Source organism: Kitasatospora sp. NPDC034035 (assembly GCF_055575755.1).
This window is the reverse complement of record NZ_JBVISA010000040.1, coordinates 1-55391: the sequence shown is the minus strand read 5'-3', so window position 1 is coordinate 55391 and position 55391 is coordinate 1. Positions and strand designations below refer to the sequence as shown.

The following is a 55391-nucleotide window of genomic DNA, read 5'->3' as shown; positions in this document are numbered from 1 at the left end:
ATTGCGTCAGGTCGGGTGCACAGCAGGTATGGACGGCGCCTGGCCGACGTGCCGTGCGGCGGGCGGGGCGTGGTGATCGAACTGTCGGTGCGTCGGCTGTTCTGCGACAACGGGGACTGCCCGCGGGTCACCTTCGCCGAGCAGATTGAGGGGCTGGCCTACCGCTACGGCCGACGGACGCCGGCCCTTCAGCGGATGCTCGGTGCCCTCGGCGTCGTCCTGGCTGCTCGGGCCGTGGCCCGCCTCGCGCTGCTGCTCGGCATCGTGATCAGCCGGATGACCGTCCTGCGCCTGGTCATGGCGCTGCCGGACCCTGCCTGGGCGACCCCGCGCGTGCTCGGCATCGACGAGTTCGCCACCAGGAAGGGCCACCGCTACGGCACCCTTCTGGTCGACTGCGAGACCCACCAGCCCCTTGACCTGCTGCCCGACCGCGACGCGGACAGTGTCGCGGCATGGCTGCGCGAGCACCCCGGCGTCGAGATCGTCTGCCGCGACCGCGCACAGGTCTTCGCGGACGGCGCCCGCGCCGGCGCCCCGAACGCCCAGCACTGCGCGGACAAATGGCACGTCTGGCACAACCTCGGCGAGGCTGTTGAACGCCTCGTCTCCCGCCATCGCGCCCTGCTCCGCGACCTTGTCGAACCCGCGCCTGAGCCCGAGCCGCCGGGACCAAAGCCCGCATCGGCCGAGGCATTCGAGGCTGCCACAGAGCCGTCCGAGCCCTACCCACAGGGGAAGTTCCTCGACCGGCTCCGCGACACCCACGCGGCCGTCCGCGCCCAGATCGAGCAGGGCTTGAGTCTGCGCGAGATCGCCCGACGCCTCGGCCTCGGACGCAACACCGTTCGCAAGTACGCCCGCGCGGCCAGCCCGGAGGCGATGCTGCACGGCCAGTGGCAGAACCGGACCAGCAAGCTCGACCGGTTCAAGCCCTACCTCGACCAGCGCATCGCCGAAGGCTGCACGAACGTGTCCCGGCTCCACCGCGAGCTGCAGGAACGCGGGGCTCGCTGCAGCTACAGCACGCTGCGCGACTACGTCCGGCCGCTACGGCCCGACCGACAGTCCCCGGGGAGCCCGCCGCCCATCGCCCGGCCGCCCTCTCCCCGCGAGGCCACCGGCTGGATCATGCGCCACCCCGACCACCTACGTGAGGACGACCAGCAACAGCTCAAGACCCTGCTGGCCCGCTCACCCGAACTCACGGCCGCCGCAACCCACGTCCGCACCTTCGCCAGCATCATGTCCAACCGCGAAGGAGACCAGCTGGGGCACTGGATCGCCGACGTCTGCGCGGACGAACTATGCGGCCTGGCCGGCTTCGCCACCGGACTGCTCTCCGATCTCGACGCCGTCGTCTACGGCATGAGCACCGACTGGTCCTCCGGTCCAGTCGAGGGCCGCGTCAACGACCTCAAGGCACTCAAGCGCAGCATGTTCGGCCGAGCGAAGCCCTCGTTGCTGCGCAAGCGGCTTCTCCTTATCGCCGCCAGCCGCCGACCCTAACCTCTGCCGCCTCTGGCCTGACGGTCCAGGAAATCGATCAGTCGCGTTTCCGAACGCAGGAGCCGCTCCCGTCGCTCACACGGGAGAGAAGCGAGGGCGTCGACCAGAACTCGCTTCCGGGGGACGTACACCATGTTGCCGGAGTAGATCCTGCAGCCCGAACACCAAGCGAACCCGATGCAGCGCTCGAACATGGAGGACTCGGGTGGATGGAAGCGGTACTGATACGAGCGGACAGGCGTTCTGCAGGCGGCACAGATTCGTCGATCGCCGTCGGCAACCGTGTCCCAGGTCCCGACCTTCCGCCAGTGCTGTCGCCCGGCCGGTGCTCTTCAAGTCGTCATGCCGGGCATTCTCCCGCACAGCGAGTCGCTCGGCATAACCGTTCGAGCAGGGCTCCGATCGACTACAGATCGTAACCGCCTCGGCGTGCTCTTCACGAAATCCGTGCCTGAACCCATATGACCCGACAAAATCAGACGGGGAATTCCACCAGTGGCAGGCCGGCCGCCTCGGCGAGGGTGACCGGTCGCTCGGGTTGGCCGGCGCGGCCCGGCGCCGTGATCAGGACCATCTCCTCCTCCTGCAGCACGCGTGCGGCCAGTCCTCGCTGCTGGGGACGGGCCAGCGCCACGACGGCCACGTCCATGGTGGCGTCGCGCAGTGCCTGAAGGAGGTCGTCCGCCGACGCCTGGCGAAGCCTGACCGTCACCTGCGGATGCTGGTGACGGAAGGCGGCCAGCGCCTGGGCGAGGCCCGTGTGGAGACCCTGCATGACCCCGATGGTGATCTCTCCCCGGAGCTGTTCTTTGGTCAAGTCAACGGCGGCTCGGGCCTGTTCGGCGGCCTGTAGCGCGGCGCGGGCGGCCGGGAGGAACGCCTGGCCCGCCGGGGTGAGGGACACCCGGTGGGTGGTCCGGTGGAACAGCGAGGCGCCCAACTCGCGCTCAAGAGCGCGCACCGTGGTGGACACCGCGGACTGCACCACGTGTAGGCGTCGCGCCGCCGCGCTGAAGCCGCCCTCCTCGGCGACCGCGACGACGACCTCCATCTGCCGAAGATCCATCCCACCCTCCGTACGGCCGAACTCCAGGCTATCTCTGAAAGAGATTACCGTCATCTCGAACCATCTCCCTGGCATGGGAAGCGACCACCGCGGCAGGGGGTTGAAGAGGTCATCAGCAGCGAACGACACTGCTGGTCAAACCAGAACATTCGGCCCGGTGCCGGACGCCCGCCCTTACCCCAGGGAGAAGTCATGTCGAGCAACAACGGCCTCATCGACCCCGCAGACGCCGCGGTACTGCTGGTGGACCACCAGAGCGGTCTGCTGCAGATCGTCAACCACACCAACGTCCGCGAGCTGCGCAACAACGTGGCCGCTCTGGCCAAGGCCGCCACCCTGGCCGGCGCCCCGGTGATCGCCACCGCGTCGGTCCCCGAGGGCCCCAACGGCCCGCTGATCCCGGAGGTGTTCGACAACGCGCCCAAGGCGACGTACGTCCAGCGTCACGGCGAGATCAACGCGTGGGACGTGGAGGGCTTCCGCCGCGCCGTCGAGCAGACCGGCCGCCGCACCCTCCTCGTCGCCGGCATCATGACCAGCATCTGCGTCGTGGAGCCCGCACTGTCGGCCCTCGCCGAGGGATACGACGTGTACGCCGTCATCGACGCCTCGGGCACCTACTCCGACGAGGCTCAGCGGATCTCGATCGAGCGCCTGAGCCGGGCAGGCGTCAAGGTCGTGGACGTCCTCGGTGTGGCGGCCGAGCTGCAGAAGACCTGGGCCCGCGAAGACTGGGCGGACTGGGGCGGCGTCTACGCGAGTGTCAGCCCGGGCTACGCCGCCGTGATGGAGTCGGTGGGCCGCGCCCAGGCGGAGGCCACTGGCGGTGAGGCCGCCGGGGCCGAGGTCAAGTGGGCCCAGGCCCGCGGCCGGTTGGCCTGAATCCCGTCGTTGCTGCCCCGGGCCGGTGGGCCCGGGGCGGCGACCGGCCCCCACGGCCGGCGTCGATCCCGGGACGCCGGCCGACAACCTTCACGAAATCGGAGCAGTCACATGTCGTTGTCCAGGCCCCGGCCCGCTCGCCGGGCACCCGCCGAGGGTGGTGGCGCGCAGCACTCGGCCCGCAGGTACGGTGCCGGGTTCCGGATGATCGCGTCGGTGTTCGTCACGGCCATGGCGTTCTCCACCGTCCCGACGCCGCTGTACCCCCTGTACCAGGCACGCGAGGGCTTCTCCACCTTCACGGTCACGATCGTCTTCGCCGTCTACGCCGTCGGTGTACTGACCAGTCTGCTGCTGGCCGGGCACGTCTCGGACTGGATCGGCCGGCGGAAGGTCCTGATCACGGCGCTGACGCTGGAACTGGCCGCCGCCGCGCTGTTCGTCACCGAACCTTCCCTGCCGGTCCTCCTCCTCGCCAGGCTGGTCACCGGCCTCGGTGTCGGCATGCTCACCGCGACCGCCACCGCGCACCTGCACGAACTGCACAGAGCACACCGCCCCGGCGCCTCCCCGCAACGCTTCGAGATCGTCTCCACCGCGGCCAACATCGGCGGCCTCGGCTTCGGCCCACTCGTCGCCGGCCTCCTCGCCCAGTACCTCCACGCGCCGCTGCGACTGCCTTACCTCGTCTTCGGCGCCCTGCTGCTGATCAGCGTCGCCGCGGTCGCGCTCACCCCCGAGACAGTCAAGGAGCAGCCCGTCAGGCCGAGGTACCGCCCGCAGCGCGTCAGCACCGACCACGGCGACCCGGCCGGGTACGTGGCCGCCGCAGCCGCGGGCTTCGCGTCCTTCGCGGTCTTCGGTCTGTTCACCTCGCTGGCCCCCGGATTCGTCGGCCACACCCTGCACCACCCCTCCCGCGCGCTGGCGGGGCTGATCGTGTTCGCCGTGTTCGGTGCCGCCGCGGCGGCCCAGTCGCTCACCGGCCGCCTCGATGCCAAAGTACGCAGAAATATCGGCCTGTTCGCCCAGGCCGCAGGGGTGGCAGCACTGGCCATCGGCATGCGCGCCGCCAGCTTCCCCGTCTTCCTGGCAGCCGGCATCGCGGCCGGCATCGGCGCCGGAGTGCTGTTCAAGTCCGCGGTCGCCACCGTCGTCGCCATGGCCGCGCCGGGCAAACGCGGCGACGCTCTCGCCGGGCTCTTCCTCATCTCCTACCTGGGCCTGGCCCTGCCCGCGATCGGCCTCGGCATCGCCACCCTCTGCACCACCGTGACCGCCGCGATGACGTGGTTCACCGGTGTCCTGCTCGTCCTGCTCACCACGGCGGGTGTCCTCGCCCGCCGCCGCGGCGGCGTCGGCTGAGCGCACCGTCCGCCGCCGGGTCCAAGACGACGCCGGTCTCCCCGCTGGCCCCCGGCCGAAGCCGGGGGCGACCGCTCTCGACGGCACGCTCCCGCGCAGCAACGGGATCCGGTCCGAGCGCAGCCGGGCCGCCCTGGAGGTGGCGAACGAGGCCGGCGTCCGCATCGCCCTCGTCACCGGCCGCCCGCCGCGGTGCGTTCTGGCCCTGATGGAGGGCATCGGACGGCCAGGCCCGCACGCTCGACCTCAACGCGGCCCGGCTCTCCGCGCTGACCGCGGGCGTCGCGTTCGTCCTGCGAACGCCCACCTGGTGACCGGGTACTTCGCGGATCCGGCCCCCTCACGCCGTGTCGCTCGCCCAGTGCTGCGCGAGGCGATGGCCGCGCTCTCGGTCCGGGTGCTGCCCGCGGTGGCTGATGTTCTCCACCCGCCGCGAGGGTGACGTGTGGCGGGGGCGCCGCAGAGGGGCTTCTCCGATGGGAAGCCCCCCTGCGGACCCACGTAGGGTTGCCCTCTCTACTCCGTGCGGATCCCCTCCGGGCGCATCATGCGCCACAGCGGCGGGAGGCTGAGGGCGGTCACCAGGAGGACGACCGCGGCGCCGACGCCGGTCATCACCGTCACGGACGTCCAGTCGAAGTGCACCGGCCGGCTCACCATCCGGAGCAGCACGGCGCCCAGGGCCAGGCCGGCGCCGCAGGCCAGGACAAGGCCCAGGACGATCGGGACGGCGGTCTGCCACAGGACCGAGAGGCTCAGGGTGCGGCGGCGGGTGCCGAAGGCGACCAGGGCGGCGAGGAGCTTCTTACGTTCGCGCAGCTGCTCCATCTGGGAGACGAAGAGGCTGGCGCCGATCAGCAGCAGGACCGCGGCGGAGCCGATCAGGAGGCCCTTTTTCACGGTCACGAACCGGCCGTTGACCTGCACCGCCTTGAGGGACATCGGCATCATCAGAGGATGGACCCGCGCCACCGTGTTCCGCACGTGCTCCTCTGCGTCCGCCACTGAGGGGTCGAGGTTGACGAAGGTGCTGTAGCGGAGGATGTCCAGCGCCTCTTTCGGCAGTGCGCCCGGGGTGGCGACGAGGCCCGGATGGGTGAAGCCGGTGGGGTCCGGTCGGGATGCGGCAGTCTTGATGTCCGTGGGCATGGTCCAGGCGATCTCCGCGCCGCGGACTCCGTCGTCGAAGGACGGGTCGATGACGACCTTCCGGCCCGGCTTCGACACCTCTTGCGGGTGCTCGGGGTCGGGCAGCAGGAACGCGTCGCCGTCCGCGCACTTGTCCAGCTTGGCGATCTCACGCAGCGAGGCGCAGTCGCCGATCGTGACGGATCGGTAGTCCTCCGGGTTGCGGGCCTTCTCGCCGAGTCCCGCACTACCGAGGGAGATCGCCTTCCTCACGCCCTCGGTGGAGGCGATTTGCGCGGTGATGCCGGGCATGCGCGAGGGCTCCACCTGCGACGGCGTCAGCACCTGGAGCTGCGCCCGCTCCGTGTCGATGCCCGTGTCCGTGGCGTAGGAGCTCTCGATGCCGGTGAACAGGGCGTGCAGGGCGATCGCCCCGGCCACGGCGACGGCGATGCCGTTGACCGGGCGCACCGCGACACCGCTGGCCAGCTGGAGCCGCCGGACCGCGAGCTGCCAGGAGACCGAGCCGGCGCCGAGCCGGTTCACCACGACCTCGACCAGCCAGGGGAGCAACGCGGTGACCCCTATCAGCAGCAGTACGACACCACCGCTGACCTGCCACTGGTTGAACTGCTCCCTCGTGCTCTGCCCCATCATCGGGTAGAGCAGGGCCAGTCCGGCCAGCGGCATCGCCAGCCGCCACCACAGCCGGCGCCGGGGCGGTTTCGACGTACGGACCACGCCGAGGGGTTCGATCACGACCCCACGCATCGCGAGCAGGGTCACGGCCACTGAGGCGATCGGCACGGCGAAGGCGACGAGCAGGACCAGCGCCGGGCTGACGGCGATGTCGATCGGGTACATCCGGGCTTCGTTGATCGGGAAGTCGGCCACGAACTCCCGGCCCACGGCGAAGAGGGCGGCGCCGACGAGCACGCCGAGCACGGCGCCGCTGAGCGCCTCGCCCGCCGCGATCCTGCGGGTCGTGGCCCCGTCGGCGCCGACCAGGCGCAGCGCGGCCAGCCGCCGGTCGCGGCGCTCGCCGCCGAAGCGGACGGCAGCGGCGATGAAGACAGCCACCGGGAGCAGCAGGACCACGCAGGTGATCAGTATCAGCAGCAGCAGGACCGGGTCCCAGGGTTCCTGCGGTTCGGGGTTTCCGAAGCCGTTGATCCGCATGACGAAGCCGTCGCCGGCCTTCACGACGTCGCTGCCCGCGTAGTACGCCAGCTCAGCTGGGCCGCGCAGGCCCGGCTCGGCGATGGTGCCGGCCTGCTTGTAGGGGAGCCGGGGCTCCAGCAGCCGCTTGCCCTCCGGGCTGTCGAGCAGCGCCGCCAGCGCTGGGGAGACCATCATCTCGCCGGGGCCGGGCAGCCGGGAGAGACCGGGCGGCAGCACGGGCTTGGAGCCCTCGGCGTGCACCATCCGGCCGAAGACGTTCTTGTCCTTGTACGTGCTGTGGGTATCGGCGACGAGGAGGGTGTCCTCGGCGGCCTTGTCGGCGGAGAGGTAGGTGCTGCGGTTGCTCTCGCGGTCGCTCAGGGCCTCTTTCGCGGCCGGGACGGCGGCGGTGAACAGCAGCAGCGCCACTCCGAGTCCCACACCGAGGGCGGTCAGCAGCGTCCGTGTCCACCCCTCCCGGCCGCCTGTCACCGCGAACTTGGCGCCCATCGCGAGGTCCTGCGCCCAGGTGGTGCCTCCGTTGGTGCGGGTGGTCACAGGGCGGGCTCCATGTCACGCGACTTGCCGTCGCGTACGACGATCTCTCGGTCGGAGTAGGCGGCGACCCGTGTCTCGTGCGTGACGAGGACGACCGCGGCGTTGGTGGAGCGGGCCGCGTCGGTGAACAGCTGCATGACGAGCTCGCCGTTGAGGGAGTCCAGTGCACCGGTGGGTTCGTCGGCGAAGAGGACCTTGGGGCCGGTGACCAGGGAGCGGGCGACGGCGACGCGCTGGCCCTGGCCGCCGGAGACCTCGCCGGGCCGCTTGTTGCCGAGGCTGCCGACCTCCAGCCGTTCCATCCAGGCCCGTGCGGTGCGTTCGGCGTTCTTGCGCTTGGCGCCGTTCAGCCGTAGCGGCAGAGCGACGTTCTCGACGCAGGTCAGCTCGGGCACGAGCTGACCGAACTGGAAGACGAAGCCGAAGTCGCTGCGGCGCAGCGCGGAGCGCTCGGCGTCGCTCATCGCGGTCAGGTCACGGCCGGCGTAGGTGATGGTCCCGGAGTCGGGGGTGACGATTCCGGCGAGGCAGTGCAGCAGGGTCGACTTCCCGGAGCCGGAGGGGCCCATGATCGCGACGATCTCACCGGCGTGTATCGAGAACGTGGCGTCGTCGAGTGCGGGAGTCGGTCCGTAGGACTTGCGCAGGGCTTCGGCGGTGAGCAGGGCACCGGCGGGGATCATCGACGTATCTCCTTGGCGAGGCCGTCGAGGCGCGCGGCGGTCAGTTCCAGCCAACGCAGGTCGGCTTCGAGATGGAACAGGGCGTGGTCGCACACGAGTTTGTCGGCGAGGTCGCCACGGAGCTTGCGGTCGGTGAGGACTCGCATGAGGCGCAGGTGCTCCGCCCGCTGGATGTCCAGCAGCTCGGCGGCGCTGCGCCCGGACAGCAGGGCGAGGACAACCTTGGTGTAGAGCGTCGACTGGAGGTACGACTCGGGCTTTTCCGGGGTCGTGAGCCACTGGGTGACGTCGGTGACCCCGGCGTCCGTGATCGCGTACCGCTTGCGTTCCGGACCGTCACCGGCCTCGACGCTGTCGACCTCGACGAGGCCGTTCTTCAGTAGCCGGGACATGGTCGAGTAGACCTGCCCGTAGTGCAGTGGCCGGTCGTGGCCGAACTTCTCGTCGAAGGCCCGTTTGAGGTCGTAACCATGGCGGGGACCGGACTCCAGGAGTCCTAGCAGTGTGTGACCGATGGACATATCCAGACCTATACACCCCACGTATACACATGGCGTATACGCGGGGTGTATAGCGCCTGGGTCACACGCCATCCCTGCTGGTCAGCTGGCTACGTCACAGGTCTGCGCAGGCCTCGCGCGCCGCGCGGCGGGCCAGTCCCGCCCATCACTCTCCGCCATCATCGGCGGGCGCCCCGGCGAGGGAGCGCCGGAACCGGAGGAGCGGAAGGAGCGACGCTCTCCCGGCGGGGCCGGCCGAAGACCTCCACGTCGGGCTGGACCACGACCAGGTGCCTGCCGGCGTAGGCGGTGGGCAGCCCGGCGGCCGTCCCTCGACCGGACCGGCGGGGGCTGACCGGGTGGGTTCGCACGGGGATGCCGCGTCGGGGTGCGGCCACGGGGAACACGCTGGATCATGCGATTCCAGCGCAGGGGCCGCCAGGGCGGGCGGCGGGAGCGCCCCGATCCGGCTCGCGATGCTCAGATCGCGGCGGAGCGCGGACCGGACAAGCCGACGCGGGTGCCGAGGCGGGGTTGGTGGGCGGTGCTCAAGCGCACCGGCCGTGAGTTCCTGGACGACGAGTTGCCGGACAGGGCCGCCGCTCTCACGTACTACGGGGTGCTGGCGGTGGTGGGTCTGGCCGGTTCGCTGTGGTCGGCATCCGGGTACATCGCGGCGTTCATCCGGGCGGGCAACGCGGTGTACGACATCCGGGAGGGCCGGCCGGTATGGAAGATCACGCCGCTGCGGGTGGGCCTGACCCTGCTGCTCATGCTGCTGCTGTCGGCGAGCGCGGTGATCGTGGTGTTCACCGGTCCGCTGGCCCGGCGGGCCGGAGACCTCCTCGGGCTCGGCCACACCGCGGTCACGGTGTGGTCGATCGCCAAGTGGCCGGTGCTGGTGGTGCTCGTCTCGCTGATGATCACTCTCGTTGTACTGGGCAACGCCGAACGTGCGTGGCCGCGGGTTCCGGTGGGTCTCCCCGGGCAGTGTGCTGGCCGTGGGGCTGTGGCTGGCGCTGTCCGGCGGCTTCGCCGCGTACGTGGCGAACTTCGGCTCCTACAACAGGACCTACGGCACGCTGGCCGGGGTGATCGTGTTCCTGGTCTGGCTGTGGCTGTCCAATCTGGCGATCCTGCTCGGGCTGGAGTTCGATGCCGAACTGGCCCGTGAGCGGGCGATCGAGGGCGGCATGCCCGCCTCCCAGGAGCCCTACGTGCCACCCCGGGACACCCGCAAGTGGCCCGAGGAAGGCGACGGCAGCAGCCGAAGCTGACCTGCCCCTCTTCCTCCTCGACGGCCTGGATGAACTCACGCGGGACGGGGTAGGCGCGAAAGCGCCCATGTGAGCCGCCACCAGAGGTGAGGAGGGATGGGTCGTGAGTGACGCGACGGGTCCGGGCCATGAGGAGCCGCGCCCGGCGAGAACTATGCCGCTCGGACCAGGCGGCACGCTCGCGCGGTGATCCGCTCGTTCTACGAGTACCACCGAGAGACCCACGGCCGACCGCTGATCAACCCGTTCCCGCAGGGAGGGGCTGCCGACGAGGGGAGTCCGAATGCGCATCACAACCCGATGCAGCCGTTCCGGCAGCCCTCGCGCCGGGGCACCTATCAGCCCAAGGAGCCCAAGCCGACCCCGCGGATCATTCCTGACCAGGCGTTCAACGACCTGTTCGCCGGGTTGAAGTACAACCGGGACCGGGCTCTGATCGCGTTCTACATCTCCACCGGCGCCCGCGCCTCCGAGCTGCTGGGTGTCCCGCAGGGCCTGGTCTCGCCCGGGGACCGGACGATCGGCGTGGTCCGCAAGGGCAGCCAGGTCCTGCAGCACCTTCCCGCCTCCGCCGACGCATTCGTGTGGCTGCGGCTCTACCAGCAAGAACTGCGCGGCATGGTCCCCAAGCACCCGTCGGAGCCGCTGTGGTGGACGCTGCGACGGCCCTTCCGCCCGCTGGAGTATGACGCGGCCCGGATGGTCTTCACCCGTGCCAACCAGCTGCTCGGCGCGAACTGGACCCTGCACGACCTGAGGCACAGCGCGGCCAAGAGGATGGTCCGCGATCCGAACCTGACCCTCGCCGACGTGCAGTGGGTCATGGGACATGCCCACATCACCACCACGGAAATTTACATCGCTCCCACGCCCGACGAGGTCGTCGCCCACGTCCTGGCCCACCATGAACGACAGCGCGCCGAGCAGGCCAAGCCGCCGGCTCCGCCGGCGCCGGGTTACCGCCCCGAAGTGCTGGCAGCGCTGTTCGGCACCTCGGCTGCGGGCGGCGAAGGCCGGTGAACCCGACCGCGAACGTCGAGGTTGCCAGGGCCGTCGAGTCACCTGAGGTGGACAACGCGCTGGAGTGGGAACCGCGAGTCGGCGAACCGAGCTGGTGGCAGACCCGTCAGAGCCGGGAGAACCTGGTCGAGCGGTTGCTGGGACTGTTCACCGAACCCGGTGCGGGACTGACCCGCGACAAGACCCGGCGGCGGGGCCTGGGCAAGCTGCTGGACTGGCTCGAAGGCCAGCCCGGAGAGACCTGGCAGGATCGCTGGATGGCCAGCGGGGCGGACGACGCCGGCTTCGAGTGGACCGATCTGCCCCTGCAGGGACGCGGCACACCCAAGAGCCACTGGCGCGATGAACTGGCCACGGGACTGGTGCTCCTGGTCGCCGGGCAGGCGATCCGCCCCAGCTACCCGTGGCTGCTGCGGCAACGCGTGACGGTGCTGCTCAACGAATCCCGGGCCGCCAGCGACCCCGCTGCCTTCCAGCGACTCGAACGACTGGCCCAGCACGCGACCCCGACAGCGAGGTCCGACGCCCTGAACAAGCTCACCTGGATCGTGATCCGCAAGGGCGGCCTGGTCAGCGACATCACCGTCGGCGACTGCATCGAACTGACCGCCGCACTGGAGGAACACCACTTCCGTGGCAGCGCGGGCCGGCCGCTGTTCTACGCCCTACTCAAGGAGACCGGCGTACTCCCGGCCAGCGCACCGCTGCGGCTGAGGGCGCTTCGCATCGAGGGCCGCCGCAGCGTCGAGCAGATCGTCGACGCGTACGGTATCGAGTGCCGGGCCGTCCGGGACCTGCTGGTCGAGTACTTCACCGAGCGGGCTCCCGAGCTCGACCATGTCTCGCTACGTTCGATCGCCCGCAATCTGTGCCGGTTGTTCTGGCGCGACCTGGAGATCCACCATCCCGGCATCGACTCGCTGCGACTGGCGCCCGAGGTTGCGCAGGCGTGGAAGGAACGCCTGGCCTTCATCCGTGACGCCCAGGGCCACCCGGTGCGGCCGCGGGTGAACTTCCGCAGCGAGCTGGTGTTCGTCCGGGCGTTCTACCAGGACATCGCCCGCTGGGCCGCCGACGATCCGGCACGGTGCGCGCCCTGGGTCGCGCCGTGCCCGATCAAGGCGAACGAGTGCGCGACGAAGAAGTCCAGGTCCAGGGTGAAGTCCCGGATGGACCAGCGGACCAGGACCCAGCTGCCGCTGCTGCCCGCCCTGCTTCGCGCCGTCGACCGGCAGTGCAAGGACGCCGAGGCCCGCACCACCGCAGCTCGCGCGACGCCGGCCGGTGGACGGTTCCTCGTTGCCGGGGAGGAGTTCGAGCGCTGCGGGTCCGGGCAGGCCCGCCGCGTCTACGTCACCGAGGTGGCCGCCGGCAGGCGGCGGAACCTGACCCACGAGGAGGAAGCAGCGTTCTGGTCCTGGGCGACGGTGGAGGTGCTGCGGCATACCGGCATCCGGATCGAGGAGATGCTGGAGCTCACCCACCACAGCTTCATCGCCTACACCCTGCCTACCACCGGCGAGGTGGTGCCGATGCTGCAGGTCGCCCCGTCCAAGACCGATTCGGAGCGGCTGCTGCTGGTCTCTCCGGAGCTGGCGGAGGTGTTGACCGCGGTCATCTTCCGGGTCCGGGCCGGGAACGCCGCCCTGCCGCTGGTGTCGGCCTACGACGTGTTTGAGCAGACCTGGAGCCCGCCCATGCCGTTCCTGTTCCAACGCCGGTACGGCACCGAGGAGCGGCCGCTGACCCGCAGCTACATTCGCGAGTGCCTGGTCGCGACCTCGCAGTCCGCTCAGATCACCGTGGCCGGCGCCCCGCTCGAATGGCGCCCCCACGACTTCAGAAGGATCTTCGTGACCGACGCCATCCGCTCCGGACTGCCCCCGCACATCGCTGCGAAAATCTGCGGCCACGCCGCTTTGGACACCACCATGGGGTATGCCGCGATTTACCCGGAGGACGTGATCTCCCATCACCGGGCCTTCATCGCCCGCCGCAGAACCGAGCGACCCAGCGAGGAGTACCGCGAGCTCACCGCCACCGAGTGGGACGAGTTCCTGGCCCACTTCGAACTCCGCAAGGTCGCCCTGGGGACCTGCGGCCGCGACTACGCGACCCCGTGCCAGCATGAAAACGCCTGTGTCAGATGTCCCCTACTGCTCGTTGACCCGGCCCAGATGCCACGCCTCCAGGAGATCCACGCCAACCTCGTCGACCGCCTCCAGGAGGCCAGGGACCAGGGGTGGCTCGGCGAGGTCGCCGCGATCGAGACCACCATGGCCGCCGCCGCGCAGAAGCTGGAGGCCATGCGCGACCGCGCAGCGCAACCGTCCACCGTTCACCTCGGGATGCCAGACTTCCGCCGCGACGCCGGACGAAGCAGCGCCGAGTCCGAGGGCTGAGCGCCGAAGGGCACCAGGACAGCGTTCCCGACAACATGTGCTCGAGTATCAATACAGAGACGGAAGAGCTCTCGTTACGGCCTCATGGAACCGGATCTGCAATGGATCAAGGCGTCGACTGAGCTGCTTAGCCGATTCGAGACTTGCTGCCCATACGGTCTCCCCCGCAACAGTCCGCAGCTCCTTGGCTAGTGCACGCAGCTCGCTATCTAGTACCCGTGCTCGCGATGACTCCAGCCTCAATACGGCCTCTGACCAGCCAATAGCTGTCGGGGTCTCCCACTGGCGTGCAGTCCATTGGCCCGTTTGCTGAACCTCAGCGAGAACTCGATCCAGTTCGTCGTAGACGGCTTTAATCATGTCCGAGACCGCTGACTGCAACGCCAAGATACTCTCCTTCTGGAAGGTATCAAGAGAATCCTTACGATCCCGCCTGTACTGCTCGTCGCGAGTAGCAATCTCGCGTCTGGCTGCGGTTCTCTCCTTGTAGATCGTCAAAACAGACGTCGTTAGGGAGCCGAGAACAACTCCCACAAACCCGAAAATTGCCTCCGAAGCCACGTCAGTGCCCCTCCCAGACGGCCCATCAGCGCTGGCGTTTTCCCACCACCGACTTCCTCGACGTCGCGATGCCCGCTCATGCCGTTGATCACGCACCCGGTACGACTGTCGCTCCGGTGCCCATGTGCACGAGGGCTTCGCCACGCCCGACCGTGATCCCCCAACAGCATTTCCAGGGTGACACTGAGTCACGACATGGACTCAAGTAGGGATCGGACCTGGATCAAGATCAGTTCGGTTAAGCATGCATCCGCTGCCCGCTCCTGCGGCCCGATCCGGCCCAGATGCCCCGCCTCGCCGAGATCATCACCAACCTCGATGCCCGCATCGCCGAGGCCCGACGCGAAGGCTGGACCGGCGAAGTCGCCGGCCTCGAAGTCAGCCTGTCCTCCGCCATGGAAAAGCTCGCGGCGATGCAGGCCCTCTCCGAGAACGGGCGGACAACCGATCTCGGTATGCCCACCTTCAAGACCCCGTACGGACGAGTCATCGAGGAGTCAGGGCCGTGAACGGCCCTGTCGAAGACTCCTCGCCGACGTACATGTCAAGTGCTCGGGTCCGTGCGAACCAACATGCTCACGACGGATCGTCGCTCCGGTCTTCCCCGCTCGTGATGTTGAGGGCTCCATCGCGCATTACAAAGTGGCGGGCCGCATTGTCGTCAACGGTGACGCGGGGATGGCAGGCGCCCTGGAATGCCTCGGCCCGCAGCTGGAAACGGGCGGGGTTGGCACCCTGCACAGCGCGCAGACGCCAGGGGCCGTCATCAGCGCTCTCGGGGCGGGGCGACACGGCCAAGTGCAGGAGGGCGGAGGCGTTGTAGTGGGTGCCGTAGCGCGTGTGATCCGAGGTGTATGTGGCCAATCGGAGCTCGGCCGACGGCGGGCCGGGGGCCGTCGAGGTGTCTGGAGTGGGCTGCTGGGGTGCGTCGGCGGCCGAGTGCGATTGGGCCCGGGCACGGAGGCTGAAATCCGGTTGATGGGCCGTCTCTGACAGCACCGTGGCGAACCAGTCGGCGAGAGCAGGGCCACCGCGTCGGGCCCAGGTCTCGATGAGTTGGCGGAAGCCGGCTTCGCGGCGGTGGGACGTGCGGTGCGTGCCTGCGGTAAGGATCGCCTCGCCCGCTCCGGCGAAGGCCCGTTGGAAATCGCGCACCGGGACGCGGTGCGTGTGCTCGGCAGAGCGGACCATGCGGATGTGCAGCATGGCGCGGTGCAGGAGAGTCGCGGCGGCCGTGGCGTTGGTGCCCAAGTGCCCCTCCTGGGGGGAACCGGGCAAGGCAGGCTGGCTGTCACGGTGCGGAGTGGTCGCGTCAGCCCGGCGTCCAGCGGCGGACAGGTGCCAGTAGCGGTCGTCCGGGCGGAGGTCGGCCATCGCCGCACGGAGCGTGCCGCGGGCTCCGACGCCGATCGATACGCCGTCCGCTTCTGTTCGAAGGACGACGCCCCGGGCGTCCTGGGAGTCGAAGCGGACCTCGGTGATGTCGCGTAGCCGTATGTCCAGCGTGGCGGCCTCTGGAGAGGTGACGTCGTCGACGGGATAGGAACGGGCAACAGCCAGTTCGAGATGCCCAATGAGACGGCTGCCGGCCCGTTCGACCTGCAGATGGCGAACCTCGGCCGACGGCAGGTCGTAATCGGTGGCGAGGCTCTCTGCAACCTGCGGCGTCACCACCATCACCGGGGCCATCACCTGCCCCAGATAGTCACGACCGGGTACGTACGGCTTCGCCGGCGCCAACAGCTCATCCAACGAGTGACCGGCGACCGAGGCCTGGTCCCGCATCCAGGCTCGCCTTTCCTTACCGAGGCCAGCCATCCATTCCAAGACTGCCCGCGCACGACGCTCGCGCCCGCTTCGCGTGCTGGCCGTCACCGCCCGAAATAGAGGAAAGGTGTTGTTGTCCCACACGTCCGCCGCCACGCGGATGGTCTCCCGGTCGAAGCCGCGCGCATCCGAGGAAGCCTCAGCGATCTGCACCAACGAGCGGTCCAGCAACGCGCCCAGCACGGCGACCGCGGAACTCCGTTGAACTGGCGCAGCTCTCTGGAGCCAATCAGTACCTATACGGCGCCATGGAGAGGAAGCATCGAGGTTGGCCATGCCGGGATCGTCGCACGAAACACGATCACATCGAACAGGTATCTGAACGTGTTCCTCTGTATCGAGCTGGGAGTGCGCCGACACTCCCCTTCGGTCAATCTGGGGCCTTGCACGTAACACCCGGACCTCACTACTTTCTGTCACGAAATCCCGCCCCTCTGACACGCCGTGCACCAATCACGCGGCTTCCTTCTTGGTTCAGAGAAGCCACCGCCGACGCCGTCCTGCTCCAGCACCACATCCTCCTGACCCGTGCGCGCCGGGGCGCCACGACCTACGTGGACAACACCTCGGTCGAGGCGCACCACCGGCTCCAGCTGGTGGAGCTGGCCCACCAGCACGGCCGCCGAGCCGTCGCGGTCCTGGTCGACGCCCCGCTCGCCTTCTCGGGGGGTCCCAGCCCTGTGGCGTGACGTTGGGAAAGGTGCCCTCGTTGAGAGCCGGGAGCCGGTTCTCGGGGGGTGTTGCTCTGTGGCGGTGCTGTCACGTTAACGGGTGCTTGATCATCTGATGCTGTAGAAGATCAAGAGACAGCTCTACGGGCGAGCCGGTTTCGACTTGCTTCGCAAGATGATCCTGCTTCAGTAGATCCCCGCCGACCGGGCTCAGAGCTCGGCCGTCCAGACTCCGACTGGGTGCTCGCTGGGCGGCAGCCACAACTGCGGCTGCGAGTCTCGATGCCCCTGCTCGATTTGTTCTTCCCAGTGAAAGCGCCCGTTCGCGTCGGGCCATGCCACCTGCAGGACTGGGAAGGGCGGCCGCCGGTAGAACCCGATGGCCTGCCCGAAGAAGGTCCGGTACCAGCGAAGATCGGCCCGCCTGAGCCCTACCGGTAGGCCACGGGCGACGCCTTGATGCTCCTGGCCGTCAGACAGGACCGCGCCTGAGGCCGCCTTCTCGCCGAGTGTGTTGAGCATGCGGTGCATGAGGTGGACATCGAGCCCGAACATCGCGAGCTCGGGTGCACCGTGTGCGTGGGAGAGGCCGATCGTGTAGGCGAACCCCGGGCCGATCTCGTCCTCGGGGACCATCGCGACGTGCCAGCCGTACTCCTGCACATTGCCGATGATCGTCCGCTCAACCTGGTCTGCATCGTCTCGGTCACCGTAGTCGTGGCACAGGACGCATCGGCACTGGAATGGATCACCGGTCATGCGTGCAGAGTACGAGGTCAGCGTTCGAATCCGGCAGGCAGGCCGGGATTTCGAAAACCCGTCACGTTCTGTGACCGCTCCCCAAGATCTGTGCCAGAACCGAGATTCGACAGCGTTTGTTCATGACTTCAGACAGCGGGGCTTGGTCAGGCGATTCGAACAGCGCAGTCCTGCAGCCCGTTTGGCCACCCGACCGAATGAGGCTGGCCAACCAGGCGGAGTATCCAGGCTGACCAGCCTCGTCGCGTCGTCAGTCCGTTGCGTTCAGCCGAGACTCTGCGACCGCGAGGCCGGCGATGGCGGCGAGCATCAGCACCGTGCCGGTGACGACCGCGATCTGGGATTGTCTTCCTGTGAGGTTCCCCCGAGGTGCGGAAGGTTGCCGGACATGGCCTGATTGGCCATGAGAAGGGAGCCTCTGCCATGGCTGCACCGATGAAGTATCCGCCCGAGTTGCGGCAGCGAGCTGTTGCCGCGTACCGGGCTGCCGATCCGAAGCCCGTGATCCGTCAGATGGCCCGGGACCTGGGCGTGCACCACGAGGCCCTGCGGAACTGGATCCGCCAGGACGAGGCCGACCGGGGCGAGCGTGACGACCGGCTGACCACGGCCGAGAAGGAGGAGCTGGCCGCTCTGCGCAAGGAGAACGCCGAGCTCCGCCGGTCCTGCGAGATCCTCAAGGCCGCCTCGGCTTTTTTCGCCCAGGAGCTCGACCCGACCCGGCGACGGTACTGAAGCTCATCGACGAGCACCAGGACCGCTTCGGGGCCGAGCCCGTACTCCGGGAACTGCACATCCCCGCCTCCACCTACTACCGCTGGCGCCGCGAGGTTCACGAGCCGTGCGCGCGAAGACGCCACGACGCGGAGCTGACCGAACACATCCGCCGGATCCACGCAGACTCCGACGAAACCTACGGCTCCCCGCGCGTCCACGCCGTCCTGCGGCGCGAGGGCACCCACGTCGGCCGCAAACGGGTCGAGCGCCTGATGCGCCAGGCCGGCCTGCAGGGCGTCAGCCCGCGCCGGCCCTGCGGCTTCACCCGCCGCGACCCGGCGGCCGACCTCGCCCCGGACCTGGTCCAGCGCGACTTCACCGCCAACGCTCCGAACCGGCTGTGGGTCGCCGACATCTCGCTGATCCCCACTGGCGAGGGCCCGTGGTGGCTGGCCTCGGTGGATTCAACTGGTCGTCGCAACACCTTGATCATAGAGGTATGCGATGGGACGAGATCAGGAGGTGGCGGAGGCGCCTGCGGGAGCACGACGGCAGTGGGCCGCGGATCGGGCGATGCGACCGCCGATGCGTTCACCGGGTCGGCCGGAGCCGTCTCGCGCGGTGCAGCGGGAGTTCTGGCGCCTGATCGCATCGGGGGTGACGACGGTTGAGGCTGCGGGCGAGGTGGGTGTGTCGTGGCCGGTCGGGTCGCGGTGGTTCCGTCACGCTGGCGGGATGCCGCCGCTCAGCCTGGACGAGCCCACGGGCCGCTACTTGTCGTTCGCCGAGCGGGAGGAGATCGCGCTGCTTCGCGCTCAGGAGGCCGGCGTGCGCGAGATCGCGCGCCGGATCGGACGCGACCCAGGGACCGTTTCTCGCGAGTTGCGCCGCAACGCGGCCACGAGGAGCGGGAATCAGGTCTACCGCGCCGTGGTGGCGCAGTGGAAAGCGCAGCAGGCCGCGAAACGTCCGAAGACGGCGAAGCTCGTGGGCAACGACAGGTTGCGTGAGTACGTGCAAGAGCGGCTTGATGGGAGCGTCCGCCGACCCGACGGCACGATCGTCACGGGCCCTGAGACGCCCGCGTGGAAGGGCCTGAACAAGCCGCATCGGCAGGACAGGCGTTGGGCGATGGCGTGGAGTCCGGAGCAGATTTCCCACCGACTGAGAATCGACTTCCCCGATGATGAGGGCATGCGCATCAGCCATGAGGCGATCTACCAGTCGCTGTTCATCCAGGGGCGGGGCGCGCTCAAACGGGAGTTGGTCGCGTGTCTGCGGACTGGTCGTGCGCTGCGGGAACCGCGGGCTCGATCACGCAACAAGCCGCAGGGGCATGTGACCGCCGACGTCGTCCTCAGCGAGCGGCCCGCTGAAGCCGCGGACCGCGCGGTCCCCGGGCACTGGGAGGGGGATCTGATCATTGGGACGGGCCGATCCGCGATCGGCACGCTCGTCGAGCGCAGCAGCCGGTCCACGCTTCTGGTGCATCTGCCTCGACTGGAAGGCTGGGGCGAGAAATCACCCGTGAAGAACGGTCCGTCGCTCGGCGGCTACGGCGCCGTCGCGATGAACGCCGCGCTGGCGGCGTCGATGACGAAGCTGCTCGAGCAGCTACGCAAGTCCCTCACCTGGGACCGCGGGAAGGAACTGTCCAGGCATGCCCAGTTCGCACTTGAGACCGGCACGAGAGTGTTCTTCGCCGACCCGCACTCGCCCTGGCAGCGACCGACGAACGAAAACACCAGCGGCCTGCTACGTCAGTACTTCCCGAAGGGCACGGACCTGTCCCGGTGGTCGGCCGAGGACCTCGAAGCCGTCGCCCTGGCGATTAATAGCCGGCCCCGCAAAATCCTCGGTTGGAAGACCCCCGCCGAGGTCTTCACCGAGCAACTACGCTCACTACAACAACCCGGTGTTGCAACGACCGATTGAACTCGCCCAGTACACGTCCATCAAGCTCACAACCCGCCTGCTGAAGGCGGGAATTGAGCCGAGCATGGGCACCGTCGGCGACTCCTACGACAACGCCCTGGCCGAGAACTTCTGGAGCGTGCTGAAGACCGAGTGCGTACGTCGCACGACCTTTGGGACCCGCACGGACGCCGACCTGGCGCTTTTCGCCTACATCGACGGCTTCTACAACACCCGCCGCATCCAAAAGCGCCTCGGCTGGCTCAGCCCCGACGAGTACGAGGCGAAGTACTACGCCGACCAGGCGACGGCCGAACCAGTGGCCGTCGAACCACCTGAACCCGTCCTGACCAGGTAATCAGCACCTCCCGCACAGCGGGGGAAGCTCACTGATCTCGCAGGTCAACGCGAAATTAGACGTTCTGTCGTAGGAGGCACGCTCAGGTCTTGTCTCGGCTGAGAACGTCGCGCCGTCCCTGGTGCCGCTCGGCTGCTTCCTCGGCTGATCAGGGGACGCACCCGTGGGCGTGGTGAACGACGGGCGGGGTCACTGGGGGAGGGTGACCAGGACGCGGCCGCGGCTGCCGGTGTCGACGCGGTCGTGGGCCTTGGCGATGTCCGCCAGCTCGTAACGGTCGCCGACTTCGACGGTCAGGGCACCCACGGCGGCCGCGGCGGTCAGATCGCGTGCTGCCTGGCGTTTCGCCTCTTCGGGGAAGTCGTCGCTGCCGATCAAGCGCAGGATGACATTGCTGAACAGCAGCGGCCAGAAGGGGATCTCGGTCCGGTCCGCGCTCGTCGCGTAGGCGGTGATGACCGCGCCGTTCGCGACGACGGCGTTGTCGAGGTCTGCGTTGTCGGACAGGGACACCTCGACGATCCGGTGCACGCCCTCGGGCGCGTACGCGCGGATCGCCGCCGCCGGGTCCCCCTGGTCCAGGGCCACGGCGTGGGACACGACAGCCGGATCGACCTGTGCGAGATCCGCGCCGCGCCGGACGGTGGCGACCACCCTGGCCCCGCCCCAGCGGGCGAGCTGCGCGGCCAGGGACCCGACCCCGCCCAGAACGCCGTGCACCAGCACGAGCTTGCCGTCGACCGGTCCGTCGGCGAACACGGCGCGGTGGGCGGTGATGCCGGGGATGCCCAGGGCCGCGCCGACCTCGTCGCTGAGGTGGTCGGGCAGCGGAACAGCCAGATCGGCGGGTACGACGGCGTACTGGGCGGCCGTGCCGAACGGCCGGTAGGACTGGGCGCCGTAGATCCACACCCGCTGCCCGACCCGACGCCCGTCGGCCCCCTCGCCCACGGCGTCGACGACTCCGGCGGCGTCGCTGTGCGGGATCACCCGTGGGTAGGGCATCGAGGAGCCGAGCCAGCCGCGCCGCTTCTTGGTGTCGCCGGGGTTGACACCGGAGACGGTGACGCGGACGCGGACCTCGCCCGGGCCGGGGGTGGGGTCGGGCAGCTCGCCGACGCGCAGCACGTCGGCGGCGGGGCCCTGTCGGTCGTACCAGGACGCAAGCATGGGCGGCTACCTCCGGGGCTGGTCAGCGCACAGGTTGTCCGAGCGTAGAGGGGTCTGTCTCGGCGCGCGCGGTGACTGGCTCGTCACCGTCCAGAACCTGGCGCAACCAGGCCCGTTCGGCGCTACTGATGGCGCGGGCGGTCAGCAGCATGCCGCGCCGGTAGGGGTCGGCCATGTCCTCGGCACGCAGCGGCCGGTCGCCTGCGTAGAAGAAGCTCGCCGGTTCCTCCAGGAACTCCAGCCGCCGCCGCAGCACCGCGTGCTGTTCGGCGACGTCCGGCAGGAGGGACAGGAACGCCAGTACGGTGAAGAACCGCGTGAAGTCGCTGATCTCGTGGTCGGCGGGCGCGCGCAGCCGCTTCAGCAGGTCGGCGCGCCCGGCGTCGGTCACGCTCAGTATGTAACGGGCCGGGCCCGCGGCCGGGTCCGCGCGCCGTTCCAGCAGGCCCGCCGCGGCCAGACGCTTGATCGCCGGGTACAGACTGCCGTCGCTCACCGGCCGGGTGTAGCCCGTCAGCTCCGAGAGTCGGCGGCGCAGTTCGTGTCCGGGCAGAGGCCGCTCGGCCAGGAAGCCCAGTATCGCTAGGTCAAGCATGTCCCTATCGTCCCACACCTACATCGATTCGATGCACACATCGAATCGATGTACTGTGGTTCTTCCGCTCGCTCGTTGCGAGGGGCAGTGCAAGAAGAGAGAGGCGGACGGACATGTCGCCGCAATCCACCGAATCCGTGATGAGTCGCTTCGTCGAGTTCATCAACACAGCCGACGAGGACCTTGCCCGTGAGGTCATCGCCCCGGATGCCGAGTTCCATGCGCCGAGCCACGCGGAACCGCTGCGGGGCCCTGAGGGCTACCTGGAGCTGATCGCGATGATGCGCGCGGGGTTCCCGGATGTCCGGTGGACCCTGGAAGAGACCGTCACCGAGGGCGACACGGTGGCCGCCCGGTTCACCATGCGCGGAACGCATCAGGGCGAGTTCTTCGGAATCCCGGCCAGCGGCAAGACCATCTCGGTCCAGGCCATGAACTTCTACTACCTGGCCGACGGAAAGATCATCAAGGAGCGGGGCCAGCCCGACCTCCTCGGGGTGATGCAGCAGATCGGTGCCGTGCCTGCGCCTTGAGAGCGCAGGTCCGTCGGCGGCAGCGCCGGACGTCTACCGGCTTCCGGCAGTACGAGGGTGGCGTGCCAGACCATGGTCCTGGCGCACCACCCTCGTCTCATGTCACCTCGCCGGCGGTCAGCCCTTCGCGTCCGGTCGCGACTCGGCAGCCGCGAGGCCGACGATGACCACGAGCATCAGCACTGTACCGACGACCGTGGCCGCGGTGAGCCGCTCTCCGAGAAGCGGGCCCTCTCTGCGGAGCTGCGACCCACCGCTGTGCCGCCGCAGTGGCCCCAGGAATCGAACACGGGGCGACCGGGGGTGGTTGTCCGAGGTCATGAACAAACGCTGTCGAATCTCGTGAACAAAGCCAGGCCCGGACGCCTGCCCGACCAGCAAAGGAACTGACATGCGGCACCTCACCCCCGCCTTCGCCCTCGGCGCCCTCCAGCGCGGGAAGCAGATCGAGCAGTTCCTGGGCGCCATCGAAACCGACGGCCGGCCCGGGCTCCGCTGGATCGCCCTCAGTCCCAGCCGCACGGGCGTCACCATTTACCTGAGCGAGGTCGAGGATGTCGGCACCGACACCTTCCTCGACATCACCGAGTTCCCGCCTCTGGACCCCGACGAGGAGACGTGGGGCCGGGAGGTCGCCGTCATGCCCACCCCCGAGGAAGCCTTGCACCTGGCAGAGCATGAACTCGCTGCCGACCCCCAACGCTGGGTCAACGATGGCGTCGTCTGCGACGAGTACCAAGACTTCCGGGCCGTACGCAGGTCGAACCCGTGAGGTTTCGGTGCCACCTGGCACGAGTTCGCCGGAACATGTGCGCTTTGCCGAACGACTCGTTCGAGGCGATGGCCACGCTGTTCTTTTCCTCCCGCTCGCCTGGCGCGGGCCGTTCGCGTCGGTCAGCGGCTGGAGCCTGGGCGGGCCGGACGAGCGCTGAGTCAGAGCCGCCTGCACGCTCGGCACGGGCGAGCGTCGTGCCCGCCCGCCGTCACCTCCCGCCGATGCCGCGTCCACCTCCAGCCCCTGCCCCGTCGCCACACCCGCGGAGCCTCGATGCCCACCGTCCTGCAGCATGCCGTCCTCATCACCGCGGCCGGCGCCGCCTGGGCGGCCCTCGCCGTCTTTGCCGCCGCTATCACCGCCATCACCGCGGTCACCGTCCGCAGCGACGCCCGCCGCCGCGACGCCAGGGAGGTTCTCAAGGTCCTCGTGCGCCGCAGCCGCTGACCGCGCCCCGCGGCTCCCCTGCCCGGGCGGGTCTGGTTCAGCTGGTCTTCCAGGCGAGGGGCTTGTTGTCCTTGTCGAGCCACACGATGTACTGGAGGGGCTTGTCGGCCGGGGCGAGGTAGATGGCGCACTCGTGGTCGCTCTGGCCCTTGACGAAGTCCTTGCCGCCGTGGGGGACGTCGCTCTCGCACTTCGGGAACGCGCTGAGCAGGTCGACCTTGCGGGCCTGGGCGGTGTCGCTGACCATGGCGCGCAGCCGCAGGTTGAAGTAGGGCTCGTAGATTCCGTTGCCGCCGGTGTGGGTGTAGGTGACGTGTACGTAGTACGGCGTCTTGCCGGCCATGTCCTCCGGCTTGAGGAAATTGGCGAGGTCGGCGATGTCGCCCTTGACCACGCTGGTGGGGCCGATGGTGAGGGAGATGTCGCCCTTCGCGCTGTCGGTGTACGTGCCGGTCGCGGGCGCGGCCGGCGGGAGGGCGCCGGCGAAGCGGCTCGGGGCTGTCGGGGTGGCGGTGGGCGCCGCGGCGGTGATGGTGGGCAGCACGGTGGCCGCCGTCGACGGCGAGGCGGTGCCCGAGCTCACGGTGGCGGTGGGCGTCGCGCCGGCGGGGGTGTCGCTGTTGTCGGGGCCACAGGCTGTCAGAAGGAGGGCCAGTGCGGCGGCGGCCGGGATGGCGGCGGAACGGAGTACGGATGCGGAGCGCAAGGGAGTCCCCCGGGAGAATCACGGTCGACCCGGCTGAGGTGGATGCCCCTCGTTGGTGCGGGCGAGCCTGGCGGCGGCCGCGTAGTACGGCCCTCAGCGATCCTCCATTGATTTGCCCGGCCGCCACATGAGTACGCGTACTCACATTTGGCCCGCACGCAACCTCCTGTCGGCGTACACCTGTATCTGACCTGTACGCCGACACCTCCGCTGTCTGGAGGGCGGGTGTCGGCCCAGCAGCAGAACCTCGATCAGCGCCCGAGTACCCTCACGCTCGCCGTGGGCCTTGCGGGCGGCCGCCCACCAGGCGTCATGGACCGGGGTGAAACGGCCTGCGGAGCGGGCCTGGTCAAGCGCGGTGGCCCCGGGCAGGGCGCCGGCGGCCCCGATCGAATAGAGCAGGGGCCTTGGGTCAGGGACAACGCAGCACATGGATGAGGCGTTCTGACGTGGCCCGAGCGCGCGCCATGAACACGGCGTCCCAACTCAGTCGGCCTCCATGGCGTCTGCCCGCCTCGTCAGGTCCGCCGCGATGCGATCCCAGTCGGTCCATGCAGCCACAAGTTCTCGGCAGCCTGGCGCATCAGCGCTGGCTCATCAGGTCGCTGCAGGAGCACCAACCGGTAGGACAGGTTGCGGACCCAGACCGGCAGACGACCATCGACCACGTGCGGGCAGAGCTCCCGGAGCATGGCGAGGATCGAATCCGCGTCAGCGAAAGTCAGTTCCTCGACGAAGTAGTGCTCCCGGTGGTCGAGGACGCACTCAGGTGTCGGTCCGAACTCGTTCCCGTAGAGACAGCGCGCGTGCTCCGTCAAGGTGCTGTGCATGTCTTGGAGCCTATGACGCCTTGATCCGCCGGAACGACCTTGGGCCGGTCCGGGCGATCATCTGCAGGGCGTCTCGGTGGTACTTTGACAATCGCGGGAGGGGTGGGAAAGCAGGTGGACAGAGACCGGCGGCGTGCAGCTGTCCTGGCGCTTCGCGAGCTCGGACGAAGCCACGACTACCGTGACCGGGCGGATGCCGGTCACGGCCTGGCAGGCTTCGCCGAGATGCAGGAGGCCCCCGGGCCATTGCTGGAGCTCGTGCTCGACCCCGGTGACACCTTCGTCACCCGGGTGACCGCGGAAGCCGTGCTTCGGCGAAAGGACAGGATTGGGCTGGCAGTAGTCGCCTCCGCACTGGCAGTTGCCGACTCCAATCACAGCGATTGGATCCACACCGCAGTCCTCGATGTGTTCAGCATCTTCTCCGAGGACCGGGACAACGCGATGCAGCTGTGCGAGGAGATGCTGCGGGACACTGACGACCGCGTTTCCCTGGGGGCTCGTCAGCTGCACGCAATCCTGGCCGAGATCGACCCCGTTCTTCGCCCCGTGTAGCACGCGGTGGACACTGCCGTGAGAGTGCAGGTGCTCGAATCTCCACCCGGGCATCCTGCCGGGCCGGCTCCACGAGCGGACCTGCACTTCGCCGGCTGTTGATCGGGAACGCGTCGGCGCTCAGTGTGCTGGCTCGGCGCTGGTTCGTCCGGCATCGCGACGAAAGTCAGTGGCCGGCATGTCCGCACTGTTCTGGGGGCTCACCGTGCTGGAGATCACCCACTACAGCCGCCACCGCGCCCACGTGTAGCACTCCGGACAACGGCCGACGAACGCCGCAGCAGGCGGCCCGCGCAACCCACGCGCGGGCCGCCTGCCGTCTCCGCCGGGCCGCCCCGCCCACGGCCCGCCGGTACTGCGCCGGCCGCCGCGGCCCCGGGGCCGCACCCGCGCCGGACGGCTTTCCGACCGATGGCCGGACCTGGCCACCGCCGTCTGACCGTCCGGCCTCCCGCGCTGCTCTGCCGGCCTCGCGTCCGAGGCCTGTCCTTCGGACGGTAGTCGTGCGGGGGCGTGTGGTCGCGGCCGCTCCTGGCGTCGGGAGCATGACGGAGGAGAACACGGCGGTGGTGGGGGTGCGGTCGGCGCAGGAGGTGTTCGCCGCCCTGGAGGGGCTCGACGCGCGGTGCCGGCCGTTCACCGAGTACGAGCAGGGACTGCTGGAGGCGTACCGGTGGGCGGTCGGCGCGCGGATGCCCGCGCCGGTGACGACCGCCGCCATGGCAGGCCCATCGGGGCCGCGCCGGGGCGCAGCTGCTGGCCGAGTGCCAGGCCGCGGCCGTGGCGCTGCGCACCGGCGCGGCTCGGACGGAGGCGGCGCGGGTGGCGGATGCGGAGCGGATGCTGGGCTCCTACACGGCGCTGGCCCGGTTGTGTGGCCACCATGACGACCGGCCCTGAGCGGCGGCGACACCTGCCGCCGGTCCGGGCCGGTCGCACGCCAGAAGGAACCGGGTGGTGCTGGCGCCCGGTGTGCCGGTCGGCGTCGTTCACCGGGCCGTCGCGCGCATTTGCGTTGTGCACCGCCGGTGCGGGCGGTCGCGTGCCCCGGCGGCCGCGGCGCCCGATAGCCGGCGCGCGAGTCTTCCGTGTTCCGCGCGGCGCAGGGGTGCCTGGTTGCCGGCGCGGGCTGCGGTTGGTCAGTTGTGGCCGGTGCGGGTGAGGGTGTCCGTAGGGAGGCGGATGGCGGCTTCGGCGTCGGCGAGTTCGTCGTCGGTGGGCGGGGTAGCGCCGAAGGAGCGGCCGCCGGGGGCGTCCAGGGCGCGCCAGTGGAGGACGGGTGCGAGGTGTGCCCCACGGTCCCAACCTGGGTGCCTACGGTTGGGTCGTCGAGCGCACCATCGCATGGCTCCACGGCTTCCGCCGCCTGCGCATCCGCTGGGAACGACGCGACGACATCCACGAGGCCTTCCTCGGCCTCGCCACCTGCCTGATCACCCACCGGCACGTCCAACGCCGTTGTTAGGACCTCTTAGCCCGATGAACTGAACCGCCACCAGGGACGTTTTTGCTCGCTAGCCTGGTCCTGGCCCCGCTTCTCGGCCCGTGCTACCTGGCGCCGCGCCGACTTCAGATTCGATGTGAGCGGGTAGACGTGGTCGCCATCGCGTTCTCCGATCTCGATCGCGTGCTCCAGGTAGGGAATCGCCTCGTCGTATCGCCCGAGGGTGTAGAGGAGCTGTGCGACGTCCTTCACGGAGCTCTCGCTGCCCGCCTCGGCAGCCTTCCGGAACCAGTCGAGGGCCTCCTCGAACTCCTCTCGACAGTCTGACTTCCGTGCCCCGGCAAGTTCCCGGAACTCGGCCTGCCGCCGGATCAGGATGCCCATGTCCGCGCAGGCAGTCGGATCCCCGAGATTGGCGAGCGCATGCGTCCACTCGCGCGCTTTGGCCTCACGCTGCGTCAGCTTGTACAGCATCACTAGGAGCCTCATCGACTCTTCGTGGCCCGCTTCGGCCGCGCTGACCAGCGGGAACTCTGCCTCGCTCCATTCGCGGGCGTCGTACTTGACCTTGCCGTACCGGAAGCAGCTCTCGACGTCGTTCGACGCTACTGATCCCGGGCCGTAGTTGTGCTGTGTGACCTGGTTGTTCTGAACGCCGGCGCCCTGGTTGAACACGATGCCGCCGCGATCGGCCGCTGCGTCCTGGTGAATCTCGTGGCCCTCTTCACCGCGTGCGCTCACCTGCCGTGCACCTCATTGTGCTGAGAGCCTGACCCCTGGTTGAACACGATGCTGCCGCCGCTCGCGTTCACGGTCTGGACGACCTGGGCGCTCTCTTGCCCGCCGTGCTCTGCGCAGTCCCTGAGGATCGTGCGAAGGTCGTCAACGAGGCTGGGGTCCTGGGTGAGTGCTCGTCGGATCCTGCTGCGCCACTCTGCGGCGATCTCGTCACGCGTTTCGCTGGATTCAGTGTCCTCCACCAGACGCTGGCGCGATTCCTCAAGCTCCTCGACGACGGCGGAGGGATCGTCCGAGCGCCGCGACAGCAGCCTGGCGAACCGGTCACGGACGCCGGACCAGAGGTCACCCATCATTACACTGACAAGGGTTTGAGCGGCTGGCGTGATCAGCTGCGCGATATCGAGTTCGGCCATGTACTGCCCCTGTGTTTCGGACCGGCGGATGACTGTCTACGTGGCCATAGAGGCCTGATGCACAATCAGAAACCTATCGGGCTCCGACGGGTGGTGTAGCGGGAATGCGCGAGTCGAACGGTCCGCTGTTCACGGCCTTAAAGCCTGCATGCGCCCGCACCGAGCTGGACGACTCCGGCCCGTCGCGGGCGGGCCGCTGCTGCTCCTGGTGGTGACCGGCACGTCCGGCGCTGACCACCCGCACGATGTTCACGGGAACGGAAGTCGCGGGCAGGTGCGGCGCGGCATAGTGCGTGCGTGACTGCGACTCCCGCCCGCCTGGACCTGCCCGCACGCCGACGCCGCCACGCCCGGCTGATCGCCGCCCTGACTGCAACGGTCGGGGCCTGCGCTTCGGCGGCGCAGGCGCTGTACCAGGCAGTCGCCGACGCCCCGCCCGGGCAGGAGGCGGTCGTGGTGGACCCTCTGCCGGTCGTCTACCTCGGCCATACGGCGGCCCCGCTGCTGGAGGCGGCCCGGGTCGAGGACGAGGCCCGGGGGCCGGCCGCCGTCGCGCGGGAGCGGGCCGGACGCCTTGCCGCCAGGCCCGTTGGCTCCGCAGCGGCACGGGACGGCCGGCGGCAGACCACCTGCGGCTCCGCTCCGCCTCCTTCTACAGCTCCGTCCACCCGCACGCTCGCCCGCCCCGGCCGCCGAGCGGGTGCCAGATCGGTGCGGCCGGTCCGCACTGGACCAGGCCCTCGATCCGGGCGACGCCGGCCGGGACGGCGGCCAGCATCGCGGCGACGGCCGGGTTCTCCTCGGCGGCCAGTCGCAGGTCCGCCACCGCCGAACGCACCGCGGAGGCCGCCGTGCCGGCCAGGACCACCAGAAGCCGCGGGAAGGAGCGCCAGCGCCGCTCCCATGCCCGACCTGAACCGTCCTCGCCGGGTCTGCTCCCAGACCCGGGCGCAGGCCGCCGGCTGCGCCGCGGTCTGTTCGTCGCCGGTGCCGGGGCGGTGGCGTTCGATGAACGCCCGCAGGCGGTGCCGGTCGTCGCCTCGGCCTGTGGTGTAGGCGAGGTGGGCGGTGGGCCGGTACACCCCGCCCTCGCCGGCGGGCAGTTCCGGGTGGGGGAGGAGGTCGAGTGGGCCGCAGGCCTCGCCGTGGGTGCGGGCGTCGGTGACGAAGGCGGCGTGGATCCGGCCGACGTCCAGCAGGTGCTCGCGTCCGTGCCGCACCGTCGGCTTCTCCGAGCCGGACACCGGGGAGGTCGGGCGCAGGGCTTCGGGGAAGGTGACGGCGGAGCCGGCCGCGGTGAGGTGCCAGGCCTTCGCCCGGCCGGCCTGCGGCAGGGTCACGAACTCGGCCAGGCCCTCGGCTGGAGCCGGGCCATGCGCTTCTGGGTCTGCTTGATCCCGGCTGCGCCGCCGTGCAGCTGGTGGAGCTGCTCGGCGGTCGCCAGCGCGAAGCGGTGGAGCGTCACCAGGACGTCGTGGTCGGTCTCCAGATCCCCGTACACGAAAGTGCTCCTTCATCCCGCCGTTGTGAACCGCACCGCTCGCCCGAAGACGGATCAGGACCTGGCGCGGCGGGACGGGCCGCCGGCCCGGCGCCGTCGGCGCTTCGTGGGGGGCGGGGTGTGGGGTCGCCGGGTGGTGCCATCGGTGGCGATCAGGACACGAGTCCAGTCGGTGATCAGCTCGACCAGTTTCTGGACACGTGCGGGCCCCGTGCTGTTGAAGGAGAGCACGAGCAGGGATGGCGCGCTGGCCAGCAGCACGACAAGCAGCAGCATCGCGCTCGCCAGGATGGTGGTCGTGCGAGCGGGCCCGAACAGGGCTCGCGACAGGGACACGGGCAGCATGAACATTCCTCCCGGAAACGTGCTCGGTGAACGTCCCGGCGCTGACCGGCGGGACGTTCACCGAGCCTGGGTGCCAGAGGGGCGGTTGCGGAAGGGGAACCGCTCCGGAGACATTCGGTGTACCCAAGTAGGCTGCTGCGCCAGCGGGTTGCCGACCGGGAACCCGGGTTCGTGGCCTGGCCCGGGCCACCGATGGGGAGGAACGCGGTGCAACCGGAAAACCACAGTAGCGACGTCCAGGGAGAGGAACCGGCCGGAAGCGAAATCGTCGCGACGCCGCATGCCAAAGCGCAGCGGGCCCTGAACACGCACATCGAGCAGATGCTGCAACAGGCCGGCATGAAAACGCGCTCCGAGTTCAACAAGAGGCACGGGATCCCCAAGTCCACCGCGTCCCGCTACGCCAACGGCGGGCGCACCTGGCCGTGGCGGTTCATGGAACTCCTGATGACCGATGTGGAGAAAGCCGCCGGCGGACCGCTGACGTTCGACGTCCGCGAAATCACCCTCAGCCTGTACGGCGCCGTGATGGAGGTGAGCAACAACGCCGAGTTACGCGAGATCTTCGACCTGGTGAGACAAGGCCTGGGCAAAGACGCCGCGCTGTCCCACGCCTACTACGAGATCTGGATATTGAAAAGCCATCTCGAGCGGCTGCACCGGTCCGGGCAGACGACGCCGACCGCAGCCCACCAACGACTGCGCACCGCGGAACTGGCGGCCGAGCGTCTCGGGGCCGAACGGCACCTGATCCGGGCACAGGCCGCGCAGGCAGAGCAACTGCTGCCTCGAGAACTCAGGTTTCTCGACGACCCTGACCTGCGGGTTCCCGCCCGGGAACAGGTGCCTCCGTGGTGGCCGCAGCCCGTGCCGGCCACCCCCACGGCACGGTTCCCCCAGCACGAAACGGGCCGCACCACCTGGCCCGGGTCCGCGACGGCTTCCAGGCGGGCTCCGTGGATCCTGATCGGCGTGCTGCTCGGCCTGCTCGGCGCGGCGGGAATCTGGATCACCCTGCTTCTTCACGGCATGGGTACGCCCAGTACCGTTCAGGCCGCCCCACCTACCGGACAGCCGGCTCCCTCCGGCCTCGCCACCACCGCCCCGCAGCCAGCCGTGACCACCCCGGCAACCCCGACCGGCAACCCGACCCCGTCCCTGCCCTTGTCCCAGCCCCCGGCCGCTTCGCAAGCCGATGCACCGGGATGGACAGCCCGGTACCGGGACTCGACCATCAACGTTCCGCCGCCAGAGGGGATGTGTCAGCAAGCCATCATGGACTTCAATCCGGCTCGCGGGGCCGCGTTGGACCCGGATGACGTCATGAGTGTCGTGAACTCCCCGGCGGACCTGACGATCCGGCAGCCCTGCTACACCCTCAATTCGGTCACCATGGTCTACCCGAACCTCAAGGCCTGGGGAACGTCCTCGGCGCAGGAACCCGGTCCGGACCAGTGCCGCGACAACGCCATGCGCCAGGGAATGCCCAACCCCGCGCCGCTCAGCAAAGTCACCGTCGGCTCCGCCTACTGCGCGATCACCGCGAAGGACTCGGTGGCGTGGTTCAAAGTCATAGCCAAGCCCGGCAGCGACCAGCAGGGGATGACCGTTACCGCCACGCTGTGGACCCGGAACACCTGACCGTTACTCGGTTCCGCATACAGGACCGAGTAACGGTCAACTCCGCGACCTCCGAAGCACCCGTGCCTGGGGCCGAGAGCAGGCGGGGCCCGCGCCGACGGGAAGCTGACCGACCAGCAGACCGCGCTCCTGGACGCGCTCACGCGCCATGCCGAGACCGTGATGGGCTGACCCGCCCCGCAACCAGCAGCTGACCTGACCCGCGGGGCCGCGTTTTGTGAGCTTCAAGCAGCAGCCGTTTGTCCATCGGTTTGAGCGTCGATGGGCGGTCCGCGGGGCCGTGAATGCGTGAGAAACGACGTTGCTTCGTGGGATGGCCGCCGCCCGTGAGGGCGGCGGCCATCGAGGCGGGGCCTGCAGGTGTCAGCTTGGCCAGCCGTTTCAGCCGACCCGAGTGGGTCCTCGCGTCACCTTCGCCAGAACAGGTGGTGCGTCACGCCGCTCGGGCTGGGCACGACCTCCAGGTGGAACCGGTCGAGCAGCTCGTCGGGGCACTCCCAGAGGCGTAGTCCGGACCCGAGTTTCACCGGTGAGACCGCCACGTGCATGGTGTCGACGAGGTCGGCGTCGAGGAACTGTCGGATGGTGGTGACACCGCCGCCGAGTCGGACGTCCTGGCCCTGTGCCGCTTCCCGCGCCTGTTCGAGGACCGCGGCCGGGGCGCCGTCGACGAAGTGGAAGGTGGTGTCGGAGAGCGTGAACGACGGACGCGTGTGGTGGGTCATGACGAACACCGGCGTGCGGAACGGGGGCTCCTCCCCCCACCAGCCGCGCCACTCATGGTCCTGCCAGGGCCCGCGCTGGGGCCCGAACTTGTTGCGGCCCATGATCTCGGCACCGATGTTGTGTGCGAAGTCTCGCGTGAAGTAGTCGTCGAGGCCCCGGCTTCCCCCAGGGTCGGTGCGCATGGGCCAGCTCGCCGTGGCTCCGGCCCAGGCGAACAGCCTCTCGGGATGGTCGTGGCCGAACGGACTCTCAAGACTCTGGTGCTCACCGGCACCGATTCCGTCACTCGAGACGTTGAAGTTCATGACTCTCAGCAGTTGATCCACGTGGTTCCTCGTCGGGTTGTCGCGTCACCGTGCGGCGAGCCGCCGCACATCATGACGTCGAACGGGACGCGACCGGATCGACAGCGGCCCACAACTTTTTTTCCAAGGCGCGTCAAGAAGCAGCCCTGCTGCTCGGCGGCTCAAAGACGGGTTCTCAGCTGGCGGGCTGGTGTCCCGGTTCGCCCAGCGCGAGAGCGGTCTGCTCGGCGGCTTCTCGCAGTCCTCGGTGGTGGAGGAGGGCGATGGCCCTGGGCAGCAGAAGGCTGTTCTCCGGGGCCGCGTGCGGATTGGTGTTGACGGCGTTGTACGTGAGGTGCCGGAGGCCATGGCGAAACGGCCATTCCGGGATCAGGTCCAGGTCGTGGAGGCGGCGCAGGAGTGCTGTGGCGGGGACGCCCCAGGTGTCCTTGGCGAGGGCGATGCGCTCGGGTGTGGCGTTGCGGAGCATCGCGGCCAGGACGGCGGTGCGGGGCATCAGGAAGGCGGCGGCGAACCGGGCGGCTCGACCACTGCGCTGCGCGCCGACGTCCTCGGCGCGCTCGGCGTCCTCAAGGTCGCCACTGCCGACCAGCTCCAGCGCCTGCTGCGTCCTGGCGCGGCGTCGAACAAGGCGGTTCGGCAGGCGCTGGGCGATCTCGCGCTGCACGGCCTGGTCGCCTCGGACGGCAACACCAGGGACCGGCACAAGGCCTGGCGGCTCGAAGGCGCTGCCGGGCTGGACGCGGCCGCTGCGGTGCTCGGGATGGTCCGCTCGGAGATGGGTGGCACCGCCCGGGGCGCCGGGCGCTCCGGTGCCCAGCACGCGATGGCCGTCAACGAGACGATTGCCGCGTTCGTCCTCGGCGGCAGCGCGTCCGGGGCCGCGGGCGGGGTGGGCACCGTGCGGTCCTGGTCGACCGAGACCGAGTTCCTGCTGCCGGGCGGGCGGCGCAAGGTGCGTCCGGACGGTGTGTGGCAGGCCCCGGAGATCGGGGTGCCGGTCCTCATGGTCGAGGTCGACCGCTCCACCATGGCCCCGGCCGACGTCGCCGCGAAGTTCTCCCGGTACCGCGAGCTGTTCCGCACCAAGGTCCGCGACAACGACCCGGCCCTCGCCGAGAAAGAGCCGGCCGACCGGACGGTGCACTGGTGGCGCCGTGCCTACCCCGGCACCCACACCCGGGCCGGGTACCCGCCCGTCGCGCTGGTCGTCACCGACGCCGGGGCGGTCGCGCTGGCCAACCGCCAGGAGGCCGTGGCGGACCTGTCGGCGCAGACGTGGGGCGGCCGGTGGTGCAGGGAGGTCCGCGACTACAACGAGGACGGCTGGCGCGAGTACGACGACGCCGTGCCCATCATCGCCACCACCCTCGAGCTGCTGACCGAGCACGGCCCGCTCGGGCCGGTGTGGTGGCGCTACGGCCGCGCCGGACGGCACTCCCTGCTCGACGCGCTGGAGAACCCGAACAACCGCGCCGCCTACGACCAGCGCCAGAAGGCCCGGGAGAAGAAGGCCCGCCAGGAGCACCGCGATCTGATGCGGACCCTGGCCTGCGTGGACTGCGGCGACGTCCCCAAGGAGGAGACCACCTGGGTGTACGGCAGCGGCCAGTGGACCCGCCGACCCGGCGGCCGCTGCCGGCCCTGCCACCAGGAACACACCGAGGGGCTGGAACGGGAGGCCGAAGAGCAGCTGGAGGCCGCCCGAGCCGCGAACGCGTTGCTGCGCCCGTGTTGGACGTGCCGGGGCTCGATCGGCGGGAAGGAAGGCTCGGTGCTGGAGTTGGGGAGGAGGCTGGACCGGATCGGCTGGAGTGCCCGCAGTGCGAGCGGGACCGCGCCGAGAAGGATCCGGGTCGGCTGGTGCTGCCCGCTCCGACCAAGCGCGAGCAGGTCGCCGCGCTGGTTTCCGCCCCTGATGATCCGTGGTGGGAGGTGCGGGTGCTCCACGCGAAGCTCTACCCGCCCAGGGATCGCAGGGTGTGACGTGCGGTGTTGGGGGTGGGCTCGGCCCTCGAGTGGCGCGTTCGGGGGCCGAGCAGGGTGGGGTTCAGCCGGGGATGAGGCCGTCGTCGCTGAGCATCTGGCGGACTTCGTCGAGGCTGGCGTCGGGTGCGGGGAGGATCAGTTCGGAGGGTTCGAGGGCGTCGTCGGGCAGGGGGGTGCCCAGGCGGCGGACGGCGTCCAGGAGGGTTCCCAGGGCCTTCCGGAACCCCTCTTCGTCGCCGCTTTCCATCTCTTCCAGGAGCTCGTCGTCGAGCTGGTTGAGCTCGGGGAAGTGGCTGTCGGCGAGCTTGAATTGGCCTTCGCCCATGATGCGCGTGATCACGCTGGTCTCCCGTCTCTGAGTGGTGTTCCCGCCAGGGTGGCGGAGCACTGCCTCATCCCATCGCTCTTCCACTGGTGTGGCTGCCGTGTTCGCGCGTGGCGGACCCTCTTCACCCATACGAGCCGGAGGGTGTGACCTGTTGGTGGTTGTGGGGGTGGTGGGCTTGAATCGCGGGTTGTCTGGTCCTTTGGTTGGGCCTGTTGGGGGTGGTGGTGGGGGTTGGTGGGGATGGGGTGTGGTGACTGTGTGTGGTGGTGGGTGGGGTCGGGGGTGGTGTGGGGGTGCTCGGCGGGTTGATGGGTGTTTCGCCCGGTGATCGGGCGTGGATTTCTCGTCTTTGGTTTTGCTGGTGGGTTTCCCGGTGGTGTTCTGAATTCGGGTTGGAATGGCCGGGTGTGGGGTGGTGGTGGGGGTCGGTGTTCGGTTTCTACCGGTCATTGGGCTGGGCTGGGCTGGGCCGGGTCGGTAGCGGTCGGGGCGCCGGGGTGGTCGTCGCCGTCGCTCGCCGCTGTCCGGGGGCCGCTCGTCGACGCCCTGCTCGGTGTCGTCGGTGTCCTGCTCGCCGCCGTCCTGGCCGCCTGGCCCCGGTCCGGCTCGGTGCCGTCCTCGCCGGGCCGGTCAGGGTGCCTCGCTCGTGTCATCAAGCGTGGTGGCGGTCGGTCGTCCGGCCGCCGTCCTCGCCCCTGCCACACCCCGCCGTCCGGGCCGCCCTCCGGGCGAAAACCCTGCGGGTCGGAGCGGGTAAGTGTGCCAGGATCGCCTGCCGTGGAGACTTGGGATGAACTGACTGTCACCGAGCAGGTGCTGGTCCGGCGCGCTGTCGCCGACCTTTCCCCGCGCGGCAGCGCGCGGCACGTCACGGCCGTGCTGCGCTGGGCGGGCTCGCCGGAGGAGCAGCCGCAGCGGGTGCCGGAGCTGGCGCAGGCGGTGCTCCGGTTGGTCGCGGGCGGGTGGTTGACGGTGCGCCGGGCCCTCGATACCAGGTTCGTCCAGAAGGACAGCCCGGAGGTGACGGGCACGGAACTGGAGCAGCTGGTCGCCGACCCGCAGACGTGGGTGTGGCCGTGGGACGAGTGGTCCGGTTTGCCGGCCCTTTCCCTGCGGGCGACCGATGAGGGGCACCGCCGCTGGGAGGCCCGGGCGTATGCTCCGGACGCCCAGCCCACCATCCATCAGGTGGACCTGACGGAGGACGAGGAGCGGGTCTGGGTGTGTGCGATGGAAGCGAGCGGCTGGCTGACCGGACCGTTCGGGATCCTCGCCGATCTGCCGTCCGGGCTGGAGGGCGAGGAACTGCGGGCGTACGTGGCGGCGGACCTCGCCCCGCTGGTCCGGCTCGTCCGCGAGGGAGCGATCGAGGTGCTGCACGTCGCGGAGCCCGCCGCCGAGGGCACCGTCGTCCCGCTGGAGGACTTGCTGGACGCCTTCAGTGACCGGGAGTTGCGCTGCGACGACCGCGACGACTGGGGCGTCGGGTTCACCTGCATCCTGATCCAGTCGCTGGCGAACGCGCTCCGCTAGTGCTCTGACCGCATAGGTTCGCCGGGTTGGCGGTGGCACCGTCCGGACCGGTTGGATGTGGGGGACATCCGAGATTCGGGGAGGCATGGTGGCGGAGCCGGTCAAGGTTCGGAGACTGACCGACCAGGAGGGCCAGCAGTTACAGCGGATTGTGCGGCGCGGCAGTACGAGTTCGGTGCGCTACCGGCGGGCGATGATGCTCCTGGCGTCGGCCGGCGGGAACCGCGTGCCGGTCATCGCCCAGCTGGTAGCGGCCGACGAGGACACGGTGCGCGATGTCATCCATCGCTTCAACGAGATCGGTCTGGCCTGCCTGGACCCTCGCTGGGCGGGAGGCCGTCCCCGCCTGCTCAGTCCTGACGACGAGGACTTCGTCGTCCAGACGGCCACCACCCGCCCGGCCAAGCTCGGGCAGCCCTTCACCCGCTGGTCGATCCGCGAGCTCGCCGCCTACCTGCGCAAGGTCCACGGCCGGGTGATCCGCATCGGCCGTGAGGCCCTGCGCTGCCTGCTCGCCCGACGCGGCGTCACCTTCCAGCGCACCAAGACGTGGAAGGAGTCCACCGACCCAGACCGGGACGCCAAGCTCGACCGGATCGAGCACATCCTGGAACGCTTCCCCGATCGCACGTTCGCGTTCGACGAGTTCGGCCCCCTCGGTATCCGCCCCACCGCAGGCTCCTGCCGGGCCAACGAGGGTCGGCCCGACCGCCTTCCGGCGACTTACCACCGCACCCACGGCGTGACCTACTTTCACGGCTGCTACTCGATAGGCGATGACACCTTGTGGGGCGTCAACCGCGGTCGCAAAGGCACCATCAACAGTCTCGCCGCGCTCCGATCGATCCGGGCTGCCCGCCCGGACGGTGCCCCGGTCTACGTGATCCTGGACAACCTGTCCGCCCACAACGGCAAGAAGATCCGCTGCTGGGCCCGCAACAACAACGTCCACCTGTGCTTCACCCCGACCAATGCCTCCTGGGCGAACCCGATCGAGGCGCATTTCGGACCGCTGCGGCAGTTCACGCTGGCGAACTCGAACCACCCCAACCACACCGTCCAGACCCGCGCGCTGCACGCCTACCTCCGTTGGCGCAACGCCAACGCCCGCCACCCCGACGTTCTCACCGCCCAGCGCCGCGAACGTGCCCGCATCCGCAGCGAGAAGGGCATGCGCTGGGGCGGACGAGCACTGGCTACCGCTGCCTGACCAGTTGCCGCCGATACTTCCTCCATGGGAAGCAGCAGGAAGCCGTACTGGCGCACGTTCGGGACTCCGAAGACCCTCGTGCTCTACCGCACGCCAGACCGGTGGCGGTTCGACATCTACTTCGAAGCACCTGGCGGCACCGCCGACGGCGCTCTCGATCATCCCGCGCCCTCATGCGAGCCCGAGACGGCACAGGCTGCACTCCACCGCAGGGCCGAAGAGCTGACCCACCGACAGCTGGAAGTCTCGTGGCAGCCCACCGATCGACCGGACTGGTGGACCGGAGTTATCACCAAGGTCGGACCAGTCTCCGATGTCGATCGCTGAGCCGCCCTCGACAAGCACGCAGCAACCCGGTGAACCTATGCGTTCACAGCACTATGCGCCGCCGCATCCCGTATTTCACGGCGGAGCGGATCCTTCAGGGAGCCGTCAACTAACTACTGCCTGATTCGGCCCTGCTCCGGCCTGTGACGTGGTAGATGGATTCCGTGGGGATGACGGAAGTAACTCTGGCAGCACTGGATGCGAAGTTGGCGGCGATGCTGCCGCACCTGGACGAGCGGCAGCGCCGCTTGTATCTGGCTTCCGAGGCCGAGGCGCTGGACCATGGCGGAGTCGCGGCGGTGGCCCGGCTGGCAGAAGTGTCCGAGTCGACCATTGCGCGGGGACGCGACGAGCTCGCCGGCGGTGCGCCGGTGCTGGGACGGGTTCGCCGCCCCGGCGGCGGACGCAGGCCGGCCGCCGTGACCCTGGCCTGGTGCCGGCACTCGAGGCCCTGATCGAGCCGCAGGAGATCGGCGACCCGGTCTCCCCACTGCGCTGGACCACAGCCTCGTTGCGTGACCTGGCACGGGAGTTGACCACTGCAGGCCATCCGATCAGCGCCACGGCCGTGGGCAAGCTGCTGAGCTCGATGGGCTTCAGCCTCCAGGGCATGGTCAAGACTCGTGCTGGGAGCCAAGTCCCTGACCGTGACGCCCAGTTCCGGCACATCAACACCAGGGTCGAGGAGCTCCTGACTCAGGGCTTGCCGGTGGTGAGCGTGGACGCGAAGAAGAAGGAGCCGATCGGCGACTTCGCCCGGGCGGGCCGCACCTACCGCCCCAAGGGCCGGCCGATCACCGCCCCGGACCACGACTTCCTGGACCCGGACACCCCGATAGCCATTCCCTACGGCGCCTACGACCTGGGACGTGACATCGGCTGGGTCAACGTGGGCACCGACCGCAACACCGCGGCCTTCGCGGTGGAGTCCCTGCGCCGCTGGTGGAATCGCCAGGGGCGCCTCGACTACCCCGGCGCCACCCGCCTGCTGGTCACCGCCGACTCCGGAGGAGCGAACTCGGCGGACTCCCACCTGTTCAAGACAGATCTGGCAGCCTTCGCCGACGAGTGCGGGCTGAGCGTCACGGTCATGCACTTTCCGCCGGCGACTTCGAAATGGAACAAGGTCGAACACCGGCTGTTCTCCCGGATCACCCACAGCCTGCGCGGTCAGCCGCTGACCAGCTACGAAGTGCTGCTGCAGACCATCTCGGCCACCCGCACCAGCACCGGGCTGACCTCCAGGCCGTCCTCGATGAGAACGCCTACCCCACCGGTCGGACGCTCACCAAAGCCGAGCGCACGGCGATCCTGCAGCGTGTCGAACGCGACGACTTCCACGGGGAGTGGAACTACACCCTCGCCCCACACGACCCCCAACAGGCACCGTCAGTCGAGCCGGAGCAGGCGAAGGCACCCTCGATCCCGGCCGAGGCCACCTTTCTGCTCACGCATCCGGCCCTGACCGGCATGTCCCGCGAGCAGTTCGACCGGCTCGTGGAGGAACTCGAGCCCTTCCGCCGGGTGCTGGCCGAGGCCGAGCGCGAGAAGAGGAAGGGCATCAACCGGCGCGGATACAACCCCGGGGTCGGCTTCCTCGACCACCGCCACCGCGTGCTGGTCGCCGTCCTGCACCACCGCAACACAGTCACCTTGACCCTGGCCGCCCAACTGCTCGGCCGAGTACCCACGAGCCCGAACTACCACGCACACCGCACCAGGCCACTGCTCGCCTTCGCCGCCCCGGACATCGCCGCAGCCCTCGCCCATCCCCGGCGGACCCGCCCACCCCGCACGATCGAGGCCCTCCAGAACGCGATCACCGACCACGAGAGCAACATCAAATCAGGCAGTAGTTGGTTGACGGCTCCCAGGTCCCTACCTGCTGGTCGCCACTCCCGCGGAGATCGCGGACGCCGGTGCTGGCACGCTGGGAGTGCTGCGGCATCTCCTATGCCTGCGTTCAGGAGCGCGACATGGCAGCGTTCGCTCCGATCATCGAGCTGCTGGCCGACTGCCGAGATTTCCAGGAGAGGCCGGCGCGGCGGCCGTCAGTGATGATCAATCGACCAGCTGACGGCCCTGCTCGAAGAAGGCCAGCACGCCGTCCACGCCGCCGAGCTCGCGGACCGTGGCCACCGCGCCGAACGGCGCGTTCCAGTACTTCCCCTGCTGCCGGGTGTGCGGGCCGACGTAGGCATACGGCTCAGCCTGGAAGTCGTCGCCCTGGGAGACCCCGTAGTTGACCGCGGCCACGGTCACGCCGATGTCGAAGTGCTCGGGCCAGATGACCGGATCCGCCCCGGGAAACATCCGGCGCAGTGCGGCGTCGCCGACCGCGAAGCCTTGCGCGATCCAGTGCGCCGGCTGCGGATCGGCTTCGATCACGTCCTCGGGGCCGACACCGGATCCGCCCTGGTACAGCCCCGCGGGTGCACCGACCGTGACCCCGATCGCAGCCGCCAGCGCGGCGCAGGTGGTCCGTTCCAGGAAGAGGCGCTGTCCGGACGCCACCAGATCCGCACCGACGACCTGCATGTTCGGCTCGGCTCTGGTGGCGAAACCTCCGAGGGAGGCGCGCAGCCTGATCGTGCCACTGGTTCGGAACTGCGGTCCGGCCAGGACCAGCTCCGCGACCGCGTGCAAGGCGCGGCGGGTGCGTACAAGCGATTCGATGTCCATGACGGCATGCTCTCCCACCGCAGCGAGCGGCTCCCGTGCCGGCGCGTTCCCCACCGCTCACACGCCGAATCACACGCCGAACGCCTTCGGTGCGACCGGAGCGGCAGACCCTGATCCGACTGGACCCGGCGCCGAGTCGACCTCGGCGATGAGCAGGGCCACGTCGTCATCGTCGTCGTCCGCCCGCCGCAGGGCGGTCAGCAGACGGTCGCAGGTTGCTTCCAGCGGGAGCCTGGGCCCGCGGAGCAGGCCGATGAGGGCATCGAGGCGCGTGTCGATGGCCTGGTCACGGGTCTCCACCAGGCCATCGGTGTACAGCAGCAGCCGGTCACCGGGCGCCAGCTCCACGCAGGCGGACTGGAACGGGACGCCTCCGACGCCCAGCGGCGCGCCCGGGGGCAGCTCCAGCAGCACCGGGGCCCGCCCGGGGCGGTCCAGCACGGGGGGCGGATGGCCGGCCAGCGCGATGCGGCACCGCCTGTGGTGCGGGTCGTAGACGGCATAGACGCAGGTGGCGGTGGTCTCGTCGAGTTCGACGGTGACGCGGTCGAGGTGGTGCAGCACCTGAGCGGGGGCGAGGTCGAGGTCGGCCAGAGTGCGGGTGGCGGTGCGCAGCTGGCCCATCCTGGCGGCGGCGTTGATGTCATGGCCCATCACGTCGCCGACGACCAGGGCGGTCTTGTCGCCGGCCAGCGTGATGGCGTCGAACCAGTCGCCGCCGGCCAGCGCGGCGCGTCCCGCGGGCTGGTACCGGGAGGCGACCTGGAGACCGACGGGCCGCGTGGGCACGTGCGGCAGCAGGTGGCGCTGCAGGGTCAGTGCCGTGTTGCGTTGACTCTGGTACCAGCGGGCGTTGTCGATGCACACGGCGGCGCGGGCGGCAAGCTCCTCGGCCAGCACGATGTCGTCCTCGCCGAACGGCAGCGGATCGTGCACGCGCTTGAGGTCCAGGGCGCCGAGCACTTCGCCGCGGGCGATCAGCGGCACCGCCAGGTAGGAGTGCAGGCCTGCTCGGGCCAGCACGGCCGCGGCCTCGCCGTCTCGGGCGATGCCAGGCAGGTCCTCGCCCGTCACGCGGGCCACGAGCACTGGACGGCCGGTGGTCACGCACCGGGTGACCAGGCGGTCGGCGTCGTACTTGGCGATCTCCCCGACCGGATCGGCGGCGCGCAAGGCGTCGGAGGGGTAGGCCGCCGCCACGGCCAGGGCCCGCAGGGTCACCGGCCCCGCGACCGGCCCGTGTGCGGGCGGGCGTCCGCACAGGACCGAGTCGAGAACGTCGACCGCGGCGACGTCGGCGAGATCGGGAATGACGAAGTCGGCCAGTTCCTGGGCGGTCCGGCCGAGGTCGAGGGTGGTGCCGATCCTTATGGACGCCTGGGCGATCAGTGCCAGTCTCTGGCGGGCGCGGGCGGCCTCGGCGGCCGCGCGGTGCTGCTCGGTGACGTCCACCACCGAGACGGCCAGGCCCATCACCCGCCCGGCTGAGTCCTCCAGCCGGAAGTACGACGCTCGCCAGGCGTGGTCGCTGTCCGGATCGGCACGCGTGCGGCCGACCGTCAACTGATCCACCAGCGGCTTCCCGCTTGCCAGTACCCGGCGCATCGCGGACTCGACGACCCCGGTGTCGAGGAACGGCAGCGCGTCGCGGACATCGCGACCGAGGTGCTGCTCGGCCGGCAGGCCGTTGATGCGCTCCAGTGTCGGGTTGACCAGGACGTACCTCAAGTCGGTGTCCAGCACCGCCACCCCGATCGGGGACTGGGCCACCAGCCGCGCCGACAGGGCCAGATCGCGCTCGACGCCACGTAGCGTGGCCTCGTCGGTGGCGATCCCCAAGGCATAGAGGCGGCCGCGCTCGTCCTGCAACCGCATGTTGCGGAACTCCACCAGCCGGGTGCTGCCGTCCTTGTGCCGCACCGGGAACACCCCCGCCCAACGCCCGCCGCCACCCATCACCTCGGCGAACAGCTCGAGAATCAGACCCCGGTTCTCTTCGGCGACCAGCAGCTTGGCCGCGTACCGGCCAAGCGCCTCCTCGGCCCTCCAGCCGAAGAGATCCTGAGCCTGCGGGCTCCACAGGACGACCCGCCCATCCGCGTCCAACACCGATGCGGCCACACCCAGCAGGTCCAGCAGGCCACCGGGCTCGGACGCCGCAGCCCGCACCCTGCCGACCAGGGGCTGGCCCGCATCGGAGGCGCTCATTCCCGGCCTTCCTTCCGCCCGCCCGATACTGGCGGCCTCGTCCGATCCGGCCCCGTCGCTCGACCTCGCCTTCCGTCTCGGTGCCCTCTATCGTCTCTCCGCGCAGGCCCGCTGGACAGCTCAGGCAGCCCCGCCCGCCAGCAGGTGCACGATTTCCCTCATCAATGACGGGCGTGATCTCGGCTTCTCCCGCAGCCGCTTGCGGACACCGCCCGCTACATTCTGTCCCCGTCGGCGACCGCACAACGGCCGCCAGGCGGAGCGCTCTGCACGGCCCCGCGGGCGTAGGGAGCTCACCATCCGACCCTGCGGCGCCTCGCGTGCGCAGGGACGACGCCAACGAGCCAAGCCGCCGCCCACGAGCTCCATCTGCATGAACAGGCGGGACCCGCGGTTCAAGGCACGTCAGGGCTGATCGACCGAGTGGTTGGGCCGCGGGCAAGCCCCCAGACCCCCGTGGCCCTCGGTCGGCAACAGCCCCGCCTCTGCCCTGCGGCACCGCTTCGCCCTGATAGCTGGCTTCGCGTCGCTGCCGGCGTTGGCTGCAACGCTGGTCGGCCCTGTCCTGGGCGCGGTGCCCGCACCCCTGCTGCCCCTGGCACTTGCGCTGACTCTGCTGGTGGGTGCCGCGGCGTTCGCCACGAAGCTGCTCGGCACCTACTTCGGCCCGGTGGGCGTCCCCTTGGCCACACTCTCGCTCCTCACGGTCGCCAACTCGACGAGCGGGGCTACTACCGGGGTCGACCTGCGCCCGAGCGCCACGGATGCCGTCTCGGGCCCCCTGCCCCACTGGCGTCGGCCGCGTGGCCGTCGCTCTTGACGGAGGCAGGCTTTCACTCGCTCCGATGCGCGGGTTGGTAGTCAGCTGCGCGGAAGCAGCCGTGGAGATGGTCGTTGATCACACCCACGTTCTGCATGAACGCGTACACGCTCGTCGGGCCGACGAAGCGGTACCCCTGGGCCTTCAACTGCCTGGCGAGGTCCTCCGCCTGCGGCGTCGATGTAGGCAGCTCGGCGTAGGACCGGGGAGCCCGCTTGCGGGTCCTCTCATAGGACTTCGCGAGCACCAGCAGGCTCGGCGAAGCGAACAGAATGACGTGCGCATTGCTGATGGTGGCCTCGATCTTGCTGCGGTTGCGGATGATCGAGGCGTCGTCCACCAGATGGTCGACATCGGCGTCCGTCATCGCTGCGACCTCTGCGACGTCGAAGCCCCGGAACGCTTTACGGAACGCGTCCCGCTTGTTGAATACGACCTTCCAACTGAGCCCGGCCTGGAAAACGCCGAGGGTGAGCGCTTCGAACATCGCTGACTCGTCACGAGTGCGGGTCCCCCACACCTCGTCGTGGTATCGGCTCAGCGCGGTGTCCTCGGCGCCCGCCCACGCGCAGCGCGGCTCCCCGTCGTATCCAATGATCACGTCGCTGCTCATCCGGCCCTCCAGCCTCTTGCCCTGCGCCTGATGCCAACCCCCGCCGACTCTGCTCTCCGCAACGGGACCCAGTTCCGACCGTGCCCGTCCACGAACACCCTCCGACGAAACGCAAGCCACGTCATCCCGTGCAGTCGTCAGCAGCCGACGTCACCACGCGTCCGCGGGCGCGTGAATCGGGTGCGTTTGGCGGGTCGGCGTCCCGCTGTGCCTGATGATCACGGTCGAGGTCGAGAGGATTCCCGCGCCCGGGCCCCCAGGTTCGGCGACCGGCGCCGAAGAGAGAGCGAAGCGGTTCGTCGCGCCGGTCGTGGCCACCGCAGGCACCATCGCCGTCATGCACGGCAACGTGGAGGCCCGGCCGTTCGCCTGGGACAAGCTCTGGCCAGGGCAAATCCCCGACGCCCCGGTGACTGCGGTCACCGTCCCGGACAACACCCTCCCCCTCGAAGGGCACGATCTGAACCTCGTCGAGGTCGGCCACACCGACACCGAGCAGACCAGCGTCCTGCACGTCCCCGGCCTGGGACTCGTGGTCGCCGGCGACGCGCTCTACAACGGCGCCCACATGTACATCTGCGAGTCGGCCGGAGGCGGCCTGGACGCCTGGCGCAACGCCATCAGCACCGTCGAGGCCCTCGCGCCTCGGTACATCGTCGCCGGCCACAAGAACAAGGACCTCGACGACGATGCCACCCGCGTCATCGCCGAGACCCGCCGGTATCTCGACGACGCCGAGGCGGCGCTGGAGGAGTGCTCCTCCGGGACCGAGTTCTTCAACACGATGGTCGACCGCCACTCCGACCTCCCCTACGGCAGGACCCTCCTGTGGGTCGGTGCGAAGACGATCTACGCCCTGCGCGAGCCGGGGGCCGACCCCATCGCCGCCGCTGGGGGCGGCTGGTTCTAGCAGCGATCGTCCCGTACCACGCGGCAGGTCGGCGGTGCCATCCGGAGTGCCGGGCCGGGAGCTGCCACACGACTGCACCCCACACCTGTTCGCGTGATATCGAGGAACTCGGTGTGGCGATGACGTTAGGACAGCCTTGTGGAGAGGGCCGCTTGCGGCGTGCGTCCGTGAGCAAGGGCGGAGGTTGGCATGAGCAATCGATTCGAGACGGCACCAGCGTCTCGCGGACGCGCCGAGCGGGTGCACCCCACGACGACATATCTGATCGTCCTGCCGGGCGGGGGCTACGCGTCGCATGCCCCACACGAGGCGGAGCCGATCGTTGCGTGGCTCTCCGCACTGGGCCTGTCGGCGAGCGTCTTCCGGTACCCGCTCCACGTGCGGCACCCCGAACCCCTCCTGGCTCTGAGGGCCGAGATCCTCCGCAGGCGCGCACAGGGGGCGGATCGCATCGGGGTGATCGGCTTCTCGGCCGGCGGGCATCTTGCGGGCCTGGCCGCACTCGCACCCGGCGACGATCAACGTGAGTCCGTCCAGTTCGCCGTCCTTGGCTACGCGATCACATCGATGGAGACCGAGACCTACCGACCCGCGCGGTTGATCCTGCTCGGGGAGAACCCCGCACCGCACCTGCGCCGCGCGACATCGCTCGACGCGCTGGTGACCACGGCGTCTCCGCCCTTCTTTCTCTGGCACACCGCCGAAGACAGCTACGTCCCGCCGGAGCACACCTACCGGCTCGCCTCGGCACTGGCCGCGCACGAGGTACCGCACGCCGTGCATGTCTTCGCCCACGGCCCGCACAGTCTCGGTCTCGCCCAGGGTGCCGGCGATGCCGCCACGTGGACGACGCTCGCGGCATCCTGGATCGCCGAACAGCTCCACCCTCAGGCCAACAACGCGTCCTGAGCAGCTCCCTCGCCGACAACGGCGGTCATCGCCTGGAGCACCGCGCTCGTCCCGCTGCGCGTGAACCCGGCCCTCGCCGTGTAGGCCCCCGTTCGACCCGGCACCACCGGCACAGCCGACAGACGCGCGCAGGCCTTCGAGGCCCGTCGCCGTGTCGGTGCGGACCTGCCATGCGAAAGTGCGGGCTGTCCGGTTGCCTGGTGCGGAGAGGCGCGTTCGCGACTTGCGACGGTCTATCGGGAGCCGAGGCTCAACGGCTCTTCGAAACGGCGGGGTTGAACGTCTCGCGGTAGGTGCGCGGTGGTACCCCGACGTGTGCTTTGAAGAGGGTCCGGAAGTTGGCCGGCGTGCCGAGGCCGCAGCGCCGTGCGACAGCTTCGACCGTCAGGTCGCTCGATTCCAGGAGCTCCCGTGCGAGGCCGAGCCTTGCGTCGAGCAGCCAACGCATGGGCGGCCGGCCGGTGTCGGCGTGGAAGCGACGGATGAGCGTGCGGCGGGACATGCCGGCCTGGCGCGCCAACTGGTCGACGGTGAGCGGCTGGTGCAGGTGGTGCAGGGCCCACTCGTACACCGGCGCCGGTCCGTCGGAGGCGTCCGGGGCCACCGGCAGGTCGGCGAACTGGGCCTGACCGCCGATGCGGTGTGGGCGGTGACCAGCAGGCGGGCCCGCTGGTTCGCCAGACGGGCGCCGTGATCGCGACGGATGAGATGCAGAGACAGGTCGAGGCCCGCGGCGACGCCGCCCGAGGTCAGCACCTTGCCTTCATCGACGTACAGCGCCTCCGGCTGCACCGTCACGTGCGGGTACTGCCTGGCCAGCGCTGCGGCGTACCGCCAGTGCGTGGTAGCCCGGCGGCCGTCGAGCAGGCCGGCGGCGGCGAGGGCGAACGCCCCCAAGCAGGTGGACACCATTCGGCTGCCGCGGGCCGCCGCCCCCGCGAGCGCGGCGGTGACCGCAACCGAAGGCGGGTCTGGCTCCAAGTACCCCGGGACTATGACGGTGTCCGCGGTCTCAAGGGCCTCCAACCCGTCGGCGACGGACAACACCGGGCCGCCGTGCATCGGGACCAGCCCGGGCCGTTCCGTGCACACCGTCAGCGAGTACGGCCCGTCCGGCCAGCTCCCGAAGACCTGCAACGGAATCCCGATGTCGAGTGCGAGGACGTTCTCGAGCGCCACCACGAGCACGTGGTGGTTGCCGCCCATGGGACCGGAGAGTCAGCCGTGTTCCGCCGAGCCGGTGAGCCGGAGCTTGCGCTGGGCCCGCTGGTAGAACGTGGTGTGGCCGAGTCGCACGACGCGTGCGGCGGCGGGCAGCATGGTCACCTCGACGACATCGCCCGGTGAGACGTGGCCGACCAGGAGGCCGTCGGCCTCGATGGCGAGGTCGCCGCTGTTCGGCAGGACTTCCAGGTCGAGCCGCTCGCCGCTGGAGAGGAACACGGAGCGGTTGAACGCGGCATGTGGAGCCACGGGGGTGATCAGCAGTCCCTCCGCGTTGGGGGAGACGATGGGGCCGCCGGCGGAGAAGCTGTACGCGGTGGAGCCGGTCGGCGTGGCGACGACGACCGCGTCGGCGGTGTAGGCCACGAAGGGCTCGCCCAGGACCCGTACGGCGACCGCCGCGGACTTGTGTCCCGGGCTGCGCAGGAGCACGACGTCATTGAGTGCCGTCTCCTGGGCTGCCCCGAAGCGGGCATGGACGCCGGAGCGGACTTCCACGGTGAAACGGTGGGCGTCGATGGCATCCAGTGCGGCAGGGAGTTCCGGTATGTCGACCTCGGCGAGGAAGCCCAGGCGTCCGACGTTGACGCCCAGGACCGGTGCGTGGCCCCCGGTCGCGAGCCGCATGGCGCGCAGCATGGTGCCGTCCCCGCCGAGGCTGATCAGCAGGTCGGCGGTGATGGTCATCTCCTCGGCCTCGACCGGAATGGCCTCGCAGCCGATCCGTGCCACCTCCGCCGCCAGCCCCAGCACTTTCGTCCCCCGGGCCCGGCTCCAGCCGACCACGGCCTCCACGGTGGGCGCGCAGGTGCGCTCGGGGTGGAGTACCAGCCCCACCGTGCCGATGAATCCCATCCGGAGCACCTCGATGTCGGCCAGGCCACTGTTGCTCCCTCCAGTCACGCACAGCCGGTCGCGACCTTCAAGGTCACGGTCACCGCCGGGCCCGCGTGATCACGCCGGTCCGCATCGCCTCCGGTCGGCGCGGATGGACTCTGTGAGACTGGACCGCCCGCTGTTGCTCGTCACGGAATCTCTGTGCGAGCCGGCTGGTTGGGATTGGGACAGACAGTGCCATGGCTTCGGTGTCGGTGTGCCGAACCGGCGACCGGCCGAGCCTTCATCGGGAGGCGTGTCCGATGACTGACAGCCCAATCCGGGGGATTGATCCCTCCGCGCAGCCGAGCGGAGACGGGTGTGTGGAGTGCCTGGCGGGAGACGGGCCGGGGTGGTGGTTCCACCTGCGGCGATGCGCCGCGTGCGGGCACATCGGCTGCTGCGACTCATCACCCTCGCAACACGGCACGAGGCATGCCCGAGAGGCGGGGCACCCGTTCCTGGCCAGCTTCGAGCCCGGTGAGGCGTGGTTGTGGAACGTCGAGACCGAGCAGTACTACGAGGGACCGGAACTGGCACCGCCCGCCGCGCACCCGGCCTCGCAGCCGACGCCCGGCCCGCGAGGCAAGGTCCCTGCCGACTGGCAGCTGCACCTGCACTGAGGCGCTCAGAGCGGCGGGGCCGGCAGACGCGGGTCCGTGACTCCACCCGGGCAAGCGAGGTAGTCGACGTCCCAGCCGGAGCGGACGGCTCCGGCCTGGTACGCGCTCTCGTAGAAGGCGAGTACGGTCGCTCTCGGATCGGCCTCCGTACGGGCCGCGGCGTAGCGCAGTACCGCCAGGTGGCTGTCGTTGAGCACGATCCACCGGGCCGATGCGGGCCTGAGCGGGTCTTCGGCCAGGTGCGCGGGCTCGGGAGTGGTGTAGGAGTAGAAGGCCGGTTCGCCCAGGTCGGCGTCGCCGAACCAGAACCCGAAGCTGATCAGCTCCCGGGAGTACGCCTCGCGGGTCACCGGGTCCACCTGCGGTGGCTGGTCGACGACGCGTCCGGAGAACCGGGTGTGGGCGATGTCGAGCGAGTGCCAGAAGAGGTGGACGGGGCTGACCTTGCCCGAGAAGCGCGCCGCGAACTCCTCCAGCACCAGCCCGACCTGGCCCAGCACCTGCCAGTAGCGATTCGCCCAGACGGGATCGTAGGTCGCGTGCTCGAAGTCCTCGGCGAACGGCCGGGCAGAGTCGGCCAGCCGGTACGGCCGGGGAATCCTGATCTCCACCCGGATACCCAGCGCCGCCAGCGCCTCCAGGGTCTGCCGGTAGAACGAGGCCACGGACTGGCCGAGGAGCGGGAAGGACTCCGTCCCGCCGTCCGCCGTCGCGACGACCAGCCGGTGGTCGACGAAGTCGAAGTCGATGGTGAAGATCGGGTTGCCGTCGACCTGTCCCATGGGCCGGGTGGTGATCCCACGCCCGGTGAGGTGGAACGGGACGTTCCACCAGTGGTTGCGCCGCACGCTCGCCGCCAGGCGGATCTTGCCCACCACCTGCGTGAAGCGGTGCAGCGTCTCCTTCGTGTCCCGCCACTCGGCGAGCGGCATCGGTGGGAACAGCTCCATCGAGTAGCCCTCCTGCCAGTCGGCCGCAGTTCCATGATGACCACGGTGGTCCGGACGCGCAGCGGTGGCCGGACCCAGCGGCCGACAGGGCGAGCTGGTCGCAGAGGTCGGTGGCTGCGTCGCAGGCTTCGGGGGCGGTCCTGGATCGAGAGGCGGTCGCGGCTCACCGCTGAGAGTAATAGTGTGGACGCCGTGTGTAGTTCTGCTGCCGTCGCTTGATGCCTGCGAGAAGAGGAAATCATGACCGGCAAGGCCAGCATCGTCTTCGCCCACGGACTCTGGGCCGACGGGTCGTGCTTCAGCAAGCTCATCCCCGCGCTCCAGGCCGAAGGGCACGAGGTGTCCGCCTCGCAGCACGGCCTCGACTCGCTCGCGGGCGACGTCGAATGCGTCACCCGCTCCATCGACCACGTGCCCGGCCCCGTCGTGCTCGTCGGCCACTCCTACGGCGGCACCCTCATCACCAAGGCCGGCACCCACGACCGCGTGGGCGCCCTGGTCTACCTCGCCGCACTCGCCCCCGACGAGGACGAGACCTCACAGGACCAGCAGGACAAGTTCGCGCGCACGCCCGTCTTCGACCACATCGACATCGCCGACGGCCGGATCTGGCTCCTCGAGTCCGGCGTCGGCGACTTCTGCGGCGATCTGCCAGCAGCTGAGCAGAAGCTCGTCCTCGCGACGGGCGCCGTGCCGGTCCCCGACCTGTTCACCCAGCAGGTCCCCGGCACCGCCTGGCGCACGAAGCCGAGTTGGTACGTCGTCGCGAACAACGACCGCACCGTGAACCCGGATCTGGAGCGGGCCGCCGCCGAGCGGATGGGCGCGAAGACCCACGCCGTCGACAGCAGCCACGTGCCCATGCTCTCGCACCCCGACTTCGTCCTCGACGTCATCCGCGACGCCGCGAAGACCCTTGAGGCATAGAGCCGGCGCCGCAGCAGCCCCCGCGCGGTCTGCCGCCCTTCGGCGTCATCCGGTGCGCTGGGCTGCTCCACCGTAACGCTGCGCCTGTCGACCACGATCCGGGTCGGGAGGCGCCTGTGCACGGGTCGCGTGACCGAAGGGCCGCCCATGAACACCACCGTCGCGGACCTGATGCGCCGCAACCTTCTCGACGTCTTCAATGAACCGGATGCCGAGCGCCGCAACGCGGCCATCGCGGTGACCTACGCCAAGGACGTCGTGTGGCACGAACCCGACCGCGTACACCGAAGCCGCGAGGCGCTCGCCCGGCGCGCCGCAGAGCTGCTCGCGCAGTCCCCGGGCTGGGTCATGCGGCCCGACGGCCCCGTCTCCGTCAACGACGACCTCGGACACCTCGCCTTCCATTACGGCCCCGCCGGCCGGCCGCCCGTCGTGGCCGGCATGGACATCGCCCGCTGCAAGGACGGTGTCATCATCGAGCTCTACACCTTCGTCGGCGGGAGCAGCCAACCGTCCTAGCGCGCGGTCTGGCCAGGACCGGCCAAGCGAAGTCCCGGCCGCCCGCCTGCCACCGTGTGAGCCTGAGCCCGTCACCCCTGGCCCGTGGGCCGAACGACGAGTATCAGGGCCTGAGGACGATCTTGCCGTGGGTGTGGCGGCGTTCGAGCTCGGTGTAGGCCTCGCGGACCTGCGCCAGCGGGTAGACGTTTGCGATCGGCACCTCGAGACGTCCGTCGGCGATCAGGCCGGCAAGCACGGCGAGCACCTTGGCGCCCGGCCCGGCCGCGATCCCTCCCTCAGTCCTCACCCCGTGCCGCTCGGCGGCCGCGAAATCGGCGATGGTGTCGATCCGATCGGTCGCGACGCCGAGGGCGAGGGCCAACTCGACGTACCCGTCGCCGAAGGTGTCGATGAAGGCGTCCACGCCGCCGGGCGCGGCGGTCCTGATGCGGTCCGCGACGCCGTCACCGTACGCGACCGGGATCACGTCGTGGCTTCTCAGCCAGTCGTGGTTGCTCTCGCTCGCCAGGCCGATGACCGTGGCCCCGGTGCGGCGGGCGAGCTGGACGGCGAGCGAGCCGACTCCACCGGCGGCTCCGGAGATGACGACGGTCTCGCCCTCCTCGGGCTGGACGGCGTGGACCGCACCCCATGCGGTGACGCCGACGACGTACAGGCTGCCGGCCACCTCCCATGAGACCTTCTCCGGCTTGGGCGTGAGGTCACCGGCCTCGACCAGGACCAGCTCGGCCTGGGAGGCCCGCTTGTTGCTGAAGCCGATCACCTCGTCGCCGGGCGAGAGCCCGGCCGCCCCGGCTCCGACCTCTTCGATGACCCCGGCGAGGTCGCTGCCCTGTCCGGACGGGAACGTCGACGGGAACATCTGTGCCACCGCCCCCGTTCGGATGACCGCCTCACTGGGGTTGATGCCGGCCGCTTTCACGCGTACGAGGACCTGCCCGTCCCCGGGCACCGGGCGTTCCACCTCGTCGACCCGCAGCACGTCGATCCCACCGAACTCGTCGTACCTGACCGCCCTGGGCATGATCTCTCTCCTTCGACCTGCTGAAGCCGGCAGGGCTCTGGCTACGCCCGCCGGAGTTCGAGCACGGGAATGATGCGGATTCCGGCAGTCTGGCGTGCGTACTCGGCAAAGCCGGGGTACCGCCGTGCCTGCTCGGCGTAGATGCGGTCGCGTTCGGCGCCGACAAGTTCGCGGACGGTCACCCGGTAGGTCGCGGTTCCGCGTTCGATGGTGCCCTCACCGGCGGCGATCAGGTTGCGATACCAGTCCGGGTTGGTGGGTGCTCCGCTCTTGGTTGCGAAGACGTAGACGATGTCCGGCTCGGTGTCGTGCGGGAGGTACATCATCGGGGTGACGTGCTCCCGGCCGCTCTTGCGGCCGCGGTGATGGACGAGGACCAGCAGAGCGCCCTCGAAGACCCCGCCGACCCTGCCCTCGTTTGCTCGGAACTCTGCGATGGTCTTTGCGTTCCAGTCGACTGCTTCGCTCATGTCGGACTCCTGTCGTCCACAATCCGGGCCATGCGCTGGGAGGATGAGCTGCAGGGACACAGCGGTCGGGACGTAGCCCACCCGGGCCTTCTCCAGCATCCGGCGGAACCGACGCCCCTGGCGAACCCGGGTCCCGCGCCGCGCCTCGACCGGTCCGGTCCCATCGGCGACGACGCCGCCATGCCGTCGCCCGACTCGGCTTGTGATCGAAAGCGTCCGGGCGAGGGCCCGGGGTTGCTGCTGTCGCCGAGTTCGAGCTCACGCCTGGCCGGCAGCTGCCGCACCTGGGCGAGCCGCCTTCGTGTCTGGATTCACGGGTGGGTGGAGTCGACAGCGGCGCGCGCCTGGTCGAGGTCGACGACCTCGCCGTTGAACCCGAACTGGTCCAGGTCGCCTCCCGGCGCCTCGATGCGGGCGGCGGCGGCCAGGCCGCCGGCCTTCACGGGGTCGAACCCGGCCGCGCGGATCAGCCGTCCGGCCGTCGCCGCGCCGTTCTCGTCGTCGGTGGCGTAGAAGAGCGCCGCACGCCGCGGCGCGCGGTTCGCGTTCGCGGCGAGCACCTCCGCGGTGAGGGTGCCGAACGCTTTCACGTAGTGGGCGCCTCCGGGCAGCAGGGCGGCGACCACTGACCCGGCCGATTGCCCGTCAGGCAGCGACCGCACGATCTGGCCCTTCTCGTCGAACGCGACCGGGTTCGACGGGTCGATGACGACCTTCCCTTCGAGCAGCGGTCGAACCTGCGGGATCAGCTCCCTCATGGCATCCAGCCAGACCGCGAACACGACGGTGTCCGCGCCCGTGATCGCGTCCTGCACGGAGGCGGCACGTGCGAGCGGCCCGAGCTCGTCCGCGAGCGCCTCTGCGCGCGAGGCGCCCTTCCCCGCCAGGACGACGCTTTCACCCCCGGCCACCAGGTGCCGGGCCACGACACGCCCGATGTAGCCGACGCCTACGATTGCGGTGGTCATCTCCGGCCTTCCTCTCGGTTGACGTTGAGTCAGTTCTAACTCAGATGTCCCAGATATCCCGGATGTCGTCGGGCGTGGTGAAGTCGGCCGCCCGGCCGCTCCCGGCGATAGTGCCGCCCCATACGCTCTGGAAGGCGGGCCGGTCGTACCCGGCGACCATGTACGTCTGCAGGGCCCGCCCGTCGGGCATCGCCCCGCAGCTGATCGCGAGCGCACTGGCGAACGCGTCGCGGCCGTCGGGTATCCAGCCGGAAGTCTTGCGGGTACTCCTCGCCGACCACGTCGACGTCCTCGGGCTTCCCGGTGGTGATCACGCCGCCGTCGAGGTGGGCGGCGGACCACGGCCCGGGACTCCTCGCGCGAGACAGGCCGTCCGGCGGCCCTGCCGAAGGCGGGGCCGACCTTCCTGGGGACCGGGCCGCTCGCCGATTCCTCGACGCCGAGGACGTGCCGGAAGGCGTTGGCGCCCTTGGGGACGGCGCCGATCGCGACCGGGGGCGCGGTAGGTATCGAGAACCTGAAAGTGCTCGACAATCCGGTCGTCGTGCGGCCGGCTGCTGGCCACGCAAGATGAGACCAGCGCCGACGCACCGAACCCGACACCTTCCGCGTACCCGTCGGGGCCGGCGATCTCGCACGCGGGAGTCCAATGGTGAGGATCCCGCCGGCTGCGCTCCTAGTTCGTCACCAGGCCGCCGTCGACGGTCAGTGTCTGGCCCGTCAGCGCGGCGGCGTCGTCGCCGACGAGCATCGCCACCACGGATGCGGTGTCGTCGGGGGTGAGCGGGCGGGGCAGCGCCTGGTGCGCCGCGACCTCCTCGAACTCCTCCGTCGGCACCACGCCGGTAGCCGGCGTGCGAGTCAGTCCTGGGGCAACAGCCGTGACGGCGATTCCGTGGCTGCCGAGCCCGGCGGCGAGGCTGTGGGTCATGCCGATCAGCGCCCCCTTGGACGCCACGTACGCGAGCATGTGCGCGCCCGCGGGACGCCAGAACGTGTTGGACACGATGAAGACCACCCTGCCGAAGCCGTTCGCGCGCATTCCCGGCGCGAACGCCTGGGTGAGCAGCAGTGCCGACTCGACGTTCACCGCCTAGACCCAATGCCGGTGATTTAAGGTCCTGCCCGGTCCGGCGATCGTGACGATGGCCGGAGCGGGTGGTGGCCAGTCGCGGTGTTCGGCCCGTTTGAGG

55 protein-coding genes and 5 pseudogenes (1 of these 60 running past the window's edge) are annotated in these 55391 nt (G+C 69.8%); 29 read left to right on the top strand and 31 right to left on the bottom strand.

All coding sequences use genetic code 11. The annotated features are described in order from the left end of the window. Positions 1-1509, top strand: partial view of an ISL3 family transposase gene (locus tag ACZ52J_RS36990; protein WP_465625159.1) — the 3' portion only. 144 nt of this gene lie to the left of the window's left edge; only the last 1509 of its 1653 coding nucleotides appear in the window; its start codon lies beyond the left edge, outside the window; it ends in the stop codon at positions 1507-1509. A gap of 475 nt (positions 1510-1984) precedes the next feature. Here the strand turns inward: ACZ52J_RS36990 and ACZ52J_RS36985 are convergent, their stop codons facing one another. After that, complete coding sequence (locus ACZ52J_RS36985; protein WP_465625157.1) at positions 1985-2575, bottom strand: LysR family transcriptional regulator; 591 nt, start codon at positions 2573-2575, stop codon at positions 1985-1987. A gap of 192 nt (positions 2576-2767) precedes the next feature. On the opposite strand from ACZ52J_RS36985, the gene ACZ52J_RS36980 reads away from it, so the two are divergent. Further along, positions 2768-3457, top strand: coding sequence for an isochorismatase family protein (locus tag ACZ52J_RS36980; protein WP_465625155.1), 690 nt, complete (start codon positions 2768-2770; stop codon positions 3455-3457). A 107-nt stretch (positions 3458-3564) separates the two neighbouring features. On the opposite strand, the gene ACZ52J_RS36975 is transcribed toward ACZ52J_RS36980, so the two are convergent. Further along, complete coding sequence (locus ACZ52J_RS36975) at positions 3565-3690, bottom strand: hypothetical protein (protein ID WP_465625153.1); 126 nt, start codon at positions 3688-3690, stop codon at positions 3565-3567. Here ACZ52J_RS36975 and ACZ52J_RS36970 point away from each other — a divergent pair. After that, positions 3674-4822, top strand: a complete 1149-nt coding sequence (locus tag ACZ52J_RS36970) for an MFS transporter (protein WP_465625151.1) — start codon at positions 3674-3676, stop codon at positions 4820-4822. The two genes, ACZ52J_RS36975 and ACZ52J_RS36970, sit on opposite strands and share 17 nt — an antisense overlap. Then, positions 4758-5264 (top strand): HAD family hydrolase, encoded by a 507-nt coding sequence (locus ACZ52J_RS36965; protein WP_465625149.1) that lies wholly within the window; start codon positions 4758-4760, stop codon positions 5262-5264. Before ACZ52J_RS36970 ends, ACZ52J_RS36965 begins: the two co-directional genes overlap by 65 nt. A 74-nt stretch (positions 5265-5338) precedes the next feature. On the opposite strand, the gene ACZ52J_RS36960 is transcribed toward ACZ52J_RS36965, so the two are convergent. Genes ACZ52J_RS36960 through ACZ52J_RS36950 form a run of 3 tightly spaced genes read right to left on the bottom strand, consistent with a single transcriptional unit; the run spans position 5339 to position 8873 of the window. Then, the gene (locus ACZ52J_RS36960) at positions 5339-7621 is read right to left on the bottom strand and encodes an ABC transporter permease (RefSeq protein ID WP_465625204.1); all 2283 of its coding nucleotides are present in this window, start codon (positions 7619-7621) and stop codon (positions 5339-5341) included. A gap of 44 nt (positions 7622-7665) precedes the next feature. Then, positions 7666-8352 (bottom strand): ABC transporter ATP-binding protein, encoded by a 687-nt coding sequence (locus tag ACZ52J_RS36955; protein ID WP_465625147.1) that lies wholly within the window; start codon positions 8350-8352, stop codon positions 7666-7668. Beyond that, positions 8349-8873: a PadR family transcriptional regulator gene (locus ACZ52J_RS36950; RefSeq protein ID WP_465625145.1), complete on the bottom strand. Its 525-nt coding sequence runs from the start codon at positions 8871-8873 to the stop codon at positions 8349-8351. Before ACZ52J_RS36950 ends, ACZ52J_RS36955 begins: the two co-directional genes overlap by 4 nt. A 394-nt stretch (positions 8874-9267) precedes the next feature. Here ACZ52J_RS36950 and ACZ52J_RS36945 point away from each other — a divergent pair. The 3 genes and pseudogenes from ACZ52J_RS36945 to ACZ52J_RS36935 all read left to right on the top strand — a co-directional run bounded on the left by ACZ52J_RS36945 (position 9268) and on the right by ACZ52J_RS36935 (position 13551). Beyond that, positions 9268-10129, top strand: a pseudogene (locus tag ACZ52J_RS36945) (YihY/virulence factor BrkB family protein). 186 nt (positions 10130-10315) lie between these two features. Then, the gene (locus ACZ52J_RS36940) at positions 10316-11149 is read left to right on the top strand and encodes a tyrosine-type recombinase/integrase (protein ID WP_465625143.1); all 834 of its coding nucleotides are present in this window, start codon (positions 10316-10318) and stop codon (positions 11147-11149) included. Continuing rightward, positions 11146-13551 carry a tyrosine-type recombinase/integrase gene (locus ACZ52J_RS36935; protein WP_465625141.1) on the top strand — a complete coding sequence of 802 codons (2406 nt, stop codon included), beginning with the start codon at positions 11146-11148 and terminating at the stop codon, positions 13549-13551. The genes ACZ52J_RS36940 and ACZ52J_RS36935 overlap by 4 nt, the downstream gene beginning before the upstream one ends. A gap of 48 nt (positions 13552-13599) precedes the next feature. Here the strand turns inward: ACZ52J_RS36935 and ACZ52J_RS36930 are convergent, their stop codons facing one another. Continuing rightward, positions 13600-14112, bottom strand: a complete 513-nt coding sequence (locus tag ACZ52J_RS36930; RefSeq protein WP_465625139.1) for a hypothetical protein — start codon at positions 14110-14112, stop codon at positions 13600-13602. 284 nt (positions 14113-14396) lie between these two features. Between ACZ52J_RS36930 and ACZ52J_RS36925 the strand changes: the two genes are divergently transcribed. Beyond that, positions 14397-14621, top strand: coding sequence for a hypothetical protein (locus tag ACZ52J_RS36925; protein WP_465625137.1), 225 nt, complete (start codon positions 14397-14399; stop codon positions 14619-14621). 67 nt (positions 14622-14688) lie between these two features. On the opposite strand, the gene ACZ52J_RS36920 is transcribed toward ACZ52J_RS36925, so the two are convergent. Further along, the gene (locus tag ACZ52J_RS36920) at positions 14689-16122 is read right to left on the bottom strand and encodes a hypothetical protein (protein ID WP_465625135.1); all 1434 of its coding nucleotides are present in this window, start codon (positions 16120-16122) and stop codon (positions 14689-14691) included. A 65-nt stretch (positions 16123-16187) separates the two neighbouring features. Here ACZ52J_RS36920 and ACZ52J_RS36915 point away from each other — a divergent pair, with 65 nt between their 5' ends. Next, positions 16188-16628 carry an AAA family ATPase gene (locus ACZ52J_RS36915; protein ID WP_465625133.1) on the top strand — a complete coding sequence of 147 codons (441 nt, stop codon included), beginning with the start codon at positions 16188-16190 and terminating at the stop codon, positions 16626-16628. A 192-nt stretch (positions 16629-16820) separates the two neighbouring features. On the opposite strand, the gene ACZ52J_RS36910 is transcribed toward ACZ52J_RS36915, so the two are convergent. Continuing rightward, positions 16821-17369, bottom strand: coding sequence for a DUF4262 domain-containing protein (locus tag ACZ52J_RS36910; RefSeq protein ID WP_465625131.1), 549 nt, complete (start codon positions 17367-17369; stop codon positions 16821-16823). A 423-nt stretch (positions 17370-17792) separates the two neighbouring features. On the opposite strand from ACZ52J_RS36910, the gene ACZ52J_RS36905 reads away from it, so the two are divergent. The 4 genes from ACZ52J_RS36905 to ACZ52J_RS36890 are packed head-to-tail and all read left to right on the top strand — an operon-like array spanning position 17793 to position 20358. Beyond that, on the top strand, positions 17793-18104 hold the full coding sequence (locus ACZ52J_RS36905; RefSeq protein ID WP_360334868.1) for a transposase: 312 nt from the start codon (positions 17793-17795) through the stop codon (positions 18102-18104). Next, the gene (locus ACZ52J_RS36900) at positions 18035-18757 is read left to right on the top strand and encodes an IS3 family transposase (RefSeq protein WP_465625202.1); all 723 of its coding nucleotides are present in this window, start codon (positions 18035-18037) and stop codon (positions 18755-18757) included. Before ACZ52J_RS36905 ends, ACZ52J_RS36900 begins: the two co-directional genes overlap by 70 nt. Beyond that, complete coding sequence (locus tag ACZ52J_RS36895; RefSeq protein WP_465625200.1) at positions 18672-20021, top strand: IS30 family transposase; 1350 nt, start codon at positions 18672-18674, stop codon at positions 20019-20021. The genes ACZ52J_RS36900 and ACZ52J_RS36895 overlap by 86 nt, the downstream gene beginning before the upstream one ends. Then, positions 20005-20358, top strand: coding sequence for a transposase (locus ACZ52J_RS36890; protein ID WP_465625129.1), 354 nt, complete (start codon positions 20005-20007; stop codon positions 20356-20358). Before ACZ52J_RS36895 ends, ACZ52J_RS36890 begins: the two co-directional genes overlap by 17 nt. Before the next feature lie 189 nt (positions 20359-20547). Here ACZ52J_RS36890 and ACZ52J_RS36885 read toward each other — a convergent pair whose 3' ends face one another. Further along, the gene (locus ACZ52J_RS36885) at positions 20548-21528 is read right to left on the bottom strand and encodes an NADPH:quinone reductase (protein WP_465625127.1); all 981 of its coding nucleotides are present in this window, start codon (positions 21526-21528) and stop codon (positions 20548-20550) included. 22 nt (positions 21529-21550) lie between these two features. Beyond that, positions 21551-22123 carry a PadR family transcriptional regulator gene (locus ACZ52J_RS36880; RefSeq protein WP_465625125.1) on the bottom strand — a complete coding sequence of 191 codons (573 nt, stop codon included), beginning with the start codon at positions 22121-22123 and terminating at the stop codon, positions 21551-21553. A 113-nt stretch (positions 22124-22236) separates the two neighbouring features. Between ACZ52J_RS36880 and ACZ52J_RS36875 the strand changes: the two genes are divergently transcribed. The 3 genes from ACZ52J_RS36875 (at position 22237) to ACZ52J_RS36865 (ending at position 23878) form a co-directional block, all read left to right on the top strand. Continuing rightward, positions 22237-22656, top strand: a complete 420-nt coding sequence (locus tag ACZ52J_RS36875) for an ester cyclase (protein ID WP_360644051.1) — start codon at positions 22237-22239, stop codon at positions 22654-22656. A 391-nt stretch (positions 22657-23047) separates the two neighbouring features. Continuing rightward, the gene (locus ACZ52J_RS36870) at positions 23048-23428 is read left to right on the top strand and encodes a hypothetical protein (RefSeq protein WP_465625123.1); all 381 of its coding nucleotides are present in this window, start codon (positions 23048-23050) and stop codon (positions 23426-23428) included. Positions 23429-23704: 276 nt separating this feature from the next. Then, on the top strand, positions 23705-23878 hold the full coding sequence (locus tag ACZ52J_RS36865; protein WP_465625121.1) for a hypothetical protein: 174 nt from the start codon (positions 23705-23707) through the stop codon (positions 23876-23878). A 37-nt stretch (positions 23879-23915) separates the two neighbouring features. On the opposite strand, the gene ACZ52J_RS36860 is transcribed toward ACZ52J_RS36865, so the two are convergent. Both ACZ52J_RS36860 and ACZ52J_RS36855 read right to left on the bottom strand, forming a co-directional pair. Then, a complete protein-coding gene (locus ACZ52J_RS36860; RefSeq protein WP_465625119.1) occupies positions 23916-24584 on the bottom strand; it encodes a hypothetical protein in 669 nt (222 codons plus the stop codon). Between the two features lie 518 nt (positions 24585-25102). After that, positions 25103-25414, bottom strand: a complete 312-nt coding sequence (locus ACZ52J_RS36855) for a hypothetical protein (RefSeq protein WP_465625117.1) — start codon at positions 25412-25414, stop codon at positions 25103-25105. Positions 25415-25516: 102 nt separating this feature from the next. Between ACZ52J_RS36855 and ACZ52J_RS36850 the strand changes: the two genes are divergently transcribed. Beyond that, the gene (locus ACZ52J_RS36850; protein ID WP_465625115.1) at positions 25517-25969 is read left to right on the top strand and encodes a hypothetical protein; all 453 of its coding nucleotides are present in this window, start codon (positions 25517-25519) and stop codon (positions 25967-25969) included. 1282 nt (positions 25970-27251) lie between these two features. Continuing rightward, a pseudogene (locus tag ACZ52J_RS36845) lies at positions 27252-27434 on the top strand (transposase); the annotation flags it as partial. A 6-nt stretch (positions 27435-27440) separates the two neighbouring features. Here the strand turns inward: ACZ52J_RS36845 and ACZ52J_RS36840 are convergent. The 5 genes from ACZ52J_RS36840 to ACZ52J_RS36820 all read right to left on the bottom strand — a co-directional run bounded on the left by ACZ52J_RS36840 (position 27441) and on the right by ACZ52J_RS36820 (position 30413). After that, positions 27441-28154: a tetratricopeptide repeat protein gene (locus ACZ52J_RS36840; protein WP_465625113.1), complete on the bottom strand. Its 714-nt coding sequence runs from the start codon at positions 28152-28154 to the stop codon at positions 27441-27443. Next, on the bottom strand, positions 28151-28567 hold the full coding sequence (locus ACZ52J_RS36835) for a hypothetical protein (protein WP_465625111.1): 417 nt from the start codon (positions 28565-28567) through the stop codon (positions 28151-28153). The genes ACZ52J_RS36840 and ACZ52J_RS36835 overlap by 4 nt, the downstream gene beginning before the upstream one ends. Before the next feature lie 652 nt (positions 28568-29219). Beyond that, a complete protein-coding gene (locus ACZ52J_RS36830) occupies positions 29220-29393 on the bottom strand; it encodes a hypothetical protein (RefSeq protein WP_465625110.1) in 174 nt (57 codons plus the stop codon). A gap of 510 nt (positions 29394-29903) precedes the next feature. Further along, on the bottom strand, positions 29904-30068 hold the full coding sequence (locus ACZ52J_RS36825; protein ID WP_465625108.1) for a hypothetical protein: 165 nt from the start codon (positions 30066-30068) through the stop codon (positions 29904-29906). A gap of 54 nt (positions 30069-30122) precedes the next feature. Next, complete coding sequence (locus ACZ52J_RS36820; RefSeq protein ID WP_465625106.1) at positions 30123-30413, bottom strand: hypothetical protein; 291 nt, start codon at positions 30411-30413, stop codon at positions 30123-30125. Between the two features lie 207 nt (positions 30414-30620). On the opposite strand from ACZ52J_RS36820, the gene ACZ52J_RS36815 reads away from it, so the two are divergent. After that, positions 30621-32054 carry a hypothetical protein gene (locus ACZ52J_RS36815; RefSeq protein ID WP_465625104.1) on the top strand — a complete coding sequence of 478 codons (1434 nt, stop codon included), beginning with the start codon at positions 30621-30623 and terminating at the stop codon, positions 32052-32054. Positions 32055-32461: 407 nt separating this feature from the next. Here the strand turns inward: ACZ52J_RS36815 and ACZ52J_RS36810 are convergent, their stop codons facing one another. Together ACZ52J_RS36810 and ACZ52J_RS36805 are read right to left on the bottom strand one after the other, a co-directional pair. Then, positions 32462-33106 carry a dihydrofolate reductase family protein gene (locus ACZ52J_RS36810; RefSeq protein WP_465625102.1) on the bottom strand — a complete coding sequence of 215 codons (645 nt, stop codon included), beginning with the start codon at positions 33104-33106 and terminating at the stop codon, positions 32462-32464. Between the two features lie 154 nt (positions 33107-33260). Next, positions 33261-33752, bottom strand: coding sequence for an ImmA/IrrE family metallo-endopeptidase (locus tag ACZ52J_RS36805; RefSeq protein WP_465625212.1), 492 nt, complete (start codon positions 33750-33752; stop codon positions 33261-33263). On the opposite strand from ACZ52J_RS36805, the pseudogene ACZ52J_RS36800 reads away from it, so the two are divergent. Next, positions 33687-34121 (top strand): annotated as a pseudogene (locus ACZ52J_RS36800) (replication-relaxation family protein); the annotation flags it as partial. The gene ACZ52J_RS36805 and the pseudogene ACZ52J_RS36800 overlap by 66 nt on opposite strands. A gap of 1014 nt (positions 34122-35135) precedes the next feature. Here the strand turns inward: ACZ52J_RS36800 and pspAA are convergent. After that, positions 35136-35414 carry a PspA-associated protein PspAA gene (gene pspAA / locus ACZ52J_RS36795; RefSeq protein ID WP_465625198.1) on the bottom strand — a complete coding sequence of 93 codons (279 nt, stop codon included), beginning with the start codon at positions 35412-35414 and terminating at the stop codon, positions 35136-35138. Positions 35415-36179: 765 nt separating this feature from the next. Between pspAA and ACZ52J_RS36790 the strand changes: the two genes are divergently transcribed. From ACZ52J_RS36790 to ACZ52J_RS36775, 4 genes and pseudogenes are all read left to right on the top strand, one after another. After that, positions 36180-36935, top strand: a complete 756-nt coding sequence (locus tag ACZ52J_RS36790) for a hypothetical protein (protein WP_465625100.1) — start codon at positions 36180-36182, stop codon at positions 36933-36935. Between the two features lie 88 nt (positions 36936-37023). After that, on the top strand, positions 37024-38145 hold the full coding sequence (locus ACZ52J_RS36785) for an IS630 family transposase (protein ID WP_465625196.1): 1122 nt from the start codon (positions 37024-37026) through the stop codon (positions 38143-38145). 24 nt (positions 38146-38169) lie between these two features. After that, positions 38170-38472 (top strand): hypothetical protein, encoded by a 303-nt coding sequence (locus ACZ52J_RS36780; RefSeq protein ID WP_465625098.1) that lies wholly within the window; start codon positions 38170-38172, stop codon positions 38470-38472. Between the two features lie 170 nt (positions 38473-38642). Further along, a pseudogene (locus tag ACZ52J_RS36775) lies at positions 38643-40326 on the top strand (ISAzo13 family transposase); the annotation flags it as partial. Positions 40327-40533: 207 nt separating this feature from the next. Here the strand turns inward: ACZ52J_RS36775 and ACZ52J_RS36770 are convergent. The 3 genes from ACZ52J_RS36770 to ACZ52J_RS36760 all read right to left on the bottom strand — a co-directional run bounded on the left by ACZ52J_RS36770 (position 40534) and on the right by ACZ52J_RS36760 (position 44795). Continuing rightward, positions 40534-41154: a hypothetical protein gene (locus tag ACZ52J_RS36770; protein ID WP_465625096.1), complete on the bottom strand. Its 621-nt coding sequence runs from the start codon at positions 41152-41154 to the stop codon at positions 40534-40536. Positions 41155-41223: 69 nt separating this feature from the next. Further along, positions 41224-43362, bottom strand: a complete 2139-nt coding sequence (locus ACZ52J_RS36765; protein ID WP_465625094.1) for a SpoIIE family protein phosphatase — start codon at positions 43360-43362, stop codon at positions 41224-41226. 833 nt (positions 43363-44195) lie between these two features. Continuing rightward, a complete protein-coding gene (locus ACZ52J_RS36760) occupies positions 44196-44795 on the bottom strand; it encodes a DNA-3-methyladenine glycosylase I (protein WP_465625092.1) in 600 nt (199 codons plus the stop codon). Positions 44796-45009: 214 nt separating this feature from the next. Between ACZ52J_RS36760 and ACZ52J_RS36755 the strand changes: the two genes are divergently transcribed. Then, on the top strand, positions 45010-45705 hold the full coding sequence (locus ACZ52J_RS36755; RefSeq protein ID WP_465625090.1) for an MBL fold metallo-hydrolase: 696 nt from the start codon (positions 45010-45012) through the stop codon (positions 45703-45705). Between the two features lie 189 nt (positions 45706-45894). Then, positions 45895-46614: an alpha/beta hydrolase gene (locus tag ACZ52J_RS36750; protein WP_465625088.1), complete on the top strand. Its 720-nt coding sequence runs from the start codon at positions 45895-45897 to the stop codon at positions 46612-46614. A 250-nt stretch (positions 46615-46864) separates the two neighbouring features. On the opposite strand, the pseudogene ACZ52J_RS36745 reads toward ACZ52J_RS36750, so the two are convergent. After that, positions 46865-47820, bottom strand: a pseudogene (locus ACZ52J_RS36745) (GlxA family transcriptional regulator). Between the two features lie 12 nt (positions 47821-47832). Further along, positions 47833-48741, bottom strand: a complete 909-nt coding sequence (locus ACZ52J_RS36740; protein WP_465625086.1) for an NAD(+)/NADH kinase — start codon at positions 48739-48741, stop codon at positions 47833-47835. Between the two features lie 236 nt (positions 48742-48977). Here ACZ52J_RS36740 and ACZ52J_RS36735 point away from each other — a divergent pair, with 236 nt between their 5' ends. Continuing rightward, positions 48978-49337, top strand: coding sequence for a UBP-type zinc finger domain-containing protein (locus ACZ52J_RS36735; protein ID WP_465625084.1), 360 nt, complete (start codon positions 48978-48980; stop codon positions 49335-49337). 5 nt (positions 49338-49342) lie between these two features. On the opposite strand, the gene ACZ52J_RS36730 is transcribed toward ACZ52J_RS36735, so the two are convergent. Next, a complete protein-coding gene (locus tag ACZ52J_RS36730) occupies positions 49343-50287 on the bottom strand; it encodes a DUF5996 family protein (protein ID WP_465625082.1) in 945 nt (314 codons plus the stop codon). A 240-nt stretch (positions 50288-50527) separates the two neighbouring features. On the opposite strand from ACZ52J_RS36730, the gene ACZ52J_RS36725 reads away from it, so the two are divergent. Next, a complete protein-coding gene (locus tag ACZ52J_RS36725; RefSeq protein WP_465625080.1) occupies positions 50528-51214 on the top strand; it encodes an alpha/beta fold hydrolase in 687 nt (228 codons plus the stop codon). A 147-nt stretch (positions 51215-51361) separates the two neighbouring features. Continuing rightward, on the top strand, positions 51362-51733 hold the full coding sequence (locus tag ACZ52J_RS36720; protein WP_465625078.1) for a nuclear transport factor 2 family protein: 372 nt from the start codon (positions 51362-51364) through the stop codon (positions 51731-51733). 103 nt (positions 51734-51836) lie between these two features. Here the strand turns inward: ACZ52J_RS36720 and ACZ52J_RS36715 are convergent, their stop codons facing one another. The 5 genes from ACZ52J_RS36715 to ACZ52J_RS36695 all read right to left on the bottom strand — a co-directional run bounded on the left by ACZ52J_RS36715 (position 51837) and on the right by ACZ52J_RS36695 (position 55288). Beyond that, on the bottom strand, positions 51837-52760 hold the full coding sequence (locus ACZ52J_RS36715) for an NADP-dependent oxidoreductase (RefSeq protein ID WP_465625076.1): 924 nt from the start codon (positions 52758-52760) through the stop codon (positions 51837-51839). Positions 52761-52801: 41 nt separating this feature from the next. After that, positions 52802-53230 (bottom strand): nitroreductase family deazaflavin-dependent oxidoreductase, encoded by a 429-nt coding sequence (locus ACZ52J_RS36710; protein ID WP_465625074.1) that lies wholly within the window; start codon positions 53228-53230, stop codon positions 52802-52804. Positions 53231-53541: 311 nt separating this feature from the next. After that, a complete protein-coding gene (locus ACZ52J_RS36705) occupies positions 53542-54198 on the bottom strand; it encodes an NADPH-dependent F420 reductase (RefSeq protein ID WP_465625072.1) in 657 nt (218 codons plus the stop codon). Between the two features lie 40 nt (positions 54199-54238). Next, entirely contained in the window at positions 54239-54388 is a 150-nt protein-coding gene (locus ACZ52J_RS36700) for a hypothetical protein (protein WP_465625070.1), read from the bottom strand. A 486-nt stretch (positions 54389-54874) separates the two neighbouring features. Then, on the bottom strand, positions 54875-55288 hold the full coding sequence (locus ACZ52J_RS36695) for an SDR family NAD(P)-dependent oxidoreductase (RefSeq protein ID WP_465625068.1): 414 nt from the start codon (positions 55286-55288) through the stop codon (positions 54875-54877). Positions 55289-55391: the final 103 nt, after the last annotated feature.

Coding starts and splice junctions, on each gene's coding strand:
- ACZ52J_RS36985 (WP_465625157.1), bottom strand. CDS start 2,575: ATGGATCTTCGGCAGATGGAGGTCGTCGTCGCGGTCGCCGAGGAGGGC.
- ACZ52J_RS36725 (WP_465625080.1), top strand. CDS start 50,528: ATGACCGGCAAGGCCAGCATCGTCTTCGCCCACGGACTCTGGGCCGAC.
- ACZ52J_RS36960 (WP_465625204.1), bottom strand. CDS start 7,621: ATGGGCGCCAAGTTCGCGGTGACAGGCGGCCGGGAGGGGTGGACACGG.
- ACZ52J_RS36895 (WP_465625200.1), top strand. CDS start 18,672: ATGCGTTCACCGGGTCGGCCGGAGCCGTCTCGCGCGGTGCAGCGGGAG.
- ACZ52J_RS36735 (WP_465625084.1), top strand. CDS start 48,978: ATGACTGACAGCCCAATCCGGGGGATTGATCCCTCCGCGCAGCCGAGC.
- ACZ52J_RS36700 (WP_465625070.1), bottom strand. CDS start 54,388: ATGCCCGACGGGCGGGCCCTGCAGACGTACATGGTCGCCGGGTACGAC.
- ACZ52J_RS36765 (WP_465625094.1), bottom strand. CDS start 43,362: ATGAGCGCCTCCGATGCGGGCCAGCCCCTGGTCGGCAGGGTGCGGGCT.
- ACZ52J_RS36875 (WP_360644051.1), top strand. CDS start 22,237: ATGTCGCCGCAATCCACCGAATCCGTGATGAGTCGCTTCGTCGAGTTC.
- ACZ52J_RS36710 (WP_465625074.1), bottom strand. CDS start 53,230: ATGAGCGAAGCAGTCGACTGGAACGCAAAGACCATCGCAGAGTTCCGA.
- ACZ52J_RS36715 (WP_465625076.1), bottom strand. CDS start 52,760: ATGCCCAGGGCGGTCAGGTACGACGAGTTCGGTGGGATCGACGTGCTG.
- ACZ52J_RS36720 (WP_465625078.1), top strand. CDS start 51,362: ATGAACACCACCGTCGCGGACCTGATGCGCCGCAACCTTCTCGACGTC.
- ACZ52J_RS36880 (WP_465625125.1), bottom strand. CDS start 22,123: ATGCTTGACCTAGCGATACTGGGCTTCCTGGCCGAGCGGCCTCTGCCC.
- ACZ52J_RS36820 (WP_465625106.1), bottom strand. CDS start 30,413: ATGCTGCCCGTGTCCCTGTCGCGAGCCCTGTTCGGGCCCGCTCGCACG.
- ACZ52J_RS36780 (WP_465625098.1), top strand. CDS start 38,170: ATGGGAAGCAGCAGGAAGCCGTACTGGCGCACGTTCGGGACTCCGAAG.
- ACZ52J_RS36955 (WP_465625147.1), bottom strand. CDS start 8,352: ATGATCCCCGCCGGTGCCCTGCTCACCGCCGAAGCCCTGCGCAAGTCC.
- ACZ52J_RS36950 (WP_465625145.1), bottom strand. CDS start 8,873: ATGTCCATCGGTCACACACTGCTAGGACTCCTGGAGTCCGGTCCCCGC.
- ACZ52J_RS36770 (WP_465625096.1), bottom strand. CDS start 41,154: ATGGACATCGAATCGCTTGTACGCACCCGCCGCGCCTTGCACGCGGTC.
- ACZ52J_RS36910 (WP_465625131.1), bottom strand. CDS start 17,369: ATGACCGGTGATCCATTCCAGTGCCGATGCGTCCTGTGCCACGACTAC.
- ACZ52J_RS36885 (WP_465625127.1), bottom strand. CDS start 21,528: ATGCTTGCGTCCTGGTACGACCGACAGGGCCCCGCCGCCGACGTGCTG.
- ACZ52J_RS36750 (WP_465625088.1), top strand. CDS start 45,895: ATGAGCAATCGATTCGAGACGGCACCAGCGTCTCGCGGACGCGCCGAG.
- ACZ52J_RS36855 (WP_465625117.1), bottom strand. CDS start 25,414: ATGCACAGCACCTTGACGGAGCACGCGCGCTGTCTCTACGGGAACGAG.
- ACZ52J_RS36865 (WP_465625121.1), top strand. CDS start 23,705: ATGCCCACCGTCCTGCAGCATGCCGTCCTCATCACCGCGGCCGGCGCC.
- ACZ52J_RS36980 (WP_465625155.1), top strand. CDS start 2,768: ATGTCGAGCAACAACGGCCTCATCGACCCCGCAGACGCCGCGGTACTG.
- ACZ52J_RS36925 (WP_465625137.1), top strand. CDS start 14,397: ATGCCCCGCCTCGCCGAGATCATCACCAACCTCGATGCCCGCATCGCC.
- ACZ52J_RS36915 (WP_465625133.1), top strand. CDS start 16,188: ATGGAGAGGAAGCATCGAGGTTGGCCATGCCGGGATCGTCGCACGAAA.
- ACZ52J_RS36760 (WP_465625092.1), bottom strand. CDS start 44,795: ATGAGCAGCGACGTGATCATTGGATACGACGGGGAGCCGCGCTGCGCG.
- ACZ52J_RS36705 (WP_465625072.1), bottom strand. CDS start 54,198: ATGACCACCGCAATCGTAGGCGTCGGCTACATCGGGCGTGTCGTGGCC.
- ACZ52J_RS36905 (WP_360334868.1), top strand. CDS start 17,793: ATGGCTGCACCGATGAAGTATCCGCCCGAGTTGCGGCAGCGAGCTGTT.
- ACZ52J_RS36870 (WP_465625123.1), top strand. CDS start 23,048: ATGCGGCACCTCACCCCCGCCTTCGCCCTCGGCGCCCTCCAGCGCGGG.
- ACZ52J_RS36755 (WP_465625090.1), top strand. CDS start 45,010: ATGATCACGGTCGAGGTCGAGAGGATTCCCGCGCCCGGGCCCCCAGGT.
- ACZ52J_RS36835 (WP_465625111.1), bottom strand. CDS start 28,567: ATGGCCGAACTCGATATCGCGCAGCTGATCACGCCAGCCGCTCAAACC.
- ACZ52J_RS36975 (WP_465625153.1), bottom strand. CDS start 3,690: ATGGCCGTGACGAACACCGACGCGATCATCCGGAACCCGGCACCGTAC.
- ACZ52J_RS36730 (WP_465625082.1), bottom strand. CDS start 50,287: ATGGAGCTGTTCCCACCGATGCCGCTCGCCGAGTGGCGGGACACGAAG.